Genomic DNA, 54,120 nt, shown 5'->3' with positions numbered 1-54,120 from the left:
CTCTCGAACTGTGCCACCTGCGTCCCTCTCAGAGCCGCCCCAGAGCGTCTCGGCCGACACCGCCGCGTCCGACAGTCTCTCTCCCGCCTTGTTCTGCAAGTGCCCTCCTGCGCGCACTGAGCAGCCGAACAGACCTATCGCGGGAAGACACGAGATGCCCACAGTGGGACACTGACGGGTATGAGCGAACAGCGGACGCTGACCGCAGCGGTACACCAAGAAGAGGATTGGTACATCGCTCAGTGTCTTGAGATCGACGTGGCCAGTCAGGGCCAGTCGATCGAGGAAGCGCTGAGCAATCTCCGTGAAGCGGTCGAGCTGTACCTGTCCGAGGTGCCTGAGCCTGCGGTGACCGCAACGCCGTTGGTGACCTCGTTCCAGGTGCCGGGAACGGCCGCGTGAGTCCTGCACTGTCGGACGTCTCCGTCCGCAAGGTCACTCGCGTCTTGGAATCGCTCGGATTCGAGCACGCCCGCACCAAGGGCAGCCACGCCGTGTACCGGCATGACGACGGCCGCACGGTCATCGTGCCCATGCACGGCACCGTGAAGCGCGGCACGCTCGCCTCGATCATCCGGCAGGCAGGCCTGACACCCGCCGAGTTCTTGGCGCTGCTGTAGCCGCTCCCCTGCCTCTCAGATATCGGTAACTGCGGTAACTGCGGTAACCGTGCTGGTCAGACGGTTACCGATTGAGGTGCGGTTACCGATCGGAACGGTAACCTCCGGCGTCACCTCGTGGCCTCCGACGACACAGACGCTGTAGCCGGGAGGGGGTGAACCAATGGCAGTGTTCGGCGACTGCATTCGAGCACCCTACAATCCCTTCACCAGCGGAGACGTTTGTGCCGGCCACCGAATTCAAGGTTCCTGCGGTAAGTACCAATGCCTTACCGAGACGCCTCACCTTGGACGCCGTCAGGCACTCGGGTTACCGCAGCGATCGGTAACCGCCCCCTCTGCGGTAACCGTCTGACCAGCACGGTTACCGCAGTTACCGCAGTTACCGATATCTGAGACCCCCTCCCGGCTACAGCCGTCCTAGAGGTAGGCCACGTTCGACGGCGTGCCGCCCGATAGGAACGTTGCGATCTGCTCCGCCGCTACCTGGTAGCAAAGCCGATTGGTGCCGGGAACGGTACGAGCAGCATGCGGGCTGACAATTGCTCCGGCGCAGTCCCACATTGGATGCTCGGGAGGCAAGGGTTCAGGATCGGTCACGTCGAGAGCCGCACGGAGACGGCCGCTCTGTAGCTCAAGGACGAGCGCGTCCGTGTCGACGACTTGACCACGACCAGCGTTTACCAGCAGCGCGCCATCGTCCATAGCAGCAAGGAACTTGGCATCCACAAGGCCCGCTGTCGTCTCCGTAAGAGGTGTCGTAACAACCACGACGGCGTGACCCGGAATCAGTTGCGGCAGTTCGTCGGGTCCGTGCACACCGTTTCGCGCAGAGCTGGCGACCAGCGTCGATTCAGCCTCAAAAGCCTCAAGCTTTCGCGCAACCGCTATCCCAATGCTTCCCGCTCCGACAATGAGAACACGCCTGCCAGCGAGCGTGTCAGCGTCGAACTTGCGATGAGCCCACGTGTGTTGGTCCTGAAACCTGACCAGCGCAGGCCATTGGCGCAGCTGCGTCAAAATTGCCGACAGCACCCACTCAGAAACCGGACCAGCGTGCGCGCCGCGTGCGCTAGCCACCGTCACGTGCTTAGGCACACGAGGCCTCCACTCGTCTACACCTGCCGAGAGGAGCTGCACCATTCGCAGGTCTGGTAGCACCTCAACCAAGCCAAGAGGTCGGTGACTCCCCCGGTATGGCGGCATGAGCAGTTGAACAGAACGCTGCAAATCGTCCAGAGCGAGATCATTAGGGTCGTATTCGACGAGTTCTAGCCCAGGAACAGCATTCAGATACTCGTAACCGCTTCTATCATCTTCCTCGTTACTCACGAGAATCCTAGACACAGCCACGGATTACTCCCCCTCAGCTCTGATCCGTCACTTGCGCAATCAAGTCACGCGCTTGCGCCTGCAGCGGCACACCGGACGCACTGTTATCAATGACCTTGTGTGACACGGGCGGCCGGAAGTCGATGTCAATCACATCCAGGTAGTCGGCCCAGTTCTCAATCTTGGACGCATCCCTAGCCGCTCCACGGTGCCGAATGTAGCTGTGCATAGTCGCAGGGTCGCAATATACCCACACAACAGTCATTGCAGCGTTCATGTCAGCACAGCTAGCCGCCATGCGATTTAGCCACGCCGTATCTTTGAACTCTTTGATAAACGGCGCCGTAACGATCGCACTGCTTCCACATTGAACGTTCTCAGTCATGGCATTGATGAGGGCTTCATACTCCCGTGGTCGCACCTTTGACAGATAGTCCTCTGACTCCCGATCATTTGGCGACAGTCCGAGGAGTTCAAGCGCAGCCTCAACAACAGGGCGAGTCAGCGTGTCCTTGTCCAACATTGGCCAACCGGTAGCGCGGGCGAGAATCCTGCCCAGCTCAGTTTTCCCGCTGCCCGCATAGCCGCCAATAAGAAATACGTGTGGCGCCACCGTGCGCATCTCAGTGCGATACACCTGGTCCGGCGCGTTCACGACGCGACCAGAACGCTCCTTACTGATAACCAAGCCCTCTTCTATCAGAAGCTCCATCGCCTTATTGATGGTGAAGACGCTGACGCCCCACTCCTTCCCCAGGGCACGCGTGGATGGCAACGCTTGCCCGTCACGCAACAGACCAGCAGCGATCTGATTGCGGATGTTGCGCGCCACCTGCTGGTAACCAGCTTCGGCTCGCGCGACGCGAGGACTCTCGCCTGACATGCAACCTCCGACCGCCTGGACTGCTGTTAGGCCGGAGCATACCAGCAACCAAACAGCGCACTGACCAGCGTTTGTGCTGGTAGCAGGCCTCTTCTAGGCAAATCTATACCAAACAGTTGACCTGCTCACATAACAACTGTTAGCGTCCTCCCTGTCGCCAGATGTGGCGGCGACCACACGGAAGGAACGCCGATGCGCACCACGGAAGACCAGGGCAACTACAGCCCGGACGGGCACGACGAAGCGTCGATTGACCTGCTGATCTCGGACGTTGAAGACGAGTTGGCGGAACTGCCGTTCGTCACGTCCGCGTTGCTGGACGGCACGGCCCGCGCGCAGCGGGACCGCCGCATCGTCAAGCGCACGTTGGGCGGCACCGTGACCGTCCTGCGCGTTCAGGCGACGTCCGTCCCGAGTGGGACGGAGGCCGCGTGATGGCCAGGACCCTGCGGAGCTTTGACGCCAGTCTGCGTGCCGCTGAGCAGCGTTTGCGTGACGTGTACGCCGGTCGCCCGACTGGTGACGAGGCGCAGGCGTGGGCGGCCTACTTCACCGCGCTGGCCGACGCCAAGTCGGCTCTGGCGGATGTCTTTGAGGCCGCGCGCGAAGTCGTGAAGCCTGGGGGTATCGCTTGGTCGGCGCTCTACGACGCTGAGAAAGCGAACCGGTACGAGGCTGAGGAGAACCGCAGGTCTGTCGGGTTGTACGTGGCCGCCGAGTTGACGGCGGTGGCGTGATGGCCCGCCGGTTCCCGTGGGTCAAGGCCTTGGTGCCGTGGTCGAACACGTGGGAGTACACCCGTGGCGTGCACGACGGGTTGCCGTTGCTGTCCTACGGCTGCGCCCCGCGCGACAAGCTGGCGACGTTCCGGCAGTTGCGGGCGATGGGGTTGCGTCCCAACGGAAACGACCCGATTGCGGTGCTGTACGTGCGGCACAACCGGTCCAAGAAGGTCTCGTTCGCGTCGCTGTACCTGATCGAGACTGCCGCACCGGTACGGCCGATGACGCCCGCCAAATACACGGCTCTCGCGAAGGCGAATCTGGCCCGTCGTGTCTGCCGCAGCTGCGGCAAAGACCCGCTCTACATCTTGCCGACGAGTACCCGGCAGTGCTGGGAGTGCTTCGAGGCCAACGAAAACGCTGAGATGACGGAGGCCGCGTGATGTCCACGGCTCTGACGTTCGCCGCTGTCCTGCCCGCGCTGCTGGTCGCGCACGCGGTTGGTGACCGCTGGGCGCAGACCGAACACCAGGCGGTCACCAAGGGCTGTGCAGGGCACGCGGGACGGGTTGCGTGTGCGTCGCACGTGCTCACCTACACGGCGGTGACCGCGACGGTCACGGCAATCGTGTGTGTCGCTCTGTCGCTGCCCGTGTCACTGACCGGGTTCCTCGCTGGTCAGGCCGTCTCGGCACTCACTCACTACTGGATTGACCGCCGTACGACGTTGGCCGCGTTCGTCGCCAGGTTCGCACCGTGGAAGCGCAACTACTACGCCAACGTGCCTGGCGGTGCGGAGCACCTGGACCAGTCCGCGCACATGGTGTGGCTGCTCGTCGCGGCTCTGCTCACCGCCGTCATCTGACTTCGCCCCGGACCGGTGGCCGTCCGGCCAGACATCTCCACCAGTCCGGGTCTCGCACCCATCGATCAATCTCCTGACCGAAAGGCAACTCCAGTGTCTACCACGACACCGAGTGACGGTACGGCTGACCAGCCGCCGCGACTGGCGGAGATCCTCGCCGTCTGGACCGAGAAGACCCCGGACGTGTCGGCCGGCAACGACGTCGTCGCCGCCTGGTTCGAGCTCAAGACCGAACTGTTGCGGCCAATCACCGAGAACCCCGACCACCCCGAGCACGACCAGGCGCGCCACTTCGCCGCCAAGGCCATGCAGACCGCGATCAGCTTGCGCAGCAAGGAGGACCAGCGATGACCACCATTCCAACGCCCGTGCTGCTCGTCGGCCTGACCGTCACGCTGCTCGCGGGATGCAAGCCGCTCCCGGAACAGGACACCGAACCGCGCCCGGCCGTGGAGTTCTCCACGAGCTGCGACGAGAACGACGTCGCCTTCAACGTGGAGCCCAACACCCTGCAAGCCCGTGCGGCAGCACAGGAGTGGTGCACGAAGTCCGGTGCCGCGATCAACAACATGCCGTGGCCGTCCGGCTTCCGCCCGGTGCCGCTGGAGGGACAGCGATGAACCTCCCCCTGCCCATCCTGCTGACCGTTCTCGCGCTCGCCGTTGTCGCCGTGATCGTGCTGTGGAAGGTGCTGCTGATCGGTGGCGGCATCCTCGCCGCGCAGTGGCTGATGTTCACCGCTGCTGCCGACAACCCGGCTCTTCAGTTCGCCGTGCTCGCGGTGCCCGCCCTCGTCGTGGCCGCCGTCATCACTCACCGCATGCCCGCCCACCGGAGCCGTCACGCCGCGCCCGGTTTTGGCTCCCGTTCCCGTGTCGCTGAGGAGGCTGCGCGATGACTAGCGCCTACCCGACCCCGATCGACAAGCTGACCGAGCAGGTTCGCACGCTGGCCACGGAGCAGGGTGCATGGCCGTCACTGCGGCAGATCAAGCAGCGGTGCAACGTCGGCCACCCGAAGGCCGTGGACGCCCTGGCGGCGTTGCGCGCCACGGGTTTCGACCCGGCCACGCCGGACGGCGAGACCGTTCAGGTGGTTGTGCCGGAGCGGCGCTTGCACTCCGTGCCCACCTCGGAGTCGCGGGAGTCCGATGAGGACCAGGCGGACTCCGCGACGGTCACGACCACCGCCGTGAGCGACCAAGCCCCCGTCATGGCCGAAACTGCCGACGAGGCCAGCACGGTTGCAGAACCGGCCATGAACGCTCCCATGGTGGAGGTTCCCGCCGATGTCACGTCCCCTGCGCAGAACGCGGCGGAGCCCACCCGGACGTCGGGCCTGTGGCGGAACGTGCCGCTGTACCTGATCGCTCTGGGCGCATTCGTCGCGATCTGGGGCGGCTGGGTGGGTCTGGGTCAGCTCACCGGTTTCGGCCCGGTGAACCTGCTGCCTGGCATCGGGAACGGCTGGACGCTCAACACCGCGATCACGCTGCCGCTGGGTATGGAGGCCTACGCCGCGTACGCGATGCGGGTGTGGCTGGACCGGTCCAAGTCCGCGCTGGCACGGCGGTTCGCGATGTGGTCGACCTTCGCCGCGCTGCTGCTCGGGATGAGCGGCCAGGTCGCGTACCACCTGATGCAGGCCGCTGGCATGTCTGCTGCGCCGTGGCAGATCACCACGTTCGTCTCCTGCCTGCCCGTGCTGGTTCTCGGTGGCGCGGCGGCCCTGGTCCACCTGTCCCACGACACGTCTGAGGTGCAGCGATGACCGTCGACCAGACCACCAATCCGACCGGCACCGAGACCACTGGAGAGGAGACCACCGTGCCCAGCAATGTCCGTGAGCTGCGACCGGGCACGGCGGTCGAGGTCGCTCCCGTGGTCGTCGACGCCGAGATCGTGGACGAGGACCAGGGCGACGCTGAGGCGACCGAACCGGCCGAGGTGACGCTGGTCGACCAGCCGGGCGGAGACTCGATCGACTGGGTTCGCCGGTTGCAGCAGGCCAAGCGGGAACCGATCCTGCCCGAGTACCTGCGGTCCATGAGCGAGGCCAAGGCCACCGCGAAGTGGGTGGCGGGCTACTACGCCCACACCGCTGGCTATCACGTGGTGCGCTCGCCGCTGTACGGGCTGCGCCTGGCCGTGCGCGCTCCGCGTGGCGTGCTGCTGCTCGCCGCGGCGACCGGCCGGTGGGTGTCCGACGCCGAAGGCCGCCAGGTGCGGGCAGCGTCGGTGCGCTCCGATGACGCCGCGACCTACCTGCGATTGTCGGCGCAGCGTGACGCCCGTGTGCGGTTCCGCGCCGTTGTGCTCGGGATCGGTCTGCTGGTCGGTGTGCCCGCGCTGATGCTGCTGCCCGACGCCGTGCCGAGCTGGGTGATGTGGGCGTGCAGCGCGCTGGCGCTGGCGGTGCTGGGCAAGCTCGGGACCCCGGCCGACAAGCCTGTCGTTTCCCCCGCCGTGGTGGCCAGCCGGTACGCCAAGCTCACCAGCGACGCGGTTACCCAGGCGCTGGCGTCGCTCGGTATCGCCTCGATCAACCAGGCGCTCAAGGCCGATCCGAGGTCCATCGGGTTCGTCTCGCCGATCCACAAGGACGGCCCCGGCTGGCGCGCTGAGATCGACCTGCCGGGCGGTGCGACGGCCGAGGACATCATCAAGAACCGCTCCAAGCTCGCCTCCGCGCTCGGCCGGCCGTTGGGCTCGGTGTGGCCGGAAGGCCGCGCGGACATCAGCCCGGCACGCCTGGTGTTGTGGGTGGGCGACGAGGACATGAGCCAGGCCAAGCAGCCCGCGTGGCCGCTGCGCAAGGGCGACGCGATCGACCTGTTCGACCCGCAGCCGTTCGGCACGGACGTGCGTGGCAACTGGGTGCGTTTCACGCTGATGTTCGTCTCCGGTGTCATCGGGGCGGTGCCGCGTATGGGCAAGACGTTCGCGTTGCGGCTGCTGCTGCTCATCGCCGCTCTGGACCCGCGTGCCGAGCTGCACGTGTTCGACCTCAAGGGAACCGGTGACCTCTCGCCGCTGGAGCCCGTGTCGCACCGCTACCGCGCCGGGGACGAGGAAGACGACATCCTCTACGCGCTGACCGCGTTGCGAGAGCTGCAGAAGGAGCTGCGCCGCCGCGCCAAGGTGATCCGGGAGCTGCCGCGCGACCTGTGCCCGGACAGCCAGCTCACCACGGAGCTTGCGTCGAAGAAGTCGCTGGGCCTGCACCCGATCGTCATCGGTGCCGATGAGGTGCAGATCTGGTTCGAGCACAAGGACCACGGTGCCGAGATCGAGGAGATCGTGACCGACCTGGTCAAGCGCGGCCCGGCCACGGGCATCGTGACTCTGCTGGCCACGCAGCGCCCGGACTCCAAGTCGATCCCCACGCAGATCAGTGACAACGCCATCCTGCGGTACTGCCTCAAGGTGGCCGGTCAGGTGCCCAACGACATGGTGCTTGGCACGTCCAGCTACCAGAACGGCGAGCGCGCCACGCAGTTCAACTTCAAGCGGGACAAGGGAGTTGGCCTGCTCAAGGGCGTCGTGGACGAGACGACCACGGTCAAGGGCGTCAAGTTCAACGGCCCGGACTCCGAGGCGCTGGTAGCCCGCGCACGGGCGCATCGCCTGGCAGCAGGCCGGATCACCGGCTACGCCGCTGGCCTTGACGTCACCGTGGACGAAACCGAGTCGGCCGCGAACACGCTGCTTGCCGACCTGCTCAACGTGTTCGGCGACAAGGACAAGCGCTGGTCGGAGTCCCTTGTGGACGCCCTGGCGGAGTTCCGGCCCGACCAGTACGGCCCGTGGGGCGAGCTGGACGGCGGCACCGCCAAGGCAACCCAGCTCGCCGCCGCGCTCAAGCCGTTCGGCATCGGCACCGGGCAGGTGTGGGGCACCGACCGGGAGACGGGCAAAGGCGCCAACCGCAAGGGCGTCGAACGTGCTCACATCGCCGCCGCACTCACCGAGCGTGACAAGAAAGCGAAGCGGGCGTAACCCCGCCACGGGTCTAGGTCTAGCGGCAGACCCCCTCTAGACCTAGACCCCCCACTAGACCACCACATACCGCCTGATCAGCGCCCTAGTGCCTAGAGGGCTTGGTCTCGCGCACCCAAAAACAGCCCCAGGAGGGCAATCTCATGACCCCCAAGGCCGTGACCCGCCTGACCTTACTCGCCGCCCTGATCGTTGCTCTCAGTGACATCGCGCCGCAGTGGCGCGGCCACGCCTGGCTGCTGCTTGCAGCATCCGCCCTGGTCTACGTCCTGTCGTGCTGGGCCTTCCCGTACCGGGACTGCCGCGCCTGCAAGGGACTCGGCCGCTCCGGCCGACGTCTGGGCGGCTTCCGGCTGTGCCACAGCTGCGACGCCACGGGCCGCCAGTTGCGCGCCGGACGTAAGGCGCTCAACGCCGTACGCCGCCACCGCTCTCGCGCTCGCTGACAAACCACAGCTCACCAAGGGGACGTGACATGTGCAGATCAGGCGGACGCCGCTGCAAGGGAAGCGCCAACAGCAGCCGCGCCACCCAGACCGCCCGTCAGCAGCGCAGCCGCGCCCGGCGCGCACTGCGCCAGGCACGCGCCGCAGGCGACGACAGCGCCGCACAGCAGGCACAGCAACGACTCGACGACGCCAACGCAATCCTCAAGCGCCACAAGGAGAATCGCGTGTCCAGCCACGACAGCCACGATGCCGACCAGCAGCCGCGCGACGACGCCGCACGTCAGCACGGGGACGTGACCAACATCGTGCACGGCGAGATCCGTGGTTTTCAGGCCGACGTCATCAACGGCGGCTTGACCTTCGACGCCTCCACGGGCCGCTTCACCATCGGCAACGACCGAGGTGACGGAGGGGACGTGACTGCGCCGCATGGGGTGCACATCAACAACTTCACGCAGTCCGCTGGACGGGTTGGCAGCCAGAACGACATCAACCGCGACGACGTCACCCTCACCGTCGGAAGCACGCGAAACGACAGTGCCCACGCCCAAGACCGTGCGCGCCACCAGGAAGAACGTGCGCGGTACCGACAGGAACGGGCGCAGTACAGGGCAGAGCGCGCGGCGCGTGCAGGCACGTCGCAGCCGCCCAGCGGGGGCTTCAACGTCCACACCGGACCAGACGGCACGGGTCCCGTGAACATCACCGACGACAACGGCAACACGCTCTTGCAGGCCGGAACCGTGCACGGCGGCATCTGGGTCAACGGCAAACGCGTCCAGTAGCACGCTCCGTCCCTGGTCATCGCAGGGACGTGACATCTCGCTTTCCTTACGCCATAGGAGATCTCGTCATGTCTACGAACATGCTGCTGGACCACGCACTCACCGCAGCACAGATGGGCTACTACGTCTTCCCGCTGCGCCCCGGCACCAAGCGCCCCGCGCTCCACAAGGCGGAGCGGTGCCCGCGTACCGGAGCGTGCCACGACGGCCACAAGGGATGGGAGCAGCGGGCCACCACGGACCCGGACGTGATCGAGCGCTGCTGGTCGGCAGGGCCGTTCAACATCGGCATCGCCACCGGACCGAGCGGACTGGTCGTGGTTGACCTCGACACCCGCAAGTCACCCGCCGATGTTCCCCCGCCACGCTGGAACCGGGAGGGGGTCGTCGACGGCCACGACGTCTTCCGCTCCCTCTGCAGGGACGCGGGTGAGGACATTCCGTGGGAGACCAGGACGGTGAGCACCGCCCGCCATGGGACGCACTTCTACTTTCGTGAGCCGTCGACTGTGGAGCTGCGCAACACCGAGGGCGAGCACGGCAACGGACTCGGATGGAAGGTCGACACCCGCGCGCACGGCGGCTACGTCGTCGCCCCCGGCTCGATCACTCCAGACGGCGAGTACCGGCTCACCAAGGACGCCCTTCCGCTGCCCCTCCCGGTGTGGCTGGTCCACTGCCTCACTCCTAGGCCACGTACGGCCGTCTCAGCGCCCGTTGTGGTGCCCGCACAGCGGTTGCCCCGCTACGTCACCGCCGCACTCGACGGCGAGTGCGACAAACTCTCAGCGGCCCAACCAGGCACCCACGACAAGGCCGCGTTCGTGGCGGGCATCGCTCTCGGGCAACTCGTCGGTGCCGGAGTGCTCCCCTCGGCTACAGCAGAAGCCCGTCTCATGGCAGCCGCCACGAACCTGATCAGCGGTGAATGCGACTGCACCGAGGCCAAGGTGCGCCGCAACGTCCGCAACGGCATCACAGCCGGAGCCTCACGGCCGCGAACTTTGCCGGCCGAATCCAACGCCCGCCCCACCGCCACGACCACGCCCCTGTTCACCGAACGAGGTGCGGCATGAACACACGGTTCTTGCTCGGCACGCATCAGCCTGGATGGCTCGGCAAGGCCGGTGTGCCACTGTTCGTCGCCGATCCCCGGTTGCGGGTCTACAAGACGCTGCCGCGCGCAGCTGCGCCGTGGGCACTCGACTCCGGTGGCTTCACGGAGTTGCAGTACTTCGGCCGCTGGACCATCACGCCTGCCGAGTACGTGGCGCGCGTTCGCCGCTACCGCGACGAGATCGGCCACCTCGACTGGGCCGCGCCACAAGACTGGATGTGCGAACCGGTCGTCATCGCGGGCGGACAGTTCGGCCCCCTGCGGTTCGTCGGCACTCACCTCTCGGTGATCGAGCACCAACGCCGCACCGTGGACAACATCGCGCAGCTGCGAGACATGGCACCTGACCTACCGTTCGTACCTGTCATTCAGGGCTACACCCGAGACGAGTACCTGAACTGCGTCGACCTGTATGACAAAGCAGGGTTCGACCTCACAACCGAACCGCTGGTAGGACTCGGATCAGTGTGCCGTCGCCAGGCAACCGGGGAAGCGCACGACATCATCCGCGCGCTGCACGCCTGCGGAATCACGCGCCTGCACGGCTTCGGCGTCAAAACCCTCGGGTTGCAGCGCTACGGCGACCTGCTGGCCTCTGCCGACTCGCTGGCGTGGTCACGAGACGGCCGCTTGAAGCGGCGACCGGTGTGCGGCTCCACACGACACAAAAACTGCGCCAACTGCCTGACGTTCGCGTTGGAGTGGCGCTCCCGCCTGCTCGATCAGATCGCCCCGGCCCCGCAACTGCGGCTGTTCGACCTCGGAGGTGCGGCATGACCACGACCACCCTCAACGGCGCGCAGATCCTCGACGACGTCCAGGCGTTCCTGTCGCGGTTCAACGCCTTCCCTGACGAGCACTGCGCGCCCATGTTGGCGCTCTGGTACGCCCACACCTGGGCAGCCGAGCACTTCTACATCACCCCGCGACTCGTGCTGTCCAGCGCGGAACCCGGCTCCGGCAAAACCCGCGTGCTCGAAGTCTCCCGCCACCTGGTCCGCACGCCGGAGATGACGTTCTCCGCCACCCCGGCAGCGTTGTTCCGCATGGTCGGTGCCGGACCGCTCACCATCCTGTTCGACGAGGTCGACGCCATTTTTGACAGCAAGGGTGGCGGTAACGAGGACCTCCGCGCGCTGGTCAACGCCGGATACAAGCGCTCTGCCACCGTGGCCCGCTGCAAAGGCGACGCGGGAAACATGGTCATTGAGCGGTTCCCCGTCTACGCACCTGCCGCGTTGGCCGGAATCGCCGGACGCATGCCAGACACCATCACTACCCGCGCCATCACCATCCACATGCGCCGCCGTCGCCCTGACGAACGAGTGGAGGCGTTCCGCGAACGGACCGTGGAAGAGCAGTCCGCACCGATTCGTGAGGCACTCGCCACGTGGATGGAGGTAGTGGGCGAACGTGTCGGGGCCGCCTACCCGGACATGCCTGAGGGCGTCACCGACCGTGCCGCCGAAATCTGGGAACCGCTGCTCGCAATCGCTGACTTTGCGGGCGGGCGTTGGCCCGAGACCGCGCGCGCCGCGTGCCTGCACTTCGTAAAGGCCGCGCAAACCAACCCGACGTCCGAGCGAATCCGGCTGCTGGCCGATCTCCGCAGCGTTTTCAGCGACCGTGGCGTGACCCGCATGAGCACCGTGGAAATCCTCGCCGTCCTGCACAGCATGGACGAAGCGCCATGGGGCGACTACTACGGCAGGCCGATCAACGCCCGCCAATTGGCGATGGAACTCAGCGCGTACGGCGTCAAGGTCACCGCTTTCAAGAACGGTGCCAAGACGTTCAAGGGCTACGTCATCGACGGCCCTAACGGTCTGGGCGATGCATGGGCGCGCTACCTGCCGGAGCCGAAGTCTGACGAGAACTCGGAAGGTGAGCACTGATGAACGAGAACATCGAGACGCCTGTCGAGCACATCGTGTTGACGGTCGAGCAGGCAGCAAAGCGCCTCAACATTGGTCGGACGCTCATGTACGAACTCGTCACCACTGGTGTCGTCGAATCGGTGCACATCGGTCGCCTGCGCCGGGTTCCTTTGCAGGCGCTCACGAACTACGTCAACAAGCTCATGGCCAGCACGCCGAACCCGGAAGCCGCGTAGGGGGACAAAATGGGACGCAAGTCGAATGGTGAATCGAGCATCTACGAGGGTTCTGACGGCTACTGGCACGGGCGCGTGACGGTCGGCACGAAGGACGATGGCAGCCCGGATAGGCGGCATGTTCAGGCCAAGACACGGCCCGAGGTCGCGAGGAAGGTTGCGAAGCTCGAACAGGAGCGCGACGCGGGCAAGGTGCGCAAGACCGGTAAGGCCTGGACGGTTGAGAAGTGGCTGAATCACTGGTTGGAGAACATCGTTGCTCCACCCGCGATCACGGAGAACGCGTTCAGCGCGTACGAGGTAGCGGCACGCGTGCACCTCATTCCCGGCATCGGAAAGCACCGGATCGACAAGCTCGAACCGGAGCACCTGGAAAAGCTGTACCGGAAGATGATCCGGGAGGGTGCGAAGTCGTCGCGTGCTCACCAGGTCCACCGGACGATTCGAGCGGCGTTGAACATCGCTGTCCGGCGCAAGTACATCACCGAGAATCCCGCCTTGATTGCGCGTGCTCCGAAGATCGAGGAATTCGAGGTCGAGCCCTACTCGGTGGACGAGGTCAAGAGGCTGCTCGAAACGGCGCAGAAGCGTCGTAACAGCGCCCGATGGGCGATCGCTCTCGCGCTCGGACTGCGGCAGGGTGAGGCGTTGGGCCTGAAGTGGGCTGACGTGGATCTCAAGCTCGGCACGCTGACCGTGCGACGTAGCCGCCTGCGTCCTCGGTGGAAGCACGGATGCGACGACCAGCCGTGCGGACACAAGCTCGGCGGACACTGCCCGCAGCGGGTCGCGTTGCGGCAGGAAACGGCCGGTACGAAGTCGAGGGCAGGCACGCGAGGCATCGGCCTACCTGACGAGTTGGTGGCGCTGCTGAAGCAGCACAAGACCACTCAGGACAGGGAGCGGCGGCAGGCCGCACAGCTCTGGACGGAGACCGGTTACGTGTTCACCACGGCGACCGGTGGTCCACTGAATCCACGCACGGACTACACCGAGTGGAAGAACCTGTTGAAGGCTGCCAAGGTGCCGGACGGTCGGCTTCACGACGCCCGCCACACGGCGGCAACGGTGCTGCTGCTGCTCGGTGTGGCTGAGCGAACGGTGATGGGGATCATGGGCTGGTCGAACACGGCGATGGCTGCCAAGTACCAGCACATCACCGCCTCGATTCGGCGAGACGTCGCTCAGCGCGTCGGTGGGCTGCTCTGGGAGCCTGCCGAAACGGCCGACGAGAGCGATGACGAGGACGGCGCGGCAGGGGTGCCGATTCCGGCCTAGCGGCCACAACTGAGACGGGAACTGAGACTAAACGTCAGAGCCCCGATCACCGGAAGTGGTGATCGGGGCTCTGACCTGCGGTGGCGGTGGGATTTGAACCCACGGAGGCTTGCACCTCACACGCTTTCGAGGCGTGCTCCTTCGGCCGCTCGGACACGCCACCGGTAAGAACAATACACAGCCGGATCCAGCGGGTTAACGCTGGGTCCGGAAGAAGCGTTCGAGCAGGTCAGCGCACTCCTCTTCGAGCACACCGCCGTGCACCTCCGGCCGGTGGTTGAGCCGGCGGTCGCGAACGACGTCCCAGAGCGACCCCACAGCGCCCGTCTTGGGCTCCCAGGCGCCGAAGACGAGACGAGAAACACGCGCCAGCACCAGGGCGCCCGCGCACATCGTGCAGGGTTCCAACGTGACCGCGAGGGTGCAGCCGTCGAGGCGCCAGCCATCGCCGTACTTGGTGGCCGCCTCGCGCAACGCCAGGATCTCGGCGTGCGCCGTCGGGTCGCCGAGTGCCTCACGGGCGTTGCAGGCTTCGGCGAGCACCGAGCCGTCGGGCGCGAAGACGACGGCGCCGATCGGGACGTCGGCACCGGCACCGGCGGCCGCCTGGATGGCCCTGCGGACGAGGTCGGAGTCGTTCACGCCTGGATCGTGTCGAGCAGCTTCGTGAACTCGTCGATGAAGCCGATGCGCTGGGCGATCATCTGGAGCTGCTCGTCCGGGTAGAGGTCGACCTGGTCGACGATGATCTGGAGCTCGTGCGCGGGCATGCCGAGGTCGGACAGCACCCCGAGATCGCCCTCCGGCCAGAGCTCGGTGTCCTCCTCATCCGGCGGTTCGACGCGCAGGAGGTCCAGGACGTCGGCTGCGATGTCGTAGTCCAGGGCGGCGGCCGCGTCGGAGAGCAGCAACGCCACGCCGCCAGGCACGGGGCGCAGGATGATGAAGAACTCGTCGTCGACCGCGAGCAGACCGAACACGGCGCCGGTCGACCTCAGTTGGCGCAGCTGTGTGATCGCCGCGTCCAGCTCCGACAGCGCGGAGCTGTCCATCCTGCTGCACCGCCAACGGCCGTCCTCCCGGACGACCGCGACCGCGAAGCCGTTGACCGGCTCCTGCTCTGTCATGAGCACACCGTAGGGCCCAGACGACCTTCCCGGTAGCTGAGGTGGTGCGACTATCGAAGGATGAGCACAAACACGCCGGACCCCCGTTTCGTCGGACTGCTCGAGGGGGCGCGCTCGCTGCAGCCCCGCACGGTGGCGCTTCGCAGGCAGATCCACCGCCATCCTGAACAGGGACTTCAGCTCCCCAGGACGCAGGCGGCCATCCTGCACGCGTTGGACGGGCTGCCGCTCAAGGTCACGAAGGGTGAGTCGACCACCTCGGTGGTGGCGGTGCTCGAGGGTGATCGGCCCGGGCCGACCGTGCTCCTGCGCGGCGACATGGACGGGCTGCCGCTCCAGGAGGACACCGGGCTGTCCTACGCGTCCGAAGTGGACGGGAACATGCACGCGTGCGGGCACGACACGCACGTGGCGATGCTGGCCTCGTCCGCGCGGCTGCTCTCCGACCGCAGGGACGCGCTCAGGGGCAAGGTGCTCTTCATGTTCCAGCCGGGCGAGGAGGGCCATCACGGCGCCCGGTACATGATCGAGGAAGGCCTGCTCGACGACGGCGTGGAGAAGGCGTTCGCGCTGCACATCACGTCCAAGATGAAGTCGGGCGTGGTGACGTGCCGGCCTGGGCCGATCATGGCGTCCGCGGACACGTTCCACATCCACGTGAAGGGACGCGGCGGGCACGGGGCGATGCCGCACAACGCCCTGGACCCGGTGCCGGCCGCCGCGGCGATGGTCGGCGCGATCCAGACGATGCTCGGGCGCCGGATCAGCGTGCACGAGCCGGCCGTGGTGACGGTCGCGCAGATCAACGCCGGTACGACGACGAACATCATCCCGGAGACGGCGACGCTGGACGGGACGATCAGGACGTTGTCCGAGGCCACCCGCAAAGAGGTGCACAAGGAGCTCAAGCAGGTCGTCAAGCACACGGCCGCCGCCCACGGGTGCCACGCCGAGGTCAGCATCGTGCCGGGGTATCCGGTGACGGTGAACGACGACCAGGTCGGGCAGCACGTCGTGGACCTGGCGGCGAAGGCGATGGGGCCGACCTGGAGCGAGCCGATGCAGGATCCGCTGATGGGTGCCGAGGACTTCTCGTACGTGCTGCAGCGGGTGCCTGGCGCGTTGGCGTTCCTCGGGGCGTGCCCGCGCGGAATCGACCTGGACGAGGCCGCTCCCAACCACTCGAACCGCGTGTTGTTCGACGAGGCGGCGATGGAGCACGGCGTGGCGATGTACGCGGCGTTCGCGCTGGACGCCCTCCGGTAGTTCCGAGCACGGGTCGCACGGAATGATGGGCGCCGTGCGAGACGTGTGCGTGATCGGACTGGGACTGATCGGCGGCTCCGTGCTGCGGGCCGCCAAGGCTGCCGGGCGCACCGTGTGGGGTGCGACCGCCAGCAAGGACGACGCGGACAAGGCGCGCGCTGAGGGCTTCGACATCACGAGCATCGACGAGGCCCTCAGCCGCGACGCCGAGGCGCTCGTCGTGCTCGCGGTGCCGCTGCCCGCGCTGCCGGACCTCCTGCGCAAGATCCCCAAGGGCACCCGCCTCACGGACGTCACCAGCGTCAAGGGCCCCGTCCACGACGCCGTGCACCGGTACGCGCCCGAAGTTCGCTTCGTCGGCGGGCACCCCATGGCGGGCACGAGCCGCAGCGGCTGGGACGCGGGCTCGGACACCCTCTTCCAGGGCGCGGCCTGGGTCGTCACGCCCGAGGAAGCCGACGATCACCTCAACGACGTCATGCAGCTCGCGCTCGATCTCGGCGCCCACGTCGTCCCGACCACGCCGGAGGAGCACGACGAGGCGGTCGCGCGGATCAGCCACCTCCCGCACGTCATGGCGGCGATCCTGGCCGCGGTTGGCGCGGACGGCGGACCGCTGGCGATGGCGCTCGCGGCAGGCAGCTTCGGCGACGGCACGCGGGTCGCGGGCAGCAGGCCGGAACTCGTCCGCGCGATGTGCGAGGGGAACCGGGACGCGCTCCTGATGGCCGTCGACGACGCGCTCGGCAGGCTCGGGGCGGCGCGAGGGTCGCTCGCGTCGACCGGCGGTCTCGCCAAGACGATCGAGGCCGGCCACGACGGCAGAAACATGCTGGTCAACCAGCCGCAACGAACGCCGATCACCATCGACCTGACCAAGCCGGGAGCACTGGCTGCACTGCGGAACCTCGGGTCGCGCGGCGGACGCGTCGTTGGGCTGAACGGCAGCACCGCCACAGCGGAAACATCGTAGGGTCGCCGGGTGGATCGACGGACGCTCGCCGGTGGACTCGGTGGCCTCGCGCTCGTCGTCGCCGCTGTCGTGGCGCTGCGCACGGGCGATGCGCCGGACACGTTGAAGCGCGAGATCGACGACGGCGTCGAGGCCGTGCAGCAGCAGGAGCCCGTGAAGCCCGCCAACGCCAGGGCTCAGGCGCTCGACGCGGACGCGCTGCAGATCGCGTGGAACGGCTCGGCGTCGGCCTACGAGGTGCGCTGGAACGGCAACGAACAGCTCGTACCCGGCCCCGAGGTCGAAATTCCGGGACTGAGCCCCGAAGAGCAGGTCGAGGTCGAGATCCGGGCGGTCAGCGCCACCGGCAAGCGGTCGGAACCGCTCAAGATCGCCGCGACGCCCAAGGACCTCTACGACGACAAGTGGGACGACCAGCTCGTCGGGCAGGTGGACAGGTTCGACGGGCCGGAGGCGCTCGACCCGAGGAAGTGGCGGATCGAGGCGGAGCCCGAGTGCCTGGGGCTGCGGCCGTTCGGGCCGAGCAAGCGCATCGACGTCGACTGCTCGATGGCCGCGTTCCAGTCGAACACGCCCATCCGGTTCGGAGTGCCGGCGAGCGACGGCGCGACCGGCAGAGCGGTCATCAGCGTCGCGGGTGCGGTTGAATCGAGCCACGTGCAGCTCACGCTGCTGCCCGACCCTTGGCAGTACCTCAACGAGACCGACAACCAGCCCCGCGGAGCGGTCAGTCTCGACATCACCACTCAGGGCACGCGGATCGTCGCGGACCCCGACCTGCCCCGCACCGGCAAGCAGGTCCAGCTCGGCGACGCGCCGCTGACCGGGCTCGTGGCGGGCGTGCGGCACCGGTGGGAGATGCGGGTGCTTCCCGACGCGGTCCTCGCGCTGCGAGACGGTGTCGTGGTCGCCTACGAACCGGTGGCCATCAAGGAACCGGTGGTCCACCCCAGGATCCGCATCGACGGCGGCGGCTTCCTGGACGCGTTCGGCGTCGGCGGTGTACCGGAACGCTGCCTGCCCACCGAGGTCATCCCGCTGCTGCGGGACGCGGAGGTGCCGGAGGACGCGGTCGCGGCCAAGATCGTCACGCCGGAACCGGGCAACCAGGTCGGGGTCACCGACCTCCCGGCCGGCACCAGGAAGGTCGCGGCAGCCCACCCGGCTCAGCTCGTGGTCTTCCGCAAGCCGGAGAGCCGTCCCGGCACCCTGCCGAAGCTCGCGGACCGGCCGGGCGGGATCAAGATCGGCGGGCCCAGACTGCACGTCATGCACGAGGACGGCAGCAGGCCACCGCAGCCCCTCCCGCACCACGGCCGCATCCTCGTCACGGCCGAGATCAACGCCATCGGGCACCGCGGCATCGAGCTCGAGCTCGACGGCAGGCGGATCGTCGCGCTGCCGACCAACGAGCAGGGCGCAGCAGTACCGGGAAGGCACGAGTTCTGGCTCGACGCGAAGAAGTTGGCTCCCGGGTCGCACGCTCGGCTCAAGCTGAGCGTCCTTCCGGCGGACCATGGTGAACCCGTTACCACCGAAACCGTGTTCGAGCTGGGCAAAACGCCTTAGCGTGACCGCATGAAGCGGGTCGCCTTCGCCGTCGCAGGGCTCGCGTTGGTGGTCGGCGTGGTCTTGCTGCGCGACACCGACGGGGGCGAGTCGACCTTGCCCACGGCTCCCCCGCCGCCGACGAAGCTGAAGCCGTTCGAGGCGGAGCAGGTGCTCGTGCCAGGCCCAACGGGTCGTCCGAGCGCACCGGCGAACGTCGTCGCGCGCACCGGCCACCACAAGATCCAGCTCAACTGGTCCGGCGACGCCCCCGCCTACGAGGTGCGCTGGGGCGAGCGGACCAAGCTCGTCACCAGGCCGGGCACGCAGCTCAACGGCCTGGAGAACGAGCGCGAGCAGCAGATCGAGATCCGCTCGGTCGACTCGTTCGGCCAGCGGTCCCAGCCCACGAAGACCAAGGCGACACCCCGCGCGGACAGCGCCCAGTACACGTTCGTCGACCGCTTCGACCAGACCGACGAACCCGACCTGCAACGCTGGCGGCTCGCCAAGCGCACCGACTGCGCCCGCGCGACGTCGGGAGACGGCGAGGACCACGACCGGCTGGTCGTCAGCAGCAGCTGCGGTACGCGAGCGGTGTCGTTGAGGTCGCGCACACCGTTCGTCCGCAGCGACGACGAGAGCCGGTTCGTGATCGAGACCGACGCCCCGAGCACCGGCGGCAAGCTGCTGCTGGATCTCGTGCCCGGCCCGGTGAGCGTCCAGGGCGATCCGGTGCTGCCCAACGCCATCCGCGCGACAGTCTCCACCGACGCCTCCGGCAACTCGATCGTCGAGCTCGCCCCGAACGGCACCGCGACCAAGGCCATCCCGGCCGCGGTGCCGGGCGTGACCGTGCGCTGGGAGATCGTGCTGACGAAGAACGGCACACAGGTCACCCGTGACGGCGAAGTCGTCGCCACCAGCCCGTTCGTGCCGGAGTGGCGCGAGGCGACGGCACTGGTCGGCGTCGCGGCACTCGCGGGCGACCGGATCCGCGCCGGCATCGACCTCATCGGCTACCGGACCGCCAAGGCCGACGCGCCGCCCGCCGTGCCCACGCCGCAGGTGCGCGTCGACGGCCCGGTCAGCAGTGCCCTGCCGATCCCGGACGTCACCGCTGGCCAGCTGCGCATCGCGCTGATCCCGTCGAGGGAGAGCGAGCCGGTGGCTGCTGTGAAGATCAACGGCATCGAGGTGCCGCTGCGCCCCGCCGTGCCTGGCACGCCGTGGAAACCGGGCGCGGAATACCCGGCCGTCGCCGACCTGCCCAAAGAGGCCTTCACCGACAACCTCAACGTCGCGCTGGTGACGCGGGAACGCATCCAGGTCACTCACACCGACGTCGAACTCACCGGCGCCAAGAGCCCTCCGCAGCGCCAGTCCGGCACACCGCTCGTCGACGCACGGCCGGTGCTCGCCGACCCCGTTCCCGAGGTCCTCGACGCGAGCGGCCAGCCCATCGAGAACGGCGCCGCGTTCAACCGGGGACGAGTGGTCCTGGAGGTCCGCATCAGCGCCCTCGACTCGGCCGTCGCGGGTCTCGCCGGGTTCGAAGTGCGGCTCGACGGCACCCACGTCGCGACCGTGCCGACCACGGCGGACGGACCGGCCGCCGCCGGCCGGTGGCGGATTTCACTGAACACCGCACAACTGGCGGCGGGTGCGCATGCGGTCGAGGTCAGGGCCTTCAGCACCGATCCAGAAGTGCACCCCGAAACGGGTTATGTTCCCTTCTTGTTGAAGCCCTAGTGGCTCACTATGGGGACATGGCCCGCGCACTCATCCTCGACGCAGCCCGTACTCCGTTCGGCAGGTACCGCGGAGGTCTTTCCGGCATCAGGGTGGACGACCTCGCGGCGCTGCCGATCGTCGACCTGCTGCGCCGCTATCCCGGCCTCGACCTCGCGCGCATCGACGACGTGCTGCTGGGCGACGCGAACGGCGCCGGCGAGGACAACCGCAACGTGGCCCGCATGGCCGCGCTGCTGGCGGGCCTGCCGGTGTCCGTGCCGGGCGTGACGCTGAACCGTCTCTGCGCCTCCGGTGGCGAGTCGGTCGTCCAGGGCGCGCGGGCGCTCGTCTCCGGTGACGCGGACCTGCTGGTCGTCGGCGGGGTCGAGGGCATGAGCCGGGCGCCGTTCGTGACGGCACGGCCGGACAAGGCCTTCCCGGACCGGATGGAGACCGTGTCGACGGCCCTGGGCTGGCGGCTGGTCAACCCGCGGATGCCCAAGCACTACACGGTTCCGCTGGGCCTGGCCGCCGAGAACGTCGCCCACGAACTGGGCATCACGCGCGAGCAGATGGACAACTTCGCCCTGCGCTCACACCGGCGCGCCGCTGCGGCGTGGGATGCGGGAGTGCACGAGGGCTTCGCATTCGCCGTGCAGCTGCCGGACGGAACCGCGGTCCGGCGCGACGAGAACGTCCGTGCCGACACGAGCCTCGACAAGCTCGCGAAGCTGAAGCCGGCCTTCTCGGAGCACGGTTCGGTGACTGCGGGCAACGCTTCTCCGTTGAACGACGGCGCTTTGGCCGCGTTGATGGGCACGGAGACCATCGCGGCTGAGCTCGGCGTCGAGCCGCTCGCCGAGGTGCTCGGCAGCGCGACGACCGGTGAGGAGCCGCACCGGTTCACGATCGCGCCGGTGTCGGCGATCCGGAAGTTGTTGAAGCGCCTGCACCTCGACGCCGCCGACGTCGACCTGTGGGAGATCAACGAGGCGTTCGCGGCCATGGCGCTGTCGGTGCTGCACCATCTGCCGGAGATCGACCGCGAGAAGGTCAACGTCCACGGTGGAGCGATCGCCTACGGCCACCCGCTCGGTGCTTCGATGCCGCGCGTGATCATCGACGTGGCACGGCACCTGCGCGCGCGTGGTGGTGGCGTCGGCATCGCGGCCGCGTGTGTGGGTGTCGGCCAGGGCGTGGCGGTCGCCGTCCGGGTCTAGTTCTTGGAGTGCAGGATCTCGCGGGCCTGCTCGGCCGCGCGGACGATGCTCTCCGACACGAAGTCGAGGAACCGCGCGATGTTCTCCAGGCGCGTGGCGGCCGGGGTGCCGACGCCGAGAACGCTGACGCCCTGGCGCGCGGCCTCGGCGAGCTGCCTCGTGCCGGTGGCGCTGGCGATCATCGACTGGTACCAGATGTCGCCCTCGTCGACGACATAACGCTCGCGGCGGCGTTCGTCGCGCACGCGGCCGATCAGGCCCTGGCCTTCGAGGTACGACATCGCCTTGGAGACCGACGCCGGACTGACCTGCAGGTGCCCGACCAGCTCTGCCGCGGTGAGGCTGCCGGAGTCGGTGGCGTAGAGGCTGGCGAGCGCCCTGGCCGTCATCTTGGGCAGGCCCTGCCCGACGAAGATGCCGGAGAACGTCTCCTCGAACTCGCGCACCGCCTCCGGGTCGCGCCCGTCGGCCCGCTGGGGTACCTGTCGGCCCTTGGATGCCGCCTGCTTGCGCCGCTGGGCGCGGCGTTCGGTGGCGAGGTGGGCGATGTCGGCCTTGTAGCCCCCGGGGCCGCCGTTCCGCATCACCTCGCGCGTGACCGTCGAGGTGGGACGGTCCAGGCCTCTGGCGATCTCCGCGTAGGAGCGGCCGTCGGCCAGTCCCGCTGCGATCTGACGACGTTCTGACTGGGTGAGTCGGCCCCCTGGCATGCCGCCACCATAGCGTTCATCTTCATCTCATTGCAACGTGATGACCATGATCGTTGCATTCATCTTTCGGGCCCATTGCAACAATATCTAGGCTTTGAGCTGCGACGATACAGATCGTGTGCAACAAAGCTTGTTGCTGACATTCGTGAACGCAACGTAGCTTTTCCCACATCAGAAACAACGAGCCACAGGAGCCGAAGATGCAGAAGTTCGCCACCACCGCCCCGATCGCCGCCATCCTCGACATCCCCGCCGGCCTCGTCCAGCTCATCGCCGCCGACAGGGACGACGCCGCCGTCGAGATCCGCCCCGCGGACGCTTCGAAGAGCCGCGACGTGAAGGCCGCCGAGCAGACCGAGGTCGAGTTCGCCGACGGTGTGCTGCGGATCAAGGGCCAGGCCGGGAACCAGCTCCTCGGCGCGTCCGGCGCGGTCGAGGTCACGGTGCAACTGCCTGCCGGTTCCCGCGTCGAGGCCAAGGCGGCCAGCGCCGAGTTCCGCGGCGTCGGCCGGCTCGGTGACATCGCCTTCGAGGCCGCGCAGAGCGACATCAAGATCGACGAGGCCGCGAGCGTGCGACTGACCACGCAGGCCGGTGACGTCAGCGTCGGCTGCCTCACCGGTTCCGCGGAGATCAACACCCAGAAGGGCGACATCACCATCGGCGTCGCCGCCGGACTGTCCGCCGCCATGGACGCCGGCACCTCCTACGGCCGGATCAGCAACTCCCTCAAGAACAACGGCACCACCGACCTGACGATCCGCGCCACCACCGCGTACGGCGACATCACCGCGCGCAGCCTCTGACAATTCCGAACACTGGGGAGAAACCATGAGCACCACCGCGAACTACCAGGCCGCAGAGAAGCTCTTCCGCCGCTCGGCCGCCCCCGGCGAGCTCGTCGTCGGCGACAAGATCCGTCCACAGTGGATCAACGGTGGTGCCTGCTTCTGGTACCAGGTCCGCGACGGCGCCGACCGCAGGTTCGTACTGGTCGACCCGGCGGCAGGCACCCGTGAGCCGGGCTTCGACCCCACGCCGTACCTGCCGGCGCCCGGCAACCCGCTGGAGGTGTCCTCGCCCGACGGCAAGGTCGCGGTCTCGCGGCGCGGCCACGGCCTGTGGGCGCGGTCCGGCGATCGCGAGTGGGCCCTCACGACCGACGGCTCGGAGAACTACGGGTACGGCTACGGCCCGGACGCCATGAGCTACGGCACGTTGATGCGCAAGTTCGGCCTGCCGCACATGCCGCCCGCACTGGCCTGGTCACCCGACTCGACCAAGGTCCTCGCCCACCGCACCGACGAGCGCAACGTCCGCCAGACGCACCTGATCGAGACCCGCCCTGCCGACGGCAGCGGCCCTCGGGTGCACACCCAGCGGTACGCCTACCCCGGCGACCCGGACATGCCGCTGGCTGAGCTGGTGGTGTTCGACATCGCGGCCGGCACCATGGTCCGCGCCCAGACCGAACCGCTGCTCATGCCGGAGTTCTCACCGATCATGCTCGGCTACGCGTGGTGGGCGTCCGACAGCTCGGCGGTGTACTTCCTCAGCAGGCCGCGCGACCAGCACACCCTCACCCTGAACCGGATGGACGTCTCTTCCGGCCAGGTCGCGGTGGTGCTGAGCGAGACCGGATCCAACCGCGTCGGCCCCAACCAGTTCATGTACGGCACGCCGATCGTGCGGGTGCTGGCCGACGAGGTGCTGTGGTTCTCGCAGCGCGACGGCTGGGGCCACCTCTACCGCTACGACCTGCACACCGGCTCGTTGCTCGGCCAGGTCACCTCGGGCTCGTGGCTGGTGCGCGAGATCCTGCACGTCGACGAGACTTCCCGCGTCGTCTACTTCACCGCGTCCGGACTCGTGGCTGACGATCCCTACCGCCGCACGGTGTGCCGGGTTGGCTTGGACGGCACCGGGTTCGCTTTGGTCACCGACGACACGTTGGACCACGTTGTGGTCGTGTCGGAGAACAAGGAGTACTTCGTCGACTCGGCGTCCACTGTGGACACGCCGCCGGTGACTGTTGTCCGCGACTGGTCCGGCCGCGTGCTGGTTTCGTTGGAACGCGCCGACATCAGCCGTTTGGTGGCCACGGGTTGGACCGCGCCGGAACGCTTCTGCGTCAAGGCGGCTGACGGCACCACCGACATCTACGGCGTGCTGTACAAGCCGCGTGGGTTCGACCCGTCTGCCAGCTACGCGGTCGTGGACAGCGTCTACCCCGGTCCGCAGGTCACGCGCGTCGACCCGTGCTTCGACCCCGGCGGCATGGGCGTGGACGCGGAACCTTTGGCAGCACTCGGTTTCGTGGTCGTGGCCCTGGACGGACGAGGCACCCCCGGCCGCAGCAAGGCCTTCCTCGACGCCTCCTACGGCCGGTTGGCCGACGCGGGCAGCCTGGAGGACCACGTCGCGGCACTGCACCAACTGGCTGCCACGCGCCCGTGGATGGACCTGGGTCGCGTGGGCGTGATGGGCCACTCCGGCGGCGGGTTCGCCGCGGGGCGCGCGATGCTGGCGTTCCCCGAGACCTATCACGCTGGTGTCGCGCTGTCCGGCTCGCACGACGCGCGGTGCATCGGGCTGGGCTGGGCGGAGTCGTGCGACGGGCCGGACAACCCCGAGGCTTGGCTGCGGGCTTCCAACGTCGAGATCGCGGACCGGCTGGAGGGCAAGTTGTTGCTGGTGCACGGCGAGCTGGACGACACGGCGCACCCGCACCACACGATGCGGTTTGCCGACGCGCTGATCGCCGCCGGGAAGGAGTTCGAGCTGCTGATCGTGCCTGGGGCCGAGCACTTGTACATCGACCGGCTGGCCTATGTGCGGACGCGGTGCTGGGACTTCCTGGTGCGGTCGCTCATGGGGGTGGAGCCGCCGGCCTACCGGCCCGCGCCGATCGTGATCGACCCCGAGGTGCTGGGCGAGATGGTCTAACACCCCTCGCGGGCTTCACAGTGAACTGGAGCGCCGGCCACCCTTCGCCAACGGGCAGGGTGGTCGGCGTCCTCGTCGGGTGCTAGATCCGCTTCGAGATCAGCGGGTACTCGACGACCAGGCCGTTGGCGTCGACCTTGATGTTCTGCTCGAACCCGCCGCTCTTGAACCGCACCACCGAGACGTCGTCGCCCACCGACACCGTCTTGTAGGTCTGCGTGACCGCGCGAACCGACAGGTCCGGCAGCGACACCCGCACGACGGGCAGGTTGTGCTCGCCCTCCTCGCGGTGCAGGCCCAGCCGGCGAATCGGGATGGCGTTGAACAGCACCGAGAACTGGACGTCGACGTCCAGCGCGTCGTTGAACGTCTCGCGCTTGCTGCCCTGGCCGTGGTCAACGAGCCAGGCGCCGTCCTCGGTCCTCGACAGGGAGCACTGGCGCTCCTCAAGGACCGTGGCTGTGCGCAGCAGCAGGCGGTTCACCTGGCCGCTCTCGCCCACGGAGACCTCGAACGAGGCGTTGAACTGCTCGTCGGGGCCCGCGGCCACGAGGCGACCGGTGGCGCGGAGGCGCTGGTCGCTCGAGAGCAGCAGGCGGACCTGCTCCAGGCGCGGCTCGTGCAGGCCCTGCCAGGTGATCATCTCTGGCCTGCGGGCAGAAGGAGAGCGGGTCTCCCCGTTGGAGGTGACCCGCCCCGCGTCAGTGGTGTTGAAGGAGTTCACTGCCCACCCGGAAGGATGTCCTTGATCTTCTCGGCAACCGAGTCGACCTGCTCTTCGTGACCGAACTTGCCTGCGACGAAATCAGCCGCGGCGTCCACGCCCTTGTCGACCTGCTCGTGGTGCTGCTCGGCGAGGTCCATGGCCTTGTTCTTGATCTCGTCGAAGTTCATGTGGTGCTCCTTCGCTCCTGACGCAGGGTACCCGAGTAGAGCCCGCGTGTTGATAGCCGCGATCACGCTAACTCCGCCTGGACAACTCGGCTCGGCGACACGGATGATGGCCCCGCCGCCGCCTGGTCGGCCGCCGTCGCGGCCAGAACCAGGAGGACACGCCACATGACACGGCTCCTGCGTGGAGTTATGTCCGCAGTACTGCTGTTGCCGCTCGTCGCTGTCTCCTCGGCCAACGCCACGGCCGAGCTTCAGGGGAAAGCGAAGTTCACGGTGACGACCACGGCCTCGTCCGTGGCCGCCCGCAGCGACCGGCGCCCGGTCGCGGGTGGGGTCTACGACCGCAAGGTCGGCAAGACGTTCATCTCGTGGGCGGGTCAGTACGAGGACAGCTACGTCCAGACGTACGACCACCGCAAGGCCACCTGGTCCGCGCCCAACCGGATCGCGGACGGTGACTCCGACGCGCACAACTACCCGACCATGGTCCAGGCCAGGGACGGACATCTGCTGATCTTCCGCGGCATGCACAACGTCGAGCTGCGCATGTCCCGTTCGCCTCAGCCGCACTCGGCGGACGGGGCCTGGGAAGAGACGCTGATCTCGAAGAACGCCGCGACGTACCCGATGCCGTTCGTCACCCGCGACGGCACGATCTACGTCTTCTTCCGCGAGACGACGGGCGACCTCGACCCGACGGTCCCGACGGACACGCGCCCGATGCTCTACGTCGTTTCCAAGGACAACGGCAGGACGTGGAAGACCTCCACGGAGCTGACGGGCCACAAGTTCGCGATCGGCTCGACGTCCCGCGCCGACAACATGAACGAGATCTACATCGGCCAGCTGCGGCTCGAGGACTCCGGCCGGGTGCGCATCGTCTACACGCTCGCCGGTGGCGGTTTCGAGGGCAACAAGCACGACCGCTACCACCGCAACATCTACTACGCGTGGTTCGACCCGCGGAACCTGCACTTCTACTCGGCGTCCGGCAGGGATCTGGGCACCCAGATCGACGACGCCGACCAGGAGCAGCACCTGAAGGTCGCGGAGACCCCGCTGACCCTGCCCAACAACGTCAAGTCGCCCGACTACATCCAGCTCGTGGGCACGACGCTGGGCAAGCCGTTCCTGCTGTGGTTCATGGGCGACCCGGACAAGGGACAGCTGCGCAACTACATGTCCACCTGGAACGGTCGCTCGTGGGAGACCAAGGAAGTCGCACGGGGCCTGCGCACCCGTGAGATGGAGCCGATCGACCCGTTCACGTGGCGTGTCTACGCCACAGAGGACGGCAAGCCGAACGTGAACACCTACCTGGTGCGGTTCGGTCGCACGTGGACACCGGAAACCGTCATCCCGACGGCCAAGCCGGTGCAGCGCGTCGAGGTCGTGCAGAACTTCCGCGACCCCGCACGGGCGATCTTCTCCGGCGCCTCGTCCCAACGGGACGTCGCCATCGCCGACGGTGACATCAGCGTGGCGGGGATCAGCCGCCGGTAAGTACTTGCGATGAACGGCAAACGCCCCCAGGACCGGCGCGGACCCTGGGGGCGTTCGTCTAAGGGGTGCTACTGCTTATCAGGCGCCGGCCTTCTTGCGGCGCACGACGAACAGGGCACCGGCACCGGCACCGACGAGCACGAGACCGCCGAGGAGCGGCCACAGGATCGACGCACCGGTCGAAGCCAGGTCGTCGCTACCGCCACCCGGAGCCGGAGCGGCCGTCGTCGTGGTGGTCGGAGTCGTGGTCTCCGTCGTCGTGGTGGTCGTGGTGGTAGTCGTCGTCGTGGTCGTGGTCGGCACGGCGCCGGCCTTCCAGTCGGCCTTGGCTTCCTTCTCGACCTCGGCCTTCTGCGGCTGCGCGACGACCAGCGACTGCGCAACGTCGTCCGACTTCTTGTTGTGGGCGACGAAGAGGCGGCCCACCGCGATGTCGGCCTGGGCCGAAAGCTTGAAGGAGGCCTGGCCGTCCGGCGTGCCTTCCGGCACGTTCACGAAGAACTTGGAGATGTTCTCGACACCCTTGACCGAGAGCCCGTCGGACTTCTGCTGCACCTCGAGCGGCTTGCCGTCCTCGCCGACGACGGTGACGCCCTTGGGCAGGTTCCCGGTCAGCTTGACCTCGGTGGCCGTGGTCTTGACCTCGAACGGGCCGAGCTTCTGGCCGGGCTTGCCTTCGACGGACTCCGGGGTGATCGTCAGCGTCGGCTTCGGCGCGGCCTCCGGCGTGGCCTTCTCGACGAACTTCTTGTAGAGCTCGACGACCTGCGGGTCGTTCTCCACGTTGCCGACGTCGAGGCCGAAGTTGTCGGAGAAGTGCCAGAGCGCGGCCTGCGTGGCTGCGATGACGTCTTCCTTGTCAAGCTTGTCGATCTTGAACTCGTCCTTGACTTCCTTCACCGACTTGTTCGGGTAGGAGCGGTTCAGGATCCAGAGCACCTTGCCGGGGTTGTCACCCTTGAACTTCGTGTCCTTGCCTGGGTGCTTGTCCCAGTCGACTTCCTTGAGGATGTCGCCGTCCTCAAGCGGGGTCGGCAGCTCGACGCAGTAGGCGAGGACGTTGGAGCGGTCCTTGTCGTCCTCGATGCGGAGCTTGATGACCGAGGTGGTCTCCTTCTTGAACTTCGGCTCCTTGTCGGCCGACTTGAGCCACACGTTGTGGCCCTGCTCCTGACCACCGCGGTCCGGCGTGATCTTGACGTCGGCGTAGGCAGGAAGGGCCGAGAACGACAGGGCGGCGGTGGCGCCGAGCAGCGCCGCGCCGATCCTCAACCGGGAAGCCATGGGTCTCCTTGCTCGCTGAAGTTAGCCCGAACGCGGTGGGAAGTCAGTCATCCGTCGGGACGGTCGGCACGTCGAGATCGACACTGAACCGACAGGAAGCGAGCGGACACTATCCGATCGAGTTACACCCAATGGAGTGAGGTATGGAGATCACTACAAACCGTGCGTGAGCAGCGAAAAGCTACTCAGAGTGTCCACAGTGGATAGGTCCAAGATGGATAAATTTTGTCAGGTGACGTTAGATTCGTTGCCAAACAGTTATCTGTTGCCGCGTCCCGCTACGGATGGCAACCCGCAGCGGTTCAAAGATCACGCCACCATTTCGGTAACTTCCACCGGCCGAATGTCGCCGGGACGCAGTGAGGTGCCGCGCAGGCACATCTCGCGGGCTTCGGGACGGCGACCGGTGAGAATCCACCGCGTCAGCCCCGCCAGCTGGTAGGCGATCAGCGGCGGAACAGCGTCACCGACGTGCCGGTACGCGTTGCCGAGAATCGAGACGTCGAAGCGGAACTGCCGCGGAAACCCCTGCAGCAGAGCCATCTCGCGGACCGTGCAGAGGCGGTGCTGTTCCGGGTGGGCATAACGGCCGTTGCCGACGTGGCCACATTCCCGCTTGATGGTCCTGGCGGGTTCGTCCCACCACATCCGGCCGTACACGTCGGGATGGGAACCCCAGTTCTGCTGTTCGACGATCTTGCGTTGTGCCGGATTCAACAACTCTGCGGTCTCCGGAGACCTGAGCAGGTCCGCCCACGAGCCACCGTTCGCGGGAATTGCACGCATTCGTTCGAGACTGCGGTCCTGAGAAAACGTCGGCGACACGTGAATGGGGTCTTCCGGGTGCGCCACGCCCGCCTCGACGCGGGGCAGCTTGCCGATCGCGCGGCGGACCGTGATCGCCGACGGGCGGATGACCCTGCCCTCCCAGAGGTCGTCGAGCGTGAGCAGCGGCAGGCCCGCGTCGACGGCGACCATCAACGTCCGCTCGCGCAGCTGCGGCAGGCCGAACTTGGACAGCATGTGCGTGCCGCCCGCGACCGAGTAACCGATCTTGGTGAGCTCTTCGGCCAGGCTGTCGAAGTGGTGGCGCTGCTTGCCTTTGACGAGCTCGCGGGCGTTCTCGACGAGCACGACCTTCGGACGCAGCTCCTGCGCGTACACCGCGATGCGGCCCACGAGAGAGTTACGGGGGTCGTCGCGCAGGTGGTTCTGGGCGGTGATGCGACTGAAGCCCGAGCACGGCGGGCACGCCAGCAGGACGTCGAGCTGACCTCTTTGGAGTCCCCACACCTCGCGCAACGCCGCCGGGGACACTTTGGAGAGGTCGACCTCCAACGGGTCGACGCCGATGTTCGCGCGGTACGTGTCGTTGCACCGCAACGAACCGAGGCGCGAGGACGGCTTGCCGATCTGCGCGTCGGCGGCACCGACGACCCGGAAGTCGCGGTGGGCGTGGAAGCCGTAGCTCATGCCGCCCGCACCCGAGAAGATGTCGGCCACCGAGAAGGACACCACGAGATCGTACGGGCGAGGCTCCGAGGAGCCTTCCCTGACATCCCGTACCTTTCCGCCCTATGGAGCTGCCGCGTGCCTGGCAACGGCCTGACCCGTTGCGCGGACTCGACAGGATTTCCTGGGTCGAGGTGTACGACGGCCGGGGTGGCGCCGGTCGGGTGCCGCGGCTCCTGCGCTCCCTGATGGACGCCGACGCCGGCGTCCGTCTCGACGCTCTCCGTTCCCTGGCCGAGCGGCTGCTGACCGACGACACGGTCTCCGAGGCCTCGTTCTGCGCCGTGCCGTACCTGGTGGAGCTGGGGGCGTCCTACAAGGTCGCCGCCGACGTGCGCGATCGGGTGATCTTCCTGCTGGCCGCTATGGCGTTGGCGGGCAAGGGCTTCACCGAGGAGGGCCGGCGCACGCACCGCCGGTGGAACGCTCTCGGCCGGGAGCTGCCGAGGACCGCTCCCGACTGGCTGACCCAGACCCGGCACGCCGTCGCCCAGGGGGCGCCGAAGATCTTCGAGGCACTGGCGTCCGAACGGGTGGCGTGCCTCGTGGCGCTGGCGTGCGCGGTGCCGGAGAAGCTGCCCGCGTTCGTCGCGGGCCTGATGCAGGACATGACCGAGCTGCCGGGCGAGGAGATGCTGTCCGACGCCGCCGAGATCGCCGTGGCGCTGCTGAAGAGGTCGCCCGAGTTGCTCGGGGTGGACCTGCCGCGGCCGAAGGTGCTCGGCGAAGGGCTGGTGCGTCCGGCGCACCAGCCACGCGAGGTCGCCGCTGCCCTGATGGGCTACCGGTTCGCCCTCATCTCCGCGTACGGCGACGAGGGCGCCTGGTAGGCCTTCCTAGGCGATCACGGCCTCTTCGATCATCGTCTGCTCGGCCTGGGCCTCGTCCTCGACCGCGATCGCGGGCTCCAGGGCACCGAGGCCGGTCCCCCACTCCTGATCCGCCAGCGCGAACGCCGCGACGGTCAGCGCGGCCACGGGCGCCCCGACGGGCATGTTCTCGCGGTGCAGAACGAGATCCAGGCGGCCGCCGATCGGCGACGGGCTCAGGCGCAGCGTCGCCTGCGCGGGCTCGTCCGGGTGCGCCAGCCGGCACGCCCAGCCGGTGAAGATCACGCGGCGCTCGTCGACCTGGGTCGGCTGCACGGCACGCACGTTGGCGCCCACCGCACCAGAGCGGGAGTTGTCCGCCGCCTGCAGCACGATCTCCTCGAACTGCATCGAGGAGATGCCGAGGTCCCAACCGGCGACCAGGGCGACCTGGACCAGCGCGAGGGGCAGGCTCGGGACCGCGTCCTCGAAGCAGACCATCGCGCCGCCGTAGCGGGTGTTGATCTCGGTCGGCAGGAAGCCGTCCTCGGTCGCGATGCCGTCCAGCGTGAACGTGCCGCGGTAGCCGACGGTCTCGCGCAGGTGCTCGCCGACACGGCGGGCCAGGTTGCGCATCTCGTCGCGGATCCACACGGGCGGGTCGTAGTAGGACGCGCAGCCCGCGTAGAGGAACTTGGCCTGGCCCTGACGACGCGGCACGACCATCTCGATCGGACGCAGCACCGCGGTGCCGTCGGGGAACACGATGCCGTGCACGCTCACCGGAATGCCTTCCAGGAACGGCATGACGCGCACCTGCTCGCACTTGGGCGCGAGCACGTCGAAGGCCTCCTTGGCCTCCTCGTACGACCGCACGCGGCGCACGAAGTTGGCACCGCCGTTGATCGCCGGGCCGTCACCCGACCAGACGACGCCCGCGCCGCGGTCCAGGATCTCCGAGGCGCCCCAGAGGCGTTCGAAGTCGAGGTCGAACACCATCGCGGGCGCGCGGCGAGCGCTCAGCTCGTCCCACAGCGCGTCGATGGTGGTCTTGTTCTCCAGCTCTGCCCACTTGTGCTCGCGCGCGTTGAGCACGGGACGGCCCTGGAAGGTGCCGATCTCGTTGTAGGGCGTGCTGATCACGAGAGCTTCGGCCTCGGGGTCGAAGTCGCTGAGGATCGCGCGCACCTCGGCGCTCGGCTTGGTCAGCAACTTGCCCAGGCGGCGCTGTTCAACGGCGACGAAGCCGCCCTTGATGCCCAGCGACACCCACCTTGCGATCTCGGAATCATGCAGCGGGGCATGGTCGTCGGTATCGAGCACGAGCGTATGGCGGGCACCAAGCGCATGAAGCTCATGCGCCCGTTTCGCCAAACGCGTGCCACCGGCCAGCACGACCAACCGGTCACCGAACAACCCGCCCAGGCGCTCGCTGAGCGCTGCGAAGACATGATCCATCGCCGAGAACCCGCTTTGAGAAGAAGCAGAAGGATGCGACCGGCGATCGCCGGGTGACGCGTAGCGTAGAGCCACCCGGTATGTGTGTCGAAGCACGGTCCGGCAACAGCCGGATGAATCTTGCGGCAGGCCCGCCGCAGCGGGCCCAACGGCAAGTGGATCAGGCGATGATCTGAGTGCGAACTCGGTGCGCCCTAGGCGCGTGCCGCGTCCCGGAGGACCTGGTCAACGCGGTTGAGGAAGCTGCGCTTGGGGTTGATCGCCTGAAGCGGAGCGGTGAGCTCTGCGGGCTGGGGCGCGGGTGCGGCTCCCACGATCTCAGCCACGTTGCGCAGGAACTCCTGCCGCTTGAACTCGTGCACGGCGACGTCGTGCAGGAGTCCGGCGATGCTTGTGTGCACAGCGCGATGGGGGTAACTCACTCGTGTGTTATCGGCGCAACCCCAGTCGACCTTTAGGGTCAACTTGTGCGAGTTCTGGTGACCGGCGCCACTGGGTACGTCGGCCGTTCCGTGGTGCGTGAACTGCAGGTTCACGGTCATGAACCTGTTGTGTCGCGTCAGCGCCTGTCCGAGCCGTTCGAGCCGATCGACGCGGACGCCGTTGTCCACCTGGCCGGACTCGGCCGTGTGCGGGAGTCGTTCGAAGATCCACTTCGGTACTACTCGGTGAACGTGGGCGGGACGCTGAACTTGCTCAAAGCGTTGGAGGGCCAGCGATTCCTCCTCGCGTCGACTGCCGGGGTCTACCGGCCCTCCGCAGTCGCGCTGACCGAGGAGTCCGTTCGGGAGCCGTCCTCGCCGTACGCGGCGACCAAGGCCGCGGCCGAAGATCTGGTGGCGTGGGCGGCGCGGTCCGGGCGGATCGGGGCGACCACTCTGCGTTTGTTCAACGTCGCTGGAGGCGGTGACACCGACACCACTCGGGTGATCACCCGAGCCGTGGCCGTGGCCGCTGGAGAGGTGCCGGGGATGGAGGTCTACGGCGACGGGACGGCCGTGCGCGACTTCGTGCACGTGCGGGACGTTGCCACCGCCTTCGTCGTGGCGCTGGAGGCCTGCGCGGTGGGTGAGTCGGCGGTCTACAACGTCGGAGCCACGCCGGCATCCGTCCGGGAGGTGCTCGCGGCCGTCGCCGAGGTGAGCGGACGATCCGTGGATGTGACGTGGCGGCCGGCGCATCCAGGCGAGGTGCGGTTCCAGCGGGCCGACGTGTCGCGGCTGCTCGCACTGGGGTGGAAGCCCGCGCACTCTTCGCTCGACGAGATCGTCAGGGACCAGTGGCTCGCTTCGGCACCGGGATCCGGTCCAGGTCCCTCGCGATGACGATCTCACCGTCGAACTCCCGCGCCGCCTCGGCCTGGAACTCGGCCGGGTCGTCGTAGCGCTGGGAGAAGTGGGTCAGCACGAGCTTGCGGACCCGGCAGTCCCGCGCGACGCGGGCGGCCTGCTGGGCGGTGAGGTGGCCGTGGTCGCCGGCGAGCTTCGTGTCGCGGGCGAGGTAGGTCGACTCGATCACGAGCAGGTCGGCCTGGTCGGCGAGCTCGTACACGTTGTCGCACAGGCGGGTGTCCATGACGAAGGCGAACTTCTGGCCCTTCCGGGGTTCGCTGACGTCTTCGAGCTTGACGCCGTCGAGCACACCGTCTCGCTGCAGGACGCGGACCTGCGGGCCCCGGATGCCGTGCTCCGCGAGCTTGTCGGGAAGCATGCGGTGGCCGTCCGGTTCGATCAGCCGGTAGCCGAAGCTGTCGATGCCGTGGTCGAGCCGGTACGCCTCCAGCCTGCCGAACCTGCCCTCGGCCACGAGACCGTCCTCGTCCACGGGCTCTTCCTTGATGTCCGCGGCGTCGTAGAAGGCGCTGGCGTAGCGCAGGCGTTCGAAGAAGTGGGCGCCGGATCGCGGGAAGTGGGCGTGGACGGTGTGCGGGACCCGGTCGAGGCTGAGCCGCTGCACGATGCCCGGCACGCCCAGGCAGTGGTCGCCGTGGAAGTGCGTGATGCAGATCCGGGTGATGTCGCTCGCAGCCGCGCCCGACCTGAGCAGCTGGCGCTGGGAACCGTCGCCGGGGTCGAAGAGCAGGCCCTCGCCGTCCCACCTCAGCAGATAGCCGTTGTGGTTGCGCTGGCGCGTGGGAACCTGGCTGGCCGTTCCCAGGACGATCAGTTCCCGGACTGTCACCCCCTGACGTTAACGTCTGTCCCATGCAGAGCGTGGAAGTGGCGGCGTCGTGGCCCGCCTCGAACGTCGCGGTGGCCGTCGTGTCGGGTGGGTCCGTCGTGGGCTCGTTGGGCGATCAGCAGCGCGTGTTCCCGCTCGCGTCGGTGACGAAGCTGCTGACCTCCTACGCGGTGCTGGTGGCGGTCGAGGAGGGCGCGGTCGAGTGGGACCAGCCGGCCGGGCCGCCCGGGGCGACCGTGCGGCACCTGATCGCGCACACCGCCGGGTACGCGTTCGACAAGCCCGAGGTGCAGGCCGCGCCGGGGACGCGCCGGATCTACTCCAACGCGGGCTTCGACGTGCTGGCCTCGTTCGTCGGCGACGCCTGCGAGATGCCGTTCGCCACGTACCTGCACGAGGCGGTCTTCGCGCCGCTGGGGATGAGCTCCTCGGCGTTGGCCGGCTCGGCCGGGGCCGGCGCCGAGTCGTGCGCTGCCGACCTGGCGTTGTTCGCCGCCGAGTTGTTGTCGCCGAAGCTGGTTTCTCTCGAGCTGGTTCGCGAGGCGACTTCGGTGGTGTTTCCGGGGCTGAACGGCGTCCTGCCCGGTTACGGCATGCAGAAGCCGAACGACTGGGGCCTCGGTTTCGAAATCCGTGACGGCAAGTCGCCGCACTGGACCGGGCTTTCACACTCGCCGCGGACGTTCGGGCACTTCGGGCAGTCCGGCACGTTCCTGTGGGTTGATCCGGACATTTCCGCGGCCTGTGTCGCGTTGACGGATCTGCGTTTCGGACCGTGGGCGGTCGAGGCGTGGACGCCGTTCTCCGACGGCGTCCGCGCGGAGCTCAGTCAGCGAGCCTGAGCGCCAGCTGGCGGAGGACTTCCTGCACGTCGGCGTCCTCGTAGTCGTTCTCGTACGCCTGCGCGACGCCGTGGAAGGCGTAGAGCAGGCCGGCGGTGAACCAGCCGAACTGCGACAGCACCTGGTCCATGGCCTGCTTGAGGGCTTGCGCGCCGGCCTCGTTCAGCTCGCCGTCGACCTTGACCTCGTAGCTGAACACGCCCTCCTGCAACGACTTGAGGGCAGTGCGCAGGTAGTCGCCCGACTCGGCACCGTCGTAGCTGAGCGTCAGGACGCCGAGCGCCCGCTGCATGATCTCCCGCTGCTCCACACGGCAACTCTGCCTCGTCGAGCCGCTCGCGTCACCTTCCGACACCCCAGCGCACCCACGCCGGGTCCTCCAGCTCGAGCTGCCGGTCGAAGGCCTCGGCGATGCTCTCGACGTCCCACTCGTCGCTGTCGAGCACCGGTTCCTTCGGGCTCGTCTGTCCCATGACGTGCAGCCGCCCGTTGGCGAACCGGATGAGCTGCCCGGTGACCTTCGCCGCCCGGTCACTCAGCAGGTACGTGACCAGCGGCGCGATCGTCTCCGGTGGTCCGCTGTGGACGGCCTTGGTGTCGGCGGCCGACATCCGGGTCCAGGCGACCGGGCACACGGCGTTGACGCGGATCCCCTTGTCCTGGAGCTCCGCGGCCGCGCCCGCCGTGATGCTCGCGACGGCACCTTTGGACGCGCTGTAGGCCAGTGCGGTCGGCTGCCCGACCATCGCGACCGAGCCGAGGTTGACGATCGACCCGCGCCGCATGGTCTGCACGGCGGCGTTGGTGCAGTAGAGCGTGCCGAGGACGTTGATCTCGATGAGCTCCCGCATCCGGCCGGGGTCGTCCTGGCCCAGTTCGGCCTGGTAGCGGATGCCCGCGTTGTTGACGAGCCCGTCGATCCGCCCGAAGGCGGCCGTGCAGGTGTCGACCATGGCCTCGGCCTGCTCCGGATCCTGGACCGGCCCGGCGCCGACGACGGCCTTGCCGCCGCGGAGCGTGATGAGGTCGGCGACCTGCTTGGCGAGCGGCTCGTCGACGTCGTTGACCACCACAGCGGCCCCGGCCGCGGCCGCGTGAGCGGCGAACGCACGACCCAAACCCTGCCCGGCACCGGTGATGACAACGGCCTTGCCCGCCAGAATCGCCATCTCTCGAGTGTGGCCAAAGTGACCATCTCAGCAGTCCGTCACGTCGACGAATGGCCTCTGTTCGCGCCGAACGGCGTACTTGGAGCGACGACCGGTCATCCGATTTCGAGACCGATTTCCGCAGATCAACCACTGTGGAATCGTTTGCTGCCCCACCTCGTCAACAGTAGAAGAATGGTGACTCGCTCACCTTGCCGAGTCGAAGTCGTACACCGTCGTGGAGATGTCGTGTTTCAGCAAGGTCTGGGCGATGACCGGCTCAATCCGATCCCACCGCCCGCCGGCCAGCCCACAGCCGATGCGCGGCATGTGCACACTCGCCTTCAACCGCTCGGCGTGCTCGGCCAGGGTCGCCAGGCAACGCTCGATCGCCTCGTACCGCACCGGCGGCCCGTTGCTGCCCGTGCGGGTGCCGCGCTGGCCCACCATGTTCGCCACCCAGGTGTCGGGCTTCACCTGCACCAGCTGCACGGCCCCGAGCCCGAAGTCGTTCTTCGCGCGTCCTCGATGCCACTCCCGGTAGGCCCGCTCGGGCTCCGTCCACCGCCGCGAGATGGCCAGCACGAAACCCTTGCCCCACCCGCCGAGGTCGTCGCAGACGTGCGCGATGATCTTCGGCCGCTTGGCCTGCGGGCTCGTCGCATCGCCCTTGATCACCCGCAACGTCTCCATGACGACATGCTGTGCCCGGCAGCGACCACGTGTCGACGCGTTTTGGCGAAGAGGCGCTCTTGCGCGCGCTGGACGCCTTGTCAGCCAGCCGAGCCGGCTTCGATGAACGGAAAGAGCCCCTTGTCCGCGTTTTCCGCAAACAAGGGGCTCCAACGATCTGGCGCGCTCGACAGGATTCGAACCTGTAACCTTCTGATCCGTAGTTGTCGGTAAGACCGTCCACAACAGTCCGTGTAGGTACGTTTCCCCTGGTAGAAGGCTCCGCGCGCAACGCTGGAGACTCCCGGAGAAACCCCGGACTGAGACCCACTTTGAGACCCGTTCCGGGCGGGTTAGGTCGCTCTCGCTGGGTTAGAAACCTAACCCGATGACCTCGGCAGGCGGCACGCTCGTGAGCTGCGGCGAGTTAGCGGGTTAGCTCGGTTACCTGAGGCTGAAGCAAGGGCGGCTGTAGCCGGAGGGGGCGGTGTTCGGCTGTCGCGGCGACCTAACTCCGGCTAGTGGTCGTGGCCCTAGCTCTAGGGTCCGTGCCTAGGGCTGTGCGCCGTCGCTGACCGGGCCGCTAGTGGCGCTAGGGCTAGACCCTGGCCCCTCTAGACCTAGACCCCTGCCTAGACGCCGGGACGTCGGGTGACCAGCGCCCTAGAGCCTAGAGGCCGTCCAGCGCGGAGCCCCTCTACAGCGGCTGGAACGGGGCGGGGGCACCCCTCCAGACCACCGAGCCACACCACCGCACGTGCTTCAGCCGCTCTACGGCCAGCACAGCGGCAAACGAGAGCCGTTCTCCGCCCGTTCGCGGGTTCCGTGGCGTGCCTCCCCGCCTCCCCGTCCGAGGGTCTCCCTGGTCAACCCGCAGAGGCAGCGCGGGGAGTCGACCGGGGAGAACTCCCCGCGTCACGCTGCCCTCCCCGCCGTTCTCCCCGGTCACAGAGGGGACGTGACACCCCTCCGGGTTCAGCGCTTGTCTGGCATTGGTCCTGTCCTGCAGCTGCGCCGCGGGCGCCGCCGGCCAGGACCAAAGCGCAGGTCAGCGCGTTCCGCTTGATCGAGCAGCGTTGCGACACCAACCGGATTGGTCCAGCCCCCTACCGTTCCAGCCCTCATGTCCCGAGCCGCCACCAAACCGCCAGCTCACGCAGGGACGTGACACCCCCTCCGGCTACAGCCGTCGAACACGGGGCCGTGACGAACTTGACGAATTAACGAAATAAGCCTCCTGACCTGCTGTTTCGTGGGTGGACTTTCTTCGCGGGTGACGAATTAATGGGACGTGACACCGGGGCGCGTAGCGGTTGACCTGCGCAAACGCGCCCCGGACTTATTTCGTCAGCGTCGCCCAGGGGACGTCCCCCGGTCAGCCGAGAAGGTCTTGGCGGAACTTCCAGCTGCGAGCCAGGATGCACGCGCCGGGGGACGCCATCGGCTCAGACGTCAGCATCCGCCGGACGGTCTCCTCAGTGAACGGCACACCCTCAGATACCGACGTTGATTCGATCGCGGTAACGAGCGCGCCCTCAGCATTGATCTGCACCGAGTTGCCAAACACGTCGTCAAACACGTCGTCGTCAATAACGACAACGGTAAGCAAGGTCGCGGTCAGCGTTAGCGTGTCGAGCCCAATTCCCAAGCAGTAGGGCGAAACTCGATCCTCAGCCCGCGCCTTTTCGAGCGTCCTGTAAAGCGACCATTCTTCATAGTTGATCGGCTCACCCTGGCTGCCGTCGCGCTCTGGTTCGCCCAGTAGCTCTTCAGAGTACTCCCGAACCATGTTGCGCCAGAGGTCAAAGTCGTTCGTGGTGTCCCAGGCTGCAACGCTTGAGGGCTGAAATTCGCCCGCCGGAATGAGGCCATAGATTCCGGCCGCCGTCGCCACCTTTGCAGGATCCCGCCAGTGCAGCAGGAACGTTGCGCGTCCAGTGTCGCGCTGCCGCCGCAGAGTGAGAGTCTCGATCGCAGGCATGACTGCCCTGCGCCTCAAGTCGAACGGGTCGCCAATTAGCGCACGGAGCGGCAAAGCCGACCAATCCGGCACCTCGTCTGCCGGGCCTTCCCGCACAACCTCCGCCAATTCATGGGCCGCAGCTTCCGACGCGTCCAGCTTGTCGAAGTATGTCCCCAGACCGAAGTCCAGCCACGCATCACCCGACCGCAGATTTGCCCCTAGCAACCGATAGCTAGCGCGGTTTTCAAACAGCGATGGACGGTCAAGGTATCGAATCGCCGAGGTATAACGCTCAAACCTGCGACCCGGCGCACGCAGTGGCAACACACTTGCCGCCTCTGGCTCACCTCCAGTGACTTCGATCGGCACACGATCATCCGTCCAGCGCAGCTCGACATCCTCAAGAGGAATTGGCCTTTCAGGCATCCATTCAGGCTTTGCCATGAAAGTCACATCATCGCCTACATGAAATTCCCGGCTGTAGAGTTTCTTGGCCAACTGCGCCAGCTCGCCTCGGTGCCGATTCAGGTAGCGGCGACCACGCTTCCAATCGCCCTGGCTCACCTCGACAGGGTTGGCCGCATCCACGAGAGCGCCGGTAGAAGGTGGTGCAACAGGCTGCAACAGCTCCTGTGAGACTCCGACATGACTAGGCGGAATGTTCAACCGGTTGGCGATGCGCAACAGGGTCTCAAGATCCCGCACCTGACGCTGTCCGGTTTCGATCTTTGAGACATAGGACTGATCGAGGTTCAGCAGCTTCGCCAGGTCGCCCTGGTTGAGACCGTTGGCCTGTCGGTACTCCTTCAGCACTTCTGCCAGGAGGCCCGTGTTGAGACCTGCCTCGGACGTCGGCCTGGACAGCCACTGTCCATCGGTTTCCATCTACTCCCCTGCCTCTTGTTTGTCGCCTGACCTGCACTTATGCCAGGCAGTCATTCCAAGCGCGTGGTAGGACAACCAGTCTTTGGACACCAGGTACCCGCCGAACAGATGCTGATTGCATGAAAGCCAGCAACAGCAGCCAACACGGCGACACCAGCCACTCACTCCACAGGCAAGCGACGCTCGATGTCTGCGAGTCGGCCGCTGATCTCGTGGAGCAACCGCAGGACCTCCCCGAGGTCGCCGGACCTGGTGGGTGGCAACGGTTCCGCAAGATCAGCGGGGTTCAGATCACTTCGGACGAACGTTCCACTACCCGGCCGGACGACCACGATGTCCTTGTCCCGCAACATGTTCAGCGCGCTTCGCACCGTGCCAACCGCCACGCCATAGGTCTCAGCGAGCACATGCAGCGCGGGGAGCTGGTCGCCGGGCGCGTACTCACCAGCGCCGATCGCTCTGGTGATCAGGTCAACCACCTGCAAGTACGGCGGTCGTGCGTCGTTCGGGTCCCGTTTTCCCATGTCAACCAGCCTACCGTCACCGTTCCAACCGTTCCAGACATGCAACCTGTTGACAGGGTGGCACGCATTGGCTAGCGTTGCCCCCATCGCAGTCATCGCAGGAGTTGCAGGCGGGACAGCGGCAGACAGCAGAAAGCCCCGGCGGTGCGGCAACACCAGCCGGGGCGGTCAGATCACATCGAGCCTTCTGGAGCTTCGGATGCAGAACGAGGGTACCCGGTTCTTCCGGGTCAAGGCAGTCGCTGAACGGTATGACGTCTCGGTCCACACCATCTACCGCGCCATCAAGGCGGGCCAGCTGGACGCCTACAAGATCGGTGGCGCCATCCGCGTCCCGGAGCAGTCCCTCCGCGTGTTCGACGAGGCGTGCGCCGAGGCCGGTTTCCAGGCGTTCGTGGTGGGCGACGAGCAGCCCGAGGCCGCCGACCGCGCCGAGAACGCGACCGCCGAGGAGGTGGCGGCGCGATGAACACGACCGCCTCCGCGACCGTCAACGACGTCGCCACCAAGTTCATCCCGGCCACCCGGCCCGCCTACGTCACCACGCCCGTGGTCGCCAGCATCAACGTCACGATCCCGCTGGACCGGGACGACCTGGTGGCGCTGATGTTCTTCTGCCACACCGACCCCGGTTTCGCGACCGACTCCGCTGACGATGACTACCTGCGGTTGCTGATCGTGGACACCGTCGTCAACGGCGGTCTCACGTTCGTGGACGAGACGCGAGGCGAGATCGAGGAGATGAGCACGAACGACCCGCGCCGCGTGGCGCTGGAGTTCTGCCGCCACCTGGTCGCGCGGCTGTTCCCGGACGTCCCAGCGCAGACCCGCCGGCCGAACACGCGGCGCGCCATCACGGCCGCTCCGGCGACGCTGGTTCGAGAGCTGGTGAACGCATGAGCGCGCCCACGATGACGCCGTGCGCAGCTGCGCCGGAGCCCGTGCCCTCCGTGTCCGTGAAGGCGTTCGAGCACGAGGACGGCCTGTACGCGATCGAGTTCACGAGCCCGGTCCTGCCGCGTCCGGTGGAGCTGCGCAGTCAGGGTGAGGTCGCCGCCGCGCTGCACCTGGCCGGACAGCCGCTCTCGCGCACGCTCACCGTGCGCCAGGTGGCCGACCTGGTCGTGTACGCGCTGGTGACGGTAGGCGTGGACGCGGTCCGGACGCACGACCGCGCTAGCCGCGTGGCGGTGCGCACGATGATCGAGCACCACGACCGCACGGGCCAGGTTCTGGACGGCCTGCTGCCGTGGTCCGAGCGGCGGCACCAGCTGTGCACGGACCTGGCCTCGCGCCTGACCTACCGAGCACAGCCGATCTGCGAGGTGCTTCGGGTCCGCGCAGACGCGGTTCCCGCCGACCTCGGCTGACCCCGCAGACCGGGCCTGTCCGGTGGTGCTCGAACCGCCACCGTGCCCGCTGTTCCGGGTGCGTCCAGAACGCTCCCGCCGGGCAGGCCCCTCCCCCCTGTTTCCGCATTACCCGGCCCGCGCGCACCGTTCCCGGCGACCGGTTCCGGAGCAGGTCAGCCACCCCGTAGACCCACCCAGACACACCGTGTCCGGCCGCGCTCACCGCGACCGTTCCCCGCGCTTCCCGACTCTTCCCGGAGGACCGCGTTCATGAACGCCCCCAGTCCCGTTTCCCCTCTTCCCAGGCCGTTCCCGCTCGACCTCAACACCGTGATCGCGACCTTGTACGTGGGTGGGCTCGACCCCGAGGTCTGGCACACCGCCGGACCCGCGCGCATGGCCGCCTACGTCACCGCCGTCGCCACCGACCCGCGCTGCCGGATGCCGGAACTGGTCGCGCTCGTGAACGCCGCGCGACAGGCCGGACCGCCCTGGGTCCTGCCGGACTACCTGGCCGACGTCGAGGCGTTCGCGCCCGCCGTCGTCGCCGTCCTCGGCAACTGACCCGCCCGCCCATCCGACCGACCAGGAGCGCCGTCGTGACCCACGCGAGCACCACACCCCCGACCGGACCCGCGTCCGGCGGGCGGCGGCTGTACCCCGTCACCGAGGCGGACAGCGGCAATGGCACTGCCGACGGCAGGCCTGACACCCCGATCGCTCAGGCACAACGCGGCAACGGCACTGCCGCCGTGGTGGCCCTGCCGGAGCGGCAGACGGCAACGGCAGACGGCAGCGTCGGCCAGGCGGACGCGGCGGCACTGGACGCGGCAGCCGCCGGGCAGATCGCCCGCGCGCGGTTGTGGCTGCCCTCGATCGAGTCGGTCGCGTTCGACTGCTACCTCGGCAACCTGGCCGACCGGATGGACCCGCACACCGAGGCCGACCCGGTGGGCGTCTTGGCCTCCCTCGTCAGCGCGGCCGGCGTGTACCTCGGCCCTGGCCCTCACCTGCAACTCGGGTTCGAGCGGCACCCGCTGTTGGTGTGGCCGCTGCTCATCGGCGCGACCGGTCTCGGACGCAAGGGCACCGCCACCAACGCCGCGCTGACCCTGGTTGGCATGGCGGACAACAGCTTCCGGGCCAGCAACGTCCACAGCGGCCTGTCCACCGGTGAGGGCCTGGCCGCCGTGTTCGCCGCCGATGCCGAGGACGGCAAGGCGGGCAGCAAGCCGCGGCTACTGCCCGAAGGTGACTGCCGCCTGCTCGCGGAAGAGCCGGAGTGGGCAACGGTGATGGCGCGCATGAAGCGCGAGGGCAACACCCTGTCCGCGACGCTGCGCGCGGCCTGGGAGGGCGGCAACCTGTCCACCCTCAACGTGGACGCCCGCATGGCCCGACAGAGCCACCTCGGCATCGTCGCCCACATCACCCCCGGCGAGTTCACCGCCAAGGTGTCCGCCTCGGACCTGGCGGGCGGCACCTACAACCGGTTCCTCCCGGTCGCCGTTGCCGCATCGAAGTTCTTCCCGGCCGCGCCGGACGCGCAGCTGATGACGGAGCTGGCCGCGTCGCTGGCCGAACGGTTGCGCCGCGCCTCCCAGCTCGGTGCGCTCGGCTGCACCGAGGCGGCAGAGCTGGAGTGGAAGCGCCTCCAGCTGGAGTTCACGGGTCACCTGGGACGTGACCGCCCGCAGGTGGACGAGTTCATCTCGCGCGCCGGGGTGACCTGCCTGCGCATCGCCGCTATCTACGCCGCGCTTGACCGTACGGACCGCATCACCCCGGCGCACATGGCCGCCGCCGCCGCGCTGGTCCGCTACTCGATCGCCTCCGCCCGCTCGGTCCTCGCGCCGAACGACGCGGCGGCAAAGGTCCTGGCCTACGTCACCGCCGCCGGGCCGGACGGCTGCACCGCCACCGAGATCACAAAGGAGGTGTTCAAGGGCAACACCAAGCGCGCCGGGGTCGACGTGACGCAGCTGCTCGGACAGCTCTGCGAAGCCGGACGGCTCACCAGCGCCACCCGGCCCGGCAAGGGACGGCCGACCGTGCTCTACACGGCTGTCACGTCCCCCTGACGAATTAAGTCCGGGGCGCGTTTGCGCAGGTCAACCGCTACGCACCCCGGTGTCAGGTCCCCTTAATTCGTCAGCTACGAAGAAAGTCCACCTAAATAACCGCAGGTCAGGAGGCTTATTTCGTTAATTCGTCAAGTTCGTCGGGCTAGCGCCCCGGCCGCGCCTAGCAGCCTGACGCGCTAGACCTAGCGCCTCGGCTAGCGCCTCACCCTGTCGCCCACCTGCGGCCTAGCGCCTAGCAGCCCTCCGCGCACACCACGCGAAACCCCTTGCACACCAACGAACACGACACCCACCACGGGTGCCCGTGACGGCCGAACACGGCCGCAGACAGCCCAGAGAGGACACCACCGGTCATGGCACGCCACACCACCACCCACCCCGGCGCAGACCAGCCCCGGACCCTCCTCAGCGTCGAGGAGGCCGCACGACGGCTGTCTGTCGGCCGCACCACCATGTTCAACCTGATCAAGTCCGGCCAGGTCGCGTCAGTCCAAATCGGACGCCTACGGCGCATCTCCACGGCGGCCTTGGCGGACTACGCAACCAGGCTGGCCGCCGGACCCGAGGCGGCCTAACCACGGCCCTACTACCCCCGCGCGGGCTAGTAGGGCAGGCCTTCCACGACGGGGAAGAGGCAGGGAAGCAGCCAGGGACCCGCCAGGGAGGCAGGGATTTTTCCCTGACTGCCTCCCTGAGCAACTTCCCCGGGATGACCAGCCCAGACCCCGATCAGGGAGGCAGGGACGCATCTCCCCAGGTAGCCGCTGGACCCCCGAAAACGGCCCTTCTGCACCCCCGTCCCTGCCTCCCTCCCTCTTCCCCGAACCGCAGGGGACGTGACACACCAACCACCCGAGGAGACACCACACATGGCACGCAAGAAACGGCCCGAGGGCACCCGCGCCCCCAACGGCGCGAGCAGCATCTACTACGGCGCAGACGGCAAGTGGCACGGCCGCGTCACGATGGGCGTGCTCGACAACGGCAAGCCCGACCGCCGACACGTCAAGCGCGCCACCGAGGCCGAGGTCATCACCGCCGTTCGCGAACTCGAACGCGAGCGAGACAGCGGCAACGTGCGTAAGCCGGGAAAGCCTCAGACATTGGAATCGTGGCTGACGCATTGGCTCTACAACATCGCGGAGCCGTCCGTCCGGCGAAAGTCGTTCGTCTACTACGAAGGCGCGGTCAGGCTGTACCTGATTCCCGGCCTCGGTGCGCACAAAGTCCAGCGGCTCACCCCGGAGCACGTGGAAAAGCTCTACGCCAAGCTTCAGCGGGAAGGGCACAGCGGTTCGGTGCGAATGCAGGTGCACCGCACGTTGCGCGCCGCGCTGAACGAGGCACTGCGACGCGGCAACATCACCCGCAATCCGGTCATGCTGGTGAAGTCGCCAAAGGTCGAGGAAACCGAGGTCGAGCCGTTCACGGTCGACGAGGCGCAGCACATCCTCAACGTGGCGAAAGAGCGCCGCAACGGAGTGCGGTTCGCCGTCGCGCTCTCGCTCGGCTTGCGTCGCGGTGAGGCGCTCGGTCTGAAGTGGACGGACCTCGACACCAAAGCGGGCACGCTCACCATTCGCCGCGCGTTGCAGCGCCACACCTGGCAGCACGGTTGCGACGACCCGCACGAGTGCGGAAAGGCGGACCACAAGGTCAAGGCGTGCCCGGCGAACTGCACGCGGCACAAGCGGAAGTGCCCGGCGCCGTGTCCGCCGGATTGCAAGCGCCACGCGAGGGCGTGCCCGAAACGGCGCGGTGGTGGGCTGGTTGTCTCGGAGGTGAAATCGCGCGCCGGACGGCGCGTCATCAATGTCCCTGAACCGCTGCTGGATTGGTTGCGCGCTCACGACGATGAGCAGGACGAGGAACGCGCGCTCGCTCGGGAGCTGTGGGACGAAGGCGGTTGGATGTTCACGCAGCCAACTGGCCGGCCGATCGACCCGCGCGCGGACCACGGCGAGTGGAAAGCACTCCTGAAAGCGGCCGGAGTTCGGGACGCCAGGCTCCACGACGCGCGCCACACGGCCGCGACCATGCTCCTGGTCCTCGGTGTGCCCGACCGTGCGGTGATGGACGTCATGGGCTGGTCGTCAGCCGCGATGAAGCTCCGGTACATGCACGTCCCGGACACCCTCCGCGAGAAGATCGCCGAACAGGTCGGCGGGCTGCTCTGGAGTGACGAGGGGGACGTGACACCTCGGCTCACCGACGACCAGCGGGACGCGGTCCGGCAGCTGGCGGACATGCTGCCGCCGCAGCTGCGCGAGCGTCTGGCGGAGGTCTTCCCGGACGACGACACGGGCGCGGCTGGAGTTCCTGCGGTGCCCGCGTGAAAAGGAGGAAGTGAGACCCAAAATGAGACACAGAGGCCCGGCACCACTTGGTGCCGGGCCTCTGAGCTGCGCGCTCGACAGGATTCGAACCTGTAACCTTCTGATCCGTAGTCAGATGCTCTATCCGTTGAGCTACGAGCGCAGGTCTTCAATTATAACCGATCCTCAAGAGGCTCGGCCTTGCGGAGGCTCCGGGATTTGAACCCGGGATGGGGGGTTACCCCAAACCGCATTAGCAGTGCGGCGCCATAGACCAGACTAGGCGAAGCCTCCCGGGACCATCCTTGGCCACGACGCATAGGTTACACAGGTCCTCAACCGAGTTGCAAAACGCCCCCCTCGAAGACATGAACGCGCTGGTCAGGGCACGCGCGAGGACCTCGAGAGGGGCGTTAAACGCCTGTTCACCGGATCAGGAGTGACCTAGATCATCCCGAGGCGAGTTCCAGGAACGGTTGGAGGGACTCGGGATTGCGGAGGGCGTCGCGGCTGACGGCGCGATCCGGGTCGACGCCGGCGAGGATCTTCTTCACCGGCACCTCGCACTTCTTGCCGTTCAACGTCCGCGGGATCTCGGCCACCGCCACGAAGCGGTTCGGGACATGACGCGGAGAAAGCGACGAGCGCAATTCCTTGCGCAGCAACGGTTCCACGTCGGGCAACGAGACGCCGTCCAGCACGACGAAGCACAGCAGCTCGCCCTCGGAGACGCCGGAGGTGTCGATCACCAGGGAGTCGACGACGCCCGGGATCGACTCGACCACGCGGTAGAACTCCGAGGTGCCCATCCGGACGCCGCCTCGGTTCAGGGTCGAGTCGGAGCGGCCGTAGATCACGGCCGAGCCGCGTGGGGTGATGCGGATCCAGTCGCCGTGGCGCCAGATTCCCGGGTAGGTGTCGAAGTAGGCGTCGCGCAGCCGCGAGCCGTCTTCGTCGCCCCAGAAGAAGACCGGCATGGACGGCATCGGCTTGGTGATCACCAGTTCGCCCACGGTGTCCTCCACCGCGTTGCCGGCCTCGTCGAACGCGAAGACCGCGGCGCCGAGGGCTCGGCAGGAGAGTTCACCCAGCCAGACCGGGCGGTCCGGGGAGGCTGCCACGAAGGCCGTGCAGAGGTCGGTGCCGCCGGAGACCGAGGCGATCTGGACGTCCTTGCCGACGGCGGAGGCGATCCAGCGGAAGCCTTCCGGGGTGAGGGGTGCGCCGGTCGAGCCGACGACGCGCAGGCCCGTCAGGTCGTAGCGGGACGACGGGTCGAGGCCCTCCTTCAGGCACGACTGGACGTACGGGGCCGAGGTGCCGAAGTAGGTCACGCGGTGTTGTTCGGCCAAGTGCCACAACGTGTTCAGCGACGGGTGGGCCGGGCTGCCGTCGTACAGGACGATCGTGGTGCCGACCAGGAGGCCACCGACCAGGTAGTTCCACATCATCCAGCCGGTCGTGGTGAACCAGAAGAAGCGGTCGCCGGGGCCCAGGTCGCTGTGCAGGGCGAGCATCTTCAGGTGTTCCAGGACGATGCCGCCGTGGCCCTGGACGATGCCCTTGGGCAGGCCCGTGGTGCCGGACGAGTAGAGCACCCACAGCGGGTGGTCGAACGGCACCGGTGTGAACTCCAGCGGCGCGCCCTCGTGTGCGGAAACCAGCTCCGAGAACGACAGCGTGTCCGGCAGGGAAGCGCCGTTGTCCAGGTAGTCGATCAACACCGTGGCGCGCAGCGAGGGGATCTGCGAGCGGATCTCCTCGACGACCGGGCGGCAGTCGAAGGACCGTCCGTTGTAGACGTAGCCCGAGACGGCGACGAACACCACGGGCGAGATCTGGGTGAAGCGGTCGGCGACGGCTCGTGCGCCGAAGTCCGGGGAGCAGGAGGACCACGTCGCGCCCAGCGAGGCGGCCGCCAGGAAGGCGATCAAGGCCTCGGGAGCGTTGGGGACGAGCGCCACCACCCGGTCGCCGGCGGAGACGCCCAGAGAGGCCAGGGCGGCCCGGAAAGCGGCCACCCGCGAGCGCAGGGTGCCGAAGGTCAGCGACGAGGTGAAGCCGTCCTCGCGGTGGAAGATCACGGCGAGCTCGTCGTCGGCACCGCGGCGCAGGGCGTGCTCGGCGTAGTTCAGCGTCGAACCCGGGAACCACTGGGCGCCCGGCATGTCCGCGGAGCCCAGCACGCGCTCGGGAGCGGAGTGGAACCGGACGTCGAAGTACGAAGCTATGGCGCCCCAGAACCCGTCGAGATCGGAGACGGACCACTCCCACAGCGACTCGTAGTCGGGGAAGTCGTGCCCGCGATCGCGCAACCACGAGCGGAAGGCGGTCATCCCGTTGTCCCTCGTGGGGTCGGGGCGCCACAGCAGTTCGACGTCGGTGTCGGTCATGCCCCATGTCTAGTTGAGGCAGAACCGCACGTCCATGTGTGATTGGCGGACAGGACGTCCACCATCAGTGTGGAACTACCCCGCCGCGAGGAGCTCGTCCACGGCCGAGGTCAGCCGCGAGGCGTCGGCCGGGGCCAGCACGAGCCAGCCGTCCTGCTTGCGGAGGAGGTAGCGGCCTTCGCGGGTGTCCAGCCACGACACCGAACGACCCGTCGGACGAGGCACGCCGTCGCGGTTGCGAGCGGTGAGGCCCAGTTCGCCGCCACCGATCCGGGACGTCACGATGCGCATCAGGGCGTGCGCTTCCGGTTCGCGGATGCCGGCCTCGCGCAGCACGTCCAGGAACGCCTGCTTGCCGTCCTGCTCGCCGGCCTTGCCCGCGCGCACGTAGTCGTCCCACCGCACGTTCACGGAACGGCCGCTGCCGGGCGCGAGGCCTGGCAACGATGACACCGTGGCCGAAGCCAGCGCGTTCGGGCGGAACGCGTACAGGTGCACGTCGTTGTTCACGCGGGCGGCGAACGCGCCGGTCCAGCCCGCGCACGCGATGCCGCGGGCCAGTTCGGTGCCCTTGAAGTAGGCGATCTCCAGCGCGCGGTCGAACTCGCCGAGGCCGCTGATCAACGCGCGCAGGTCCGGGTCCGGACGGTGCACGGTGCCCAGCCCGCGGGCGTGAAGGGTCTGCGAGCTCTCTTCCACGAGGCGCTGCCGCGCCGCTCGGGTGGCGCCCACGTGGGGCGTGCCGAGCGGCACGACGCGGTCCTCGCCGTGCACGGCTTGCCAGAGCAGGAAGAACTCCTGCGAACTCACCGTGAACTGGCGTTCGCTCACTGACCGATCACCGGCGGGGCCGCCTTGCGGTCCAAGCCGAAGACGTTGTCGTCCTCTTCCAGGTAGCTCGCGCTCTTGTGCTCGCGCTCGTCGTCACGGCCCTGCGCCGCCGCGGGTGCACCGGCCATCGGCGCCGCACCCATCGCGAGCGGGTTCTGGAACGCCCTGGTCTGGCCACCGGTCGCGGACGACGCGGCAGCCGCGGCGGCACCCGCGCCGGAGCGCTCGTTGACACCGGCCGCGAGACCCGCGCCACCGCTGCCGCCTGCACCACCACCGCCACCGGCCTGGTTGCCGCTGCCCGGCACGAAGGTCCGTCCGGCCATGCCACCGCCGAAGCCTCCGCCACCACCGCGAACACCGGCACCGCCGCCGTAGCTGCGGGACGACGTGTTCGTGGTGCCGCGGTTCGTGCTGCCGGGCGTGGTCGTGACCGGTCCGCCGGCTCCACCACCGGTGCTGGTGTCCGGCGGCGGGGTGCGGGTACCGGTGTCGGGCCCACCCAGCGTCGGGTTCGGGTTGACCGGGTTCACCGGAGGCGTGAACTGCGCGGGCACGGTCTGGTCGACGGCGGCCGAGTTGCGCTGGAACGCCGCCATCACGTCCGCCGCGACGCGGTGCGAGGCGTCGGCAGCGGCGAGCGTGTCGACCGTGCTGGTGCCGAGGTTCTCGAAGCCGGAGAACTCGCCCGTGGTCTGCACGAGCCGCGCGTCGCGTCTCAGGTCCTCGATGCCACCGAACCCGCTCACCCCGTCGATCATCGTCAGCCGGTCGCGCAGAGCCGACCGCGGGATCTGCGGTTCCACCGGCACCGGCGGTTCCGGCGCCTTGGGAGGCGGTGGCATCGCGGCACGGGCCGCCTCGACGTTGTTGGTCTCCGTTGTGATCGCCGCGGAGACCTTCTGCGCGTAGTGCGCGGTGTCGTCGACCCAGTTGGTGACCTGGGTCAGACCGTCACGGGCGAGCCGGGCCGACTCGCTGTCCCAGCCGACCGCGGAGTCCTCGACGGCCTTGAGCAGGTTCGTCCGCACACCGGAGATGTCCTCGGCGATCTTCTGCCAGTTCGTCGCCGCGGCCTGGGCACCGGCGAGGTTCACGCCCGTGTGCACCATGTTGTAGAGGTCCACGTGCGAGAACGTCATCCAGTCGATCGGCTCGTACAGCTTCTCGCGGTGGTTCTGGTCGTCGTAGGGGGACTTGTCGTCCTTGCCGCTGTTGCCGTTGCCCTTGTTGTCGTGCGATCCCTGACTCACCAGGACCCTCCGGCGTTCTTGAAGCCCTGCTGGGCTTCCTCGTCGGCGTTGCGGGTGTTGTCGCGGTTCTTGCTCAGCGCGTTGCTGATGTCGTCGAGGACCTTGTAGAGGTCCAGCAACGCCTTCGCCGCGCCGGAGTCCTCACCGACGGCGAGTTCGGAGAACCGCGCGCTGATCGCCTTCGCGACCGGGTTCTCGCCGAACTGCAGCGGTGTCGCAAGCTGGTCGCTCGAGCGCTTCCACAGGTCCATCACCTGGTCGCGCGCGGCATCGACCGCCTTGATCAACGCATCCGCGGCGTCCTCGTCGAGCGTCAGCTTGCCGCTGTCCGCCGCCTGGTCGAGTTTGGCCGCGGCGCTGCTCGCCACCGCCTTGTCCACCAGCATCTGGTGCTGGAGAACGGGTTTCACCGCCGCTAGCTGTTCCGCGCTCAGCGGAGTGGTCGTCGCCGCCGCCGAGACCGCGGGTGTCTCAGTGCCTGTCCCAGTGCCTTCAGCCATCCCTCACAACCCCCTGCACTGCTTACTCGTCACCGCAGCACTGAGTGTTACTCACAGCTACACCCAGTCAGCCGTCCGAAGCATCCCTTAGATGTACCTGGAGTACGGTTCGGTTCCAATCCGCCGTAAAGACTCTTACCTCATGTGCGCGTCGAACCAGTTCAGCGCACGAACCCAGGCTTCGTCACTGGAAACGTCGAATCGGACCACATCCGAAGCGGTTTCGGAGCTGATCACCGCATCTCGAAGCTTGCTCACTTCTTCCGAGTCGTCGTCGCGGTAGATGCCCAGCCACGGACACGTGAGGTCACCCGCGACGTCCACCAGCGCCGGCAGTCCGTCCGAGAGCGGTTCGAGGATGCCCGGTCCCTGAACGGTGACCGCTGCTCCGATCGTGCGACTCGCGGCGACCACCATCGCGACGGTGCCGCCGGTGTCGAAACCGACGACACCCATGCGGTCCGGGCTCACGCCCTGCTGTCCCAGCCAGACGAACGCGACGTCGGTGTCCTCCAGCAACCGGTCTCCCGACAGCTTGCTGACCTGGTCCCTGATGTCGTCGCCGTGCACGCGGTCCGCGTCGTAGAGGTGCGGCGCGATGGCGAGCCAGCCCTCCGCGGCCAGACTGCTGACGAGCGTCCGCACCCCCGCGGTCATACCGCGGGCCTCGTGCAGCACCACCAGCCCGCCACGGACGGCGGACTCGGGTTCGCCGATCGTCACCCGCAGCTCACGGCCGTCGGTGAGGGATAGCGTCTCGGTGCGGGTAATGGTCATGTTTTCCACCCTTGCACGTGAGGGTGAACTCAAGTCAACGTGACCAATCGGACGGAGCAATGCGAGGATCGCGTGCATGACCGTGCGAACCCGTGCTGACCTGGCGTCCCTGCCGTCCTACGTGCCCGGCAGGACCATCCCCGGCGCCATCAAGCTCGCGAGCAACGAGGTGTCCGCCGGACCGCTCCCCAGCGTCGTCAAAGCGATCGCCGAGGCGGCCACCGCCATCAACCGGTACCCGGACACCGGCTGCACCGAGCTCACGGGCAGGCTCGCCGACAAGCTCGGCGTTCCTGCCGACCACCTGGCCATCGGCTGCGGCTCGGTGACCCTGTGCCAGCAGCTCGTCCAGGCGACCTGCACCGAGAACGACGAGGTGCTGTTCGCGTGGCGGTCGTTCGAGGCCTACCCGATCGTCACGCACGTGGCGGGAGCGAAGCAGGTCCGGGTGCCGTTGACCGAAGGTCACGTGCACGACCTCGACGCGATGGCCGCGGCGATCACGCCGAACACGCGCATGGTGTTCGTCTGCAACCCGAACAACCCGACCGGTACGGCGTTGCGCACCGAGGACATCGAGGCGTTCATCGCGAAGGTGCCGAACGACGTTCTCGTGGTGCTCGACGAGGCCTACAAGGAGTTCGTCGACGACGCGCACGTCCCGGACGGCGTCGAGCTCGCGAAACAGCAGTGGGCAGCCGGTCGCGACAACGTGGCGGTGCTGCGGACGTTCTCCAAGGCGTACGGCCTCGCGGGCCTGCGGATCGGTTACGCGGTCGCCCAGCCGCAGGTCGCCGAGGCGCTGCGCAAGGTCTACGTGCCGTTCTCGGTGAACGCCCTCGCGCAGGTCGCCGCGATGGCCTCGCTGGACGCGGAGGACGAGCTGATGGTCCGCTGCCGCGCGATCGTCGCGGAGCGCACGCGGGTTCGCGGCGAGCTGCTGGCGATGGGCTACGAGGTGCCGGAGACGCAGGCGAACTTCGTGTGGCTGCCGCTGGGCGAGCGCACGGCCGCGTTCAACGAGCACTGCCTGGCGCACAAGGTCGTCGTGCGCGCGTTCGTGGGCGAGGGCACCCGCGTGACGATCGGCGAGCCGGAGGAGAACGACGCCTTCCTGGCCGCAGCCCGCGCGTTCACTTCATGAGCAGCTGAACGATCGCCGCGACTCCCACCACCACGATGACGCCGCGCAGCACGGCGGGTGGGAGTTTGCGGCCGATCTTGGCCCCGATCTGGCCGCCGACCACCGACCCG

Annotated in this window: 60 protein-coding genes, 3 tRNA genes and 1 pseudogene (1 of these 64 cut by a window edge); 38 read left to right on the top strand and 26 right to left on the bottom strand. The window is 67.8% G+C overall.

All coding sequences use genetic code 11. From position 1 onward, the window contains the following. The first annotated feature begins 180 nt into the window (after positions 1 to 180). Together ABFX45_RS02295 and ABFX45_RS02290 are read left to right on the top strand one after the other, a co-directional pair. On the top strand, positions 181 to 402 hold the full coding sequence (locus tag ABFX45_RS02295) for a type II toxin-antitoxin system HicB family antitoxin (RefSeq protein WP_346127177.1): 222 nt from the start codon (positions 181 to 183) through the stop codon (positions 400 to 402). Next, positions 399 to 620, top strand: a complete 222-nt coding sequence (locus ABFX45_RS02290) for a type II toxin-antitoxin system HicA family toxin (RefSeq protein WP_346127175.1) — start codon at positions 399 to 401, stop codon at positions 618 to 620. The genes ABFX45_RS02295 and ABFX45_RS02290 overlap by 4 nt, the downstream gene beginning before the upstream one ends. A 420-nt stretch (positions 621 to 1,040) precedes the next feature. Here ABFX45_RS02290 and ABFX45_RS02285 read toward each other — a convergent pair whose 3' ends face one another. Both ABFX45_RS02285 and ABFX45_RS02280 read right to left on the bottom strand, forming a co-directional pair. Next, positions 1,041 to 1,952, bottom strand: a complete 912-nt coding sequence (locus ABFX45_RS02285) for an NAD(P)-dependent oxidoreductase (RefSeq protein WP_346127173.1) — start codon at positions 1,950 to 1,952, stop codon at positions 1,041 to 1,043. Positions 1,953 to 1,986: 34 nt separating this feature from the next. Continuing rightward, positions 1,987 to 2,835 (bottom strand): GntR family transcriptional regulator, encoded by an 849-nt coding sequence (locus ABFX45_RS02280; protein ID WP_346127171.1) that lies wholly within the window; start codon positions 2,833 to 2,835, stop codon positions 1,987 to 1,989. A 192-nt stretch (positions 2,836 to 3,027) separates the two neighbouring features. Between ABFX45_RS02280 and ABFX45_RS02275 the strand changes: the two genes are divergently transcribed. From ABFX45_RS02275 to ABFX45_RS02200, 16 genes are all read left to right on the top strand, one after another. Then, on the top strand, positions 3,028 to 3,270 hold the full coding sequence (locus ABFX45_RS02275) for a hypothetical protein (protein ID WP_346127169.1): 243 nt from the start codon (positions 3,028 to 3,030) through the stop codon (positions 3,268 to 3,270). Continuing rightward, a complete protein-coding gene (locus tag ABFX45_RS02270; RefSeq protein WP_346127167.1) occupies positions 3,270 to 3,572 on the top strand; it encodes a hypothetical protein in 303 nt (100 codons plus the stop codon). The genes ABFX45_RS02275 and ABFX45_RS02270 overlap by 1 nt, the downstream gene beginning before the upstream one ends. After that, entirely contained in the window at positions 3,572 to 4,000 is a 429-nt protein-coding gene (locus tag ABFX45_RS02265; RefSeq protein WP_346127165.1) for an RRQRL motif-containing zinc-binding protein, read from the top strand. The genes ABFX45_RS02270 and ABFX45_RS02265 overlap by 1 nt, the downstream gene beginning before the upstream one ends. After that, on the top strand, positions 4,000 to 4,422 hold the full coding sequence (locus tag ABFX45_RS02260; RefSeq protein ID WP_346127163.1) for a DUF3307 domain-containing protein: 423 nt from the start codon (positions 4,000 to 4,002) through the stop codon (positions 4,420 to 4,422). Before ABFX45_RS02265 ends, ABFX45_RS02260 begins: the two co-directional genes overlap by 1 nt. A 93-nt stretch (positions 4,423 to 4,515) precedes the next feature. Continuing rightward, complete coding sequence (locus ABFX45_RS02255) at positions 4,516 to 4,773, top strand: hypothetical protein (protein ID WP_346127161.1); 258 nt, start codon at positions 4,516 to 4,518, stop codon at positions 4,771 to 4,773. Continuing rightward, a complete protein-coding gene (locus ABFX45_RS02250; RefSeq protein WP_346127159.1) occupies positions 4,770 to 5,042 on the top strand; it encodes a hypothetical protein in 273 nt (90 codons plus the stop codon). The genes ABFX45_RS02255 and ABFX45_RS02250 overlap by 4 nt, the downstream gene beginning before the upstream one ends. Beyond that, complete coding sequence (locus tag ABFX45_RS02245) at positions 5,039 to 5,320, top strand: hypothetical protein (RefSeq protein ID WP_346127157.1); 282 nt, start codon at positions 5,039 to 5,041, stop codon at positions 5,318 to 5,320. The genes ABFX45_RS02250 and ABFX45_RS02245 overlap by 4 nt, the downstream gene beginning before the upstream one ends. Beyond that, a complete protein-coding gene (locus tag ABFX45_RS02240; RefSeq protein WP_346127155.1) occupies positions 5,317 to 6,192 on the top strand; it encodes an ABC transporter permease in 876 nt (291 codons plus the stop codon). The genes ABFX45_RS02245 and ABFX45_RS02240 overlap by 4 nt, the downstream gene beginning before the upstream one ends. Next, on the top strand, positions 6,189 to 8,420 hold the full coding sequence (locus ABFX45_RS02235; protein WP_346127153.1) for a DUF3631 domain-containing protein: 2,232 nt from the start codon (positions 6,189 to 6,191) through the stop codon (positions 8,418 to 8,420). Before ABFX45_RS02240 ends, ABFX45_RS02235 begins: the two co-directional genes overlap by 4 nt. Positions 8,421 to 8,563: 143 nt before the next feature. Beyond that, complete coding sequence (locus ABFX45_RS02230) at positions 8,564 to 8,866, top strand: hypothetical protein (protein WP_346127151.1); 303 nt, start codon at positions 8,564 to 8,566, stop codon at positions 8,864 to 8,866. Between the two features lie 29 nt (positions 8,867 to 8,895). Continuing rightward, positions 8,896 to 9,654, top strand: a complete 759-nt coding sequence (locus ABFX45_RS02225; RefSeq protein WP_346127149.1) for a hypothetical protein — start codon at positions 8,896 to 8,898, stop codon at positions 9,652 to 9,654. Between the two features lie 68 nt (positions 9,655 to 9,722). Then, the gene (locus ABFX45_RS02220; protein ID WP_346127147.1) at positions 9,723 to 10,730 is read left to right on the top strand and encodes a bifunctional DNA primase/polymerase; all 1,008 of its coding nucleotides are present in this window, start codon (positions 9,723 to 9,725) and stop codon (positions 10,728 to 10,730) included. After that, entirely contained in the window at positions 10,727 to 11,548 is an 822-nt protein-coding gene (locus ABFX45_RS02215) for a deazapurine DNA modification protein DpdA family protein (RefSeq protein WP_346127145.1), read from the top strand. Before ABFX45_RS02220 ends, ABFX45_RS02215 begins: the two co-directional genes overlap by 4 nt. Continuing rightward, positions 11,545 to 12,666, top strand: coding sequence for a DUF3631 domain-containing protein (locus ABFX45_RS02210; protein WP_346127143.1), 1,122 nt, complete (start codon positions 11,545 to 11,547; stop codon positions 12,664 to 12,666). The genes ABFX45_RS02215 and ABFX45_RS02210 overlap by 4 nt, the downstream gene beginning before the upstream one ends. Further along, positions 12,666 to 12,884 (top strand): excisionase family DNA-binding protein, encoded by a 219-nt coding sequence (locus ABFX45_RS02205; RefSeq protein WP_346127141.1) that lies wholly within the window; start codon positions 12,666 to 12,668, stop codon positions 12,882 to 12,884. Before ABFX45_RS02210 ends, ABFX45_RS02205 begins: the two co-directional genes overlap by 1 nt. 9 nt (positions 12,885 to 12,893) lie before the next feature. Beyond that, positions 12,894 to 14,162 (top strand): tyrosine-type recombinase/integrase, encoded by a 1,269-nt coding sequence (locus tag ABFX45_RS02200; RefSeq protein ID WP_346127138.1) that lies wholly within the window; start codon positions 12,894 to 12,896, stop codon positions 14,160 to 14,162. Between the two features lie 78 nt (positions 14,163 to 14,240). Here ABFX45_RS02200 and ABFX45_RS02195 read toward each other — a convergent pair. The 3 genes from ABFX45_RS02195 to ABFX45_RS02185 form a co-directional block, all read right to left on the bottom strand. Then, positions 14,241 to 14,325: transfer RNA gene (locus tag ABFX45_RS02195), tRNA-Ser, on the bottom strand. A 32-nt stretch (positions 14,326 to 14,357) separates the two neighbouring features. Beyond that, a complete protein-coding gene (locus ABFX45_RS02190; RefSeq protein ID WP_346127136.1) occupies positions 14,358 to 14,804 on the bottom strand; it encodes a nucleoside deaminase in 447 nt (148 codons plus the stop codon). Next, the gene (locus tag ABFX45_RS02185) at positions 14,801 to 15,289 is read right to left on the bottom strand and encodes a tRNA adenosine deaminase-associated protein (protein WP_109633020.1); all 489 of its coding nucleotides are present in this window, start codon (positions 15,287 to 15,289) and stop codon (positions 14,801 to 14,803) included. Before ABFX45_RS02185 ends, ABFX45_RS02190 begins: the two co-directional genes overlap by 4 nt. 60 nt (positions 15,290 to 15,349) lie before the next feature. Between ABFX45_RS02185 and ABFX45_RS02180 the strand changes: the two genes are divergently transcribed. The 5 genes and pseudogenes from ABFX45_RS02180 to ABFX45_RS02160 all read left to right on the top strand — a co-directional run bounded on the left by ABFX45_RS02180 (position 15,350) and on the right by ABFX45_RS02160 (position 22,030). Beyond that, entirely contained in the window at positions 15,350 to 16,555 is a 1,206-nt protein-coding gene (locus ABFX45_RS02180) for a M20 metallopeptidase family protein (RefSeq protein ID WP_109630751.1), read from the top strand. Beyond that, positions 16,548 to 17,528, top strand: a pseudogene (locus tag ABFX45_RS02175) (prephenate dehydrogenase); the annotation flags it as partial. The gene ABFX45_RS02180 and the pseudogene ABFX45_RS02175, both read left to right, overlap by 8 nt. Positions 17,529 to 17,537: 9 nt before the next feature. Next, a complete protein-coding gene (locus tag ABFX45_RS02170; RefSeq protein ID WP_109630743.1) occupies positions 17,538 to 19,097 on the top strand; it encodes a fibronectin type III domain-containing protein in 1,560 nt (519 codons plus the stop codon). Positions 19,098 to 19,106: 9 nt separating this feature from the next. Next, positions 19,107 to 20,828, top strand: a complete 1,722-nt coding sequence (locus ABFX45_RS02165; protein WP_109630739.1) for a hypothetical protein — start codon at positions 19,107 to 19,109, stop codon at positions 20,826 to 20,828. A gap of 17 nt (positions 20,829 to 20,845) precedes the next feature. Next, complete coding sequence (locus ABFX45_RS02160; protein ID WP_109630736.1) at positions 20,846 to 22,030, top strand: thiolase family protein; 1,185 nt, start codon at positions 20,846 to 20,848, stop codon at positions 22,028 to 22,030. Here the strand turns inward: ABFX45_RS02160 and ABFX45_RS02155 are convergent. After that, positions 22,027 to 22,740, bottom strand: a complete 714-nt coding sequence (locus tag ABFX45_RS02155; protein ID WP_346127132.1) for a GbsR/MarR family transcriptional regulator — start codon at positions 22,738 to 22,740, stop codon at positions 22,027 to 22,029. The genes ABFX45_RS02160 and ABFX45_RS02155 overlap by 4 nt on opposite strands. A 200-nt stretch (positions 22,741 to 22,940) precedes the next feature. Here ABFX45_RS02155 and ABFX45_RS02150 point away from each other — a divergent pair, with 200 nt between their 5' ends. After that, positions 22,941 to 23,546, top strand: coding sequence for a DUF4097 family beta strand repeat-containing protein (locus tag ABFX45_RS02150; RefSeq protein ID WP_346127130.1), 606 nt, complete (start codon positions 22,941 to 22,943; stop codon positions 23,544 to 23,546). Positions 23,547 to 23,571: 25 nt separating this feature from the next. Continuing rightward, entirely contained in the window at positions 23,572 to 25,686 is a 2,115-nt protein-coding gene (locus ABFX45_RS02145) for a S9 family peptidase (RefSeq protein ID WP_346127128.1), read from the top strand. Positions 25,687 to 25,768: 82 nt separating this feature from the next. On the opposite strand, the gene ABFX45_RS02140 is transcribed toward ABFX45_RS02145, so the two are convergent. Together ABFX45_RS02140 and ABFX45_RS02135 are read right to left on the bottom strand one after the other, a co-directional pair. Then, complete coding sequence (locus tag ABFX45_RS02140) at positions 25,769 to 26,410, bottom strand: putative glycolipid-binding domain-containing protein (protein WP_112231311.1); 642 nt, start codon at positions 26,408 to 26,410, stop codon at positions 25,769 to 25,771. After that, a complete protein-coding gene (locus ABFX45_RS02135; RefSeq protein WP_109630700.1) occupies positions 26,407 to 26,580 on the bottom strand; it encodes an antitoxin in 174 nt (57 codons plus the stop codon). The genes ABFX45_RS02140 and ABFX45_RS02135 overlap by 4 nt, the downstream gene beginning before the upstream one ends. Positions 26,581 to 26,769: 189 nt before the next feature. Here ABFX45_RS02135 and ABFX45_RS02130 point away from each other — a divergent pair, with 189 nt between their 5' ends. Beyond that, the gene (locus ABFX45_RS02130; protein ID WP_346127125.1) at positions 26,770 to 28,083 is read left to right on the top strand and encodes a BNR-4 repeat-containing protein; all 1,314 of its coding nucleotides are present in this window, start codon (positions 26,770 to 26,772) and stop codon (positions 28,081 to 28,083) included. A gap of 78 nt (positions 28,084 to 28,161) precedes the next feature. Here ABFX45_RS02130 and ABFX45_RS02125 read toward each other — a convergent pair whose 3' ends face one another. Beyond that, positions 28,162 to 29,367, bottom strand: coding sequence for a thioester domain-containing protein (locus ABFX45_RS02125; protein WP_346127123.1), 1,206 nt, complete (start codon positions 29,365 to 29,367; stop codon positions 28,162 to 28,164). A 309-nt stretch (positions 29,368 to 29,676) separates the two neighbouring features. Continuing rightward, on the bottom strand, positions 29,677 to 30,882 hold the full coding sequence (locus ABFX45_RS02120; RefSeq protein WP_233439141.1) for a DNA cytosine methyltransferase: 1,206 nt from the start codon (positions 30,880 to 30,882) through the stop codon (positions 29,677 to 29,679). 62 nt (positions 30,883 to 30,944) lie between these two features. Between ABFX45_RS02120 and ABFX45_RS02115 the strand changes: the two genes are divergently transcribed. Continuing rightward, positions 30,945 to 31,709 carry a hypothetical protein gene (locus ABFX45_RS02115; RefSeq protein WP_112231315.1) on the top strand — a complete coding sequence of 255 codons (765 nt, stop codon included), beginning with the start codon at positions 30,945 to 30,947 and terminating at the stop codon, positions 31,707 to 31,709. A 6-nt stretch (positions 31,710 to 31,715) separates the two neighbouring features. On the opposite strand, the gene ABFX45_RS02110 is transcribed toward ABFX45_RS02115, so the two are convergent. After that, the gene (locus ABFX45_RS02110; RefSeq protein WP_233439140.1) at positions 31,716 to 32,957 is read right to left on the bottom strand and encodes an ATP-grasp domain-containing protein; all 1,242 of its coding nucleotides are present in this window, start codon (positions 32,955 to 32,957) and stop codon (positions 31,716 to 31,718) included. Positions 32,958 to 32,990: 33 nt separating this feature from the next. Here ABFX45_RS02110 and ABFX45_RS02105 point away from each other — a divergent pair, with 33 nt between their 5' ends. Then, the gene (locus ABFX45_RS02105; RefSeq protein ID WP_233442508.1) at positions 32,991 to 33,203 is read left to right on the top strand and encodes a hypothetical protein; all 213 of its coding nucleotides are present in this window, start codon (positions 32,991 to 32,993) and stop codon (positions 33,201 to 33,203) included. A 137-nt stretch (positions 33,204 to 33,340) separates the two neighbouring features. Here ABFX45_RS02105 and ABFX45_RS02100 read toward each other — a convergent pair whose 3' ends face one another. After that, positions 33,341 to 33,547: a hypothetical protein gene (locus ABFX45_RS02100; protein WP_109630680.1), complete on the bottom strand. Its 207-nt coding sequence runs from the start codon at positions 33,545 to 33,547 to the stop codon at positions 33,341 to 33,343. 66 nt (positions 33,548 to 33,613) lie between these two features. Between ABFX45_RS02100 and ABFX45_RS02095 the strand changes: the two genes are divergently transcribed. After that, positions 33,614 to 34,471, top strand: coding sequence for an NAD-dependent epimerase/dehydratase family protein (locus ABFX45_RS02095; protein WP_346127119.1), 858 nt, complete (start codon positions 33,614 to 33,616; stop codon positions 34,469 to 34,471). On the opposite strand, the gene ABFX45_RS02090 is transcribed toward ABFX45_RS02095, so the two are convergent. Further along, complete coding sequence (locus tag ABFX45_RS02090) at positions 34,416 to 35,327, bottom strand: ribonuclease Z (RefSeq protein WP_346127117.1); 912 nt, start codon at positions 35,325 to 35,327, stop codon at positions 34,416 to 34,418. The two genes, ABFX45_RS02095 and ABFX45_RS02090, sit on opposite strands and share 56 nt — an antisense overlap. Before the next feature lie 23 nt (positions 35,328 to 35,350). On the opposite strand from ABFX45_RS02090, the gene ABFX45_RS02085 reads away from it, so the two are divergent. Next, positions 35,351 to 36,169 (top strand): serine hydrolase domain-containing protein, encoded by an 819-nt coding sequence (locus ABFX45_RS02085; RefSeq protein ID WP_346127115.1) that lies wholly within the window; start codon positions 35,351 to 35,353, stop codon positions 36,167 to 36,169. Here the strand turns inward: ABFX45_RS02085 and ABFX45_RS02080 are convergent. The 5 genes from ABFX45_RS02080 to ABFX45_RS02060 form a co-directional block, all read right to left on the bottom strand. Further along, a complete protein-coding gene (locus ABFX45_RS02080; RefSeq protein ID WP_109630666.1) occupies positions 36,153 to 36,479 on the bottom strand; it encodes a hypothetical protein in 327 nt (108 codons plus the stop codon). The genes ABFX45_RS02085 and ABFX45_RS02080 overlap by 17 nt on opposite strands. Positions 36,480 to 36,510: 31 nt before the next feature. Continuing rightward, on the bottom strand, positions 36,511 to 37,338 hold the full coding sequence (locus ABFX45_RS02075; RefSeq protein ID WP_346127112.1) for an SDR family NAD(P)-dependent oxidoreductase: 828 nt from the start codon (positions 37,336 to 37,338) through the stop codon (positions 36,511 to 36,513). Between the two features lie 186 nt (positions 37,339 to 37,524). Next, positions 37,525 to 38,010 (bottom strand): macro domain-containing protein, encoded by a 486-nt coding sequence (locus ABFX45_RS02070; RefSeq protein WP_346127110.1) that lies wholly within the window; start codon positions 38,008 to 38,010, stop codon positions 37,525 to 37,527. Between the two features lie 1,354 nt (positions 38,011 to 39,364). Further along, positions 39,365 to 40,837, bottom strand: a complete 1,473-nt coding sequence (locus tag ABFX45_RS02065; protein WP_346127108.1) for a helix-turn-helix domain-containing protein — start codon at positions 40,835 to 40,837, stop codon at positions 39,365 to 39,367. Between the two features lie 161 nt (positions 40,838 to 40,998). Further along, positions 40,999 to 41,361 carry a GntR family transcriptional regulator gene (locus ABFX45_RS02060; protein WP_112232828.1) on the bottom strand — a complete coding sequence of 121 codons (363 nt, stop codon included), beginning with the start codon at positions 41,359 to 41,361 and terminating at the stop codon, positions 40,999 to 41,001. 199 nt (positions 41,362 to 41,560) lie between these two features. Here ABFX45_RS02060 and ABFX45_RS02055 point away from each other — a divergent pair, with 199 nt between their 5' ends. From ABFX45_RS02055 to ABFX45_RS02025, 7 genes are all read left to right on the top strand, one after another. Further along, a complete protein-coding gene (locus tag ABFX45_RS02055; protein WP_112232816.1) occupies positions 41,561 to 41,830 on the top strand; it encodes a helix-turn-helix domain-containing protein in 270 nt (89 codons plus the stop codon). Beyond that, on the top strand, positions 41,827 to 42,261 hold the full coding sequence (locus tag ABFX45_RS02050; RefSeq protein ID WP_112232818.1) for a hypothetical protein: 435 nt from the start codon (positions 41,827 to 41,829) through the stop codon (positions 42,259 to 42,261). Before ABFX45_RS02055 ends, ABFX45_RS02050 begins: the two co-directional genes overlap by 4 nt. After that, the gene (locus ABFX45_RS02045; RefSeq protein WP_146772116.1) at positions 42,258 to 42,731 is read left to right on the top strand and encodes a hypothetical protein; all 474 of its coding nucleotides are present in this window, start codon (positions 42,258 to 42,260) and stop codon (positions 42,729 to 42,731) included. Before ABFX45_RS02050 ends, ABFX45_RS02045 begins: the two co-directional genes overlap by 4 nt. A 252-nt stretch (positions 42,732 to 42,983) precedes the next feature. Continuing rightward, positions 42,984 to 43,277, top strand: a complete 294-nt coding sequence (locus tag ABFX45_RS02040; protein ID WP_346127104.1) for a hypothetical protein — start codon at positions 42,984 to 42,986, stop codon at positions 43,275 to 43,277. Between the two features lie 35 nt (positions 43,278 to 43,312). After that, positions 43,313 to 44,794, top strand: a complete 1,482-nt coding sequence (locus tag ABFX45_RS02035) for a DUF3987 domain-containing protein (RefSeq protein ID WP_233442592.1) — start codon at positions 43,313 to 43,315, stop codon at positions 44,792 to 44,794. A 356-nt stretch (positions 44,795 to 45,150) separates the two neighbouring features. Continuing rightward, a complete protein-coding gene (locus ABFX45_RS02030; protein ID WP_112232824.1) occupies positions 45,151 to 45,372 on the top strand; it encodes a helix-turn-helix domain-containing protein in 222 nt (73 codons plus the stop codon). A gap of 294 nt (positions 45,373 to 45,666) precedes the next feature. After that, the gene (locus ABFX45_RS02025; protein ID WP_346127101.1) at positions 45,667 to 47,133 is read left to right on the top strand and encodes a tyrosine-type recombinase/integrase; all 1,467 of its coding nucleotides are present in this window, start codon (positions 45,667 to 45,669) and stop codon (positions 47,131 to 47,133) included. 69 nt (positions 47,134 to 47,202) lie between these two features. On the opposite strand, the gene ABFX45_RS02020 is transcribed toward ABFX45_RS02025, so the two are convergent. The 7 genes from ABFX45_RS02020 to ABFX45_RS01990 form a co-directional block, all read right to left on the bottom strand. After that, positions 47,203 to 47,275 (bottom strand) — tRNA-Arg (locus ABFX45_RS02020). A 41-nt stretch (positions 47,276 to 47,316) separates the two neighbouring features. Then, positions 47,317 to 47,406: transfer RNA gene (locus tag ABFX45_RS02015), tRNA-Ser, on the bottom strand. Positions 47,407 to 47,561: 155 nt separating this feature from the next. Next, a complete protein-coding gene (locus ABFX45_RS02010; protein ID WP_346127099.1) occupies positions 47,562 to 49,505 on the bottom strand; it encodes an acetoacetate--CoA ligase in 1,944 nt (647 codons plus the stop codon). Between the two features lie 75 nt (positions 49,506 to 49,580). Beyond that, complete coding sequence (locus ABFX45_RS02005; RefSeq protein WP_109630645.1) at positions 49,581 to 50,336, bottom strand: ESX secretion-associated protein EspG; 756 nt, start codon at positions 50,334 to 50,336, stop codon at positions 49,581 to 49,583. Then, positions 50,333 to 51,589 (bottom strand): PPE domain-containing protein, encoded by a 1,257-nt coding sequence (locus ABFX45_RS02000; protein WP_109630641.1) that lies wholly within the window; start codon positions 51,587 to 51,589, stop codon positions 50,333 to 50,335. The genes ABFX45_RS02005 and ABFX45_RS02000 overlap by 4 nt, the downstream gene beginning before the upstream one ends. Further along, a complete protein-coding gene (locus ABFX45_RS01995; RefSeq protein WP_146231383.1) occupies positions 51,586 to 52,089 on the bottom strand; it encodes a hypothetical protein in 504 nt (167 codons plus the stop codon). The genes ABFX45_RS02000 and ABFX45_RS01995 overlap by 4 nt, the downstream gene beginning before the upstream one ends. Before the next feature lie 135 nt (positions 52,090 to 52,224). Then, positions 52,225 to 52,866 (bottom strand): dienelactone hydrolase family protein, encoded by a 642-nt coding sequence (locus ABFX45_RS01990; RefSeq protein ID WP_109630634.1) that lies wholly within the window; start codon positions 52,864 to 52,866, stop codon positions 52,225 to 52,227. A 76-nt stretch (positions 52,867 to 52,942) separates the two neighbouring features. Between ABFX45_RS01990 and hisC the strand changes: the two genes are divergently transcribed. Next, positions 52,943 to 54,010: a histidinol-phosphate transaminase gene (hisC, locus tag ABFX45_RS01985; protein WP_109630630.1), complete on the top strand. Its 1,068-nt coding sequence runs from the start codon at positions 52,943 to 52,945 to the stop codon at positions 54,008 to 54,010. Here hisC and ABFX45_RS01980 read toward each other — a convergent pair. Then, on the bottom strand, positions 54,000 to 54,120 hold the 3' end of the coding sequence (locus ABFX45_RS01980; RefSeq protein ID WP_112232497.1) for a sulfite exporter TauE/SafE family protein. Its footprint extends 629 nt past the window's final position; 121 of the gene's 750 nt are visible here — the last part of the coding sequence; the start codon falls outside the window, past its right edge; it ends in the stop codon at positions 54,000 to 54,002. The two genes, hisC and ABFX45_RS01980, sit on opposite strands and share 11 nt — an antisense overlap.

The sequence above is a fragment of the Lentzea roselyniae genome (assembly GCF_039537795.1).
GTDB classification, from domain to species: Bacteria; Actinomycetota; Actinomycetes; order Mycobacteriales; family Pseudonocardiaceae; genus Lentzea; species Lentzea atacamensis.
This window is presented reverse-complemented; position numbering and strand designations above follow the sequence as displayed.

What these genes read in the sequence shown, in the direction of transcription:
- ABFX45_RS02070 (WP_346127110.1), bottom strand. Translation starts at nt 38,010, where the DNA reads ATGGAGACGTTGCGGGTGATCAAGGGCGATGCGACGAGCCCGCAGGCC.
- ABFX45_RS02025 (WP_346127101.1), top strand. Translation starts at nt 45,667, where the DNA reads ATGGCACGCAAGAAACGGCCCGAGGGCACCCGCGCCCCCAACGGCGCG.
- ABFX45_RS02085 (WP_346127115.1), top strand. Translation starts at nt 35,351, where the DNA reads ATGCAGAGCGTGGAAGTGGCGGCGTCGTGGCCCGCCTCGAACGTCGCG.
- ABFX45_RS02040 (WP_346127104.1), top strand. Translation starts at nt 42,984, where the DNA reads ATGAACGCCCCCAGTCCCGTTTCCCCTCTTCCCAGGCCGTTCCCGCTC.
- ABFX45_RS02275 (WP_346127169.1), top strand. Translation starts at nt 3,028, where the DNA reads ATGCGCACCACGGAAGACCAGGGCAACTACAGCCCGGACGGGCACGAC.
- ABFX45_RS02060 (WP_112232828.1), bottom strand. Translation starts at nt 41,361, where the DNA reads ATGGGAAAACGGGACCCGAACGACGCACGACCGCCGTACTTGCAGGTG.
- ABFX45_RS02215 (WP_346127145.1), top strand. Translation starts at nt 10,727, where the DNA reads ATGAACACACGGTTCTTGCTCGGCACGCATCAGCCTGGATGGCTCGGC.
- ABFX45_RS02145 (WP_346127128.1), top strand. Translation starts at nt 23,572, where the DNA reads ATGAGCACCACCGCGAACTACCAGGCCGCAGAGAAGCTCTTCCGCCGC.
- ABFX45_RS02160 (WP_109630736.1), top strand. Translation starts at nt 20,846, where the DNA reads ATGGCCCGCGCACTCATCCTCGACGCAGCCCGTACTCCGTTCGGCAGG.
- ABFX45_RS02010 (WP_346127099.1), bottom strand. Translation starts at nt 49,505, where the DNA reads ATGACCGACACCGACGTCGAACTGCTGTGGCGCCCCGACCCCACGAGG.
- ABFX45_RS02245 (WP_346127157.1), top strand. Translation starts at nt 5,039, where the DNA reads ATGAACCTCCCCCTGCCCATCCTGCTGACCGTTCTCGCGCTCGCCGTT.
- ABFX45_RS02045 (WP_146772116.1), top strand. Translation starts at nt 42,258, where the DNA reads ATGAGCGCGCCCACGATGACGCCGTGCGCAGCTGCGCCGGAGCCCGTG.
- ABFX45_RS02075 (WP_346127112.1), bottom strand. Translation starts at nt 37,338, where the DNA reads ATGGCGATTCTGGCGGGCAAGGCCGTTGTCATCACCGGTGCCGGGCAG.
- ABFX45_RS02065 (WP_346127108.1), bottom strand. Translation starts at nt 40,837, where the DNA reads ATGGAAACCGATGGACAGTGGCTGTCCAGGCCGACGTCCGAGGCAGGT.
- ABFX45_RS02155 (WP_346127132.1), bottom strand. Translation starts at nt 22,740, where the DNA reads ATGCCAGGGGGCCGACTCACCCAGTCAGAACGTCGTCAGATCGCAGCG.
- ABFX45_RS02055 (WP_112232816.1), top strand. Translation starts at nt 41,561, where the DNA reads ATGCAGAACGAGGGTACCCGGTTCTTCCGGGTCAAGGCAGTCGCTGAA.
- ABFX45_RS02210 (WP_346127143.1), top strand. Translation starts at nt 11,545, where the DNA reads ATGACCACGACCACCCTCAACGGCGCGCAGATCCTCGACGACGTCCAG.
- ABFX45_RS02125 (WP_346127123.1), bottom strand. Translation starts at nt 29,367, where the DNA reads ATGGCTTCCCGGTTGAGGATCGGCGCGGCGCTGCTCGGCGCCACCGCC.
- ABFX45_RS02115 (WP_112231315.1), top strand. Translation starts at nt 30,945, where the DNA reads ATGGAGCTGCCGCGTGCCTGGCAACGGCCTGACCCGTTGCGCGGACTC.
- ABFX45_RS02150 (WP_346127130.1), top strand. Translation starts at nt 22,941, where the DNA reads ATGCAGAAGTTCGCCACCACCGCCCCGATCGCCGCCATCCTCGACATC.
- ABFX45_RS02235 (WP_346127153.1), top strand. Translation starts at nt 6,189, where the DNA reads ATGACCGTCGACCAGACCACCAATCCGACCGGCACCGAGACCACTGGA.
- hisC (WP_109630630.1), top strand. Translation starts at nt 52,943, where the DNA reads ATGACCGTGCGAACCCGTGCTGACCTGGCGTCCCTGCCGTCCTACGTG.
- ABFX45_RS02105 (WP_233442508.1), top strand. Translation starts at nt 32,991, where the DNA reads ATGGTCGTCGGTATCGAGCACGAGCGTATGGCGGGCACCAAGCGCATG.
- ABFX45_RS02130 (WP_346127125.1), top strand. Translation starts at nt 26,770, where the DNA reads ATGTCCGCAGTACTGCTGTTGCCGCTCGTCGCTGTCTCCTCGGCCAAC.
- ABFX45_RS02240 (WP_346127155.1), top strand. Translation starts at nt 5,317, where the DNA reads ATGACTAGCGCCTACCCGACCCCGATCGACAAGCTGACCGAGCAGGTT.
- ABFX45_RS02180 (WP_109630751.1), top strand. Translation starts at nt 15,350, where the DNA reads ATGAGCACAAACACGCCGGACCCCCGTTTCGTCGGACTGCTCGAGGGG.
- ABFX45_RS02165 (WP_109630739.1), top strand. Translation starts at nt 19,107, where the DNA reads ATGAAGCGGGTCGCCTTCGCCGTCGCAGGGCTCGCGTTGGTGGTCGGC.
- ABFX45_RS02295 (WP_346127177.1), top strand. Translation starts at nt 181, where the DNA reads ATGAGCGAACAGCGGACGCTGACCGCAGCGGTACACCAAGAAGAGGAT.
- ABFX45_RS02030 (WP_112232824.1), top strand. Translation starts at nt 45,151, where the DNA reads ATGGCACGCCACACCACCACCCACCCCGGCGCAGACCAGCCCCGGACC.
- ABFX45_RS02220 (WP_346127147.1), top strand. Translation starts at nt 9,723, where the DNA reads ATGTCTACGAACATGCTGCTGGACCACGCACTCACCGCAGCACAGATG.
- ABFX45_RS02250 (WP_346127159.1), top strand. Translation starts at nt 4,770, where the DNA reads ATGACCACCATTCCAACGCCCGTGCTGCTCGTCGGCCTGACCGTCACG.
- ABFX45_RS02185 (WP_109633020.1), bottom strand. Translation starts at nt 15,289, where the DNA reads ATGACAGAGCAGGAGCCGGTCAACGGCTTCGCGGTCGCGGTCGTCCGG.
- ABFX45_RS02135 (WP_109630700.1), bottom strand. Translation starts at nt 26,580, where the DNA reads ATGAACTTCGACGAGATCAAGAACAAGGCCATGGACCTCGCCGAGCAG.
- ABFX45_RS02260 (WP_346127163.1), top strand. Translation starts at nt 4,000, where the DNA reads ATGTCCACGGCTCTGACGTTCGCCGCTGTCCTGCCCGCGCTGCTGGTC.
- ABFX45_RS02265 (WP_346127165.1), top strand. Translation starts at nt 3,572, where the DNA reads ATGGCCCGCCGGTTCCCGTGGGTCAAGGCCTTGGTGCCGTGGTCGAAC.
- ABFX45_RS02280 (WP_346127171.1), bottom strand. Translation starts at nt 2,835, where the DNA reads ATGTCAGGCGAGAGTCCTCGCGTCGCGCGAGCCGAAGCTGGTTACCAG.
- ABFX45_RS01995 (WP_146231383.1), bottom strand. Translation starts at nt 52,089, where the DNA reads ATGGCTGAAGGCACTGGGACAGGCACTGAGACACCCGCGGTCTCGGCG.
- ABFX45_RS02230 (WP_346127151.1), top strand. Translation starts at nt 8,564, where the DNA reads ATGACCCCCAAGGCCGTGACCCGCCTGACCTTACTCGCCGCCCTGATC.
- ABFX45_RS02270 (WP_346127167.1), top strand. Translation starts at nt 3,270, where the DNA reads ATGGCCAGGACCCTGCGGAGCTTTGACGCCAGTCTGCGTGCCGCTGAG.
- ABFX45_RS01990 (WP_109630634.1), bottom strand. Translation starts at nt 52,866, where the DNA reads ATGACCATTACCCGCACCGAGACGCTATCCCTCACCGACGGCCGTGAG.
- ABFX45_RS02200 (WP_346127138.1), top strand. Translation starts at nt 12,894, where the DNA reads ATGGGACGCAAGTCGAATGGTGAATCGAGCATCTACGAGGGTTCTGAC.
- ABFX45_RS02205 (WP_346127141.1), top strand. Translation starts at nt 12,666, where the DNA reads ATGAACGAGAACATCGAGACGCCTGTCGAGCACATCGTGTTGACGGTC.
- ABFX45_RS02050 (WP_112232818.1), top strand. Translation starts at nt 41,827, where the DNA reads ATGAACACGACCGCCTCCGCGACCGTCAACGACGTCGCCACCAAGTTC.
- ABFX45_RS02225 (WP_346127149.1), top strand. Translation starts at nt 8,896, where the DNA reads ATGTGCAGATCAGGCGGACGCCGCTGCAAGGGAAGCGCCAACAGCAGC.